Annotated in this window: 60 protein-coding genes and 2 pseudogenes (2 of these 62 cut by a window edge); 24 read left to right on the forward strand and 38 right to left on the reverse strand. The window is 69.7% G+C overall.

Annotated elements, in window-relative coordinates:
- The 3 genes from OG306_RS07840 to OG306_RS07850 form a co-directional block, all read left to right on the forward strand.
- On the forward strand, positions 1-191 hold the 3' end of the coding sequence (locus OG306_RS07840) for a sporulation protein (RefSeq protein WP_266745377.1). It extends 592 nt beyond the left edge of the window; only the last 191 of its 783 coding nucleotides appear in the window; the start codon falls outside the window, past its left edge; it ends in the stop codon at positions 189-191.
- A gap of 53 nt (positions 192-244) precedes the next feature.
- A complete protein-coding gene (locus OG306_RS07845) occupies positions 245-775 on the forward strand; it encodes a YbhB/YbcL family Raf kinase inhibitor-like protein (protein WP_266907077.1) in 531 nt (176 codons plus the stop codon).
- Positions 776-931: 156 nt separating this feature from the next.
- Positions 932-1438: an HNH endonuclease gene (locus OG306_RS07850; RefSeq protein WP_266745379.1), complete on the forward strand. Its 507-nt coding sequence runs from the start codon at positions 932-934 to the stop codon at positions 1436-1438.
- A gap of 89 nt (positions 1439-1527) precedes the next feature.
- Here the strand turns inward: OG306_RS07850 and OG306_RS07855 are convergent, their stop codons facing one another.
- The 4 genes from OG306_RS07855 to OG306_RS07870 all read right to left on the reverse strand — a co-directional run bounded on the left by OG306_RS07855 (position 1528) and on the right by OG306_RS07870 (position 4951).
- Positions 1528-2295: a sulfite exporter TauE/SafE family protein gene (locus OG306_RS07855; protein ID WP_266745380.1), complete on the reverse strand. Its 768-nt coding sequence runs from the start codon at positions 2293-2295 to the stop codon at positions 1528-1530.
- Positions 2296-2357: 62 nt separating this feature from the next.
- Entirely contained in the window at positions 2358-3287 is a 930-nt protein-coding gene (locus OG306_RS07860) for an SPFH domain-containing protein (protein WP_266745381.1), read from the reverse strand.
- Positions 3288-3439: 152 nt separating this feature from the next.
- The gene (locus OG306_RS07865; protein WP_266745382.1) at positions 3440-3868 is read right to left on the reverse strand and encodes an NfeD family protein; all 429 of its coding nucleotides are present in this window, start codon (positions 3866-3868) and stop codon (positions 3440-3442) included.
- Between the two features lie 285 nt (positions 3869-4153).
- Positions 4154-4951, reverse strand: a complete 798-nt coding sequence (locus OG306_RS07870) for an ABC transporter ATP-binding protein (protein WP_266745383.1) — start codon at positions 4949-4951, stop codon at positions 4154-4156.
- A 143-nt stretch (positions 4952-5094) separates the two neighbouring features.
- Between OG306_RS07870 and OG306_RS07875 the strand changes: the two genes are divergently transcribed.
- Positions 5095-5874: a hypothetical protein gene (locus OG306_RS07875; protein WP_266745384.1), complete on the forward strand. Its 780-nt coding sequence runs from the start codon at positions 5095-5097 to the stop codon at positions 5872-5874.
- Positions 5875-6074: 200 nt separating this feature from the next.
- Here OG306_RS07875 and OG306_RS07880 read toward each other — a convergent pair whose 3' ends face one another.
- From OG306_RS07880 to OG306_RS07890, 3 genes are all read right to left on the reverse strand, one after another.
- Positions 6075-6323: a chaplin family protein gene (locus tag OG306_RS07880; protein WP_266745385.1), complete on the reverse strand. Its 249-nt coding sequence runs from the start codon at positions 6321-6323 to the stop codon at positions 6075-6077.
- Positions 6324-6468: 145 nt separating this feature from the next.
- A complete protein-coding gene (locus OG306_RS07885) occupies positions 6469-7113 on the reverse strand; it encodes a response regulator (RefSeq protein ID WP_266745386.1) in 645 nt (214 codons plus the stop codon).
- Positions 7106-8251, reverse strand: a complete 1146-nt coding sequence (locus OG306_RS07890) for a GAF domain-containing sensor histidine kinase (RefSeq protein ID WP_266745387.1) — start codon at positions 8249-8251, stop codon at positions 7106-7108. The genes OG306_RS07885 and OG306_RS07890 overlap by 8 nt, the downstream gene beginning before the upstream one ends.
- Positions 8252-8811: 560 nt before the next feature.
- On the opposite strand from OG306_RS07890, the gene OG306_RS07895 reads away from it, so the two are divergent.
- Positions 8812-9558, forward strand: coding sequence for a transglycosylase SLT domain-containing protein (locus tag OG306_RS07895; protein ID WP_266745388.1), 747 nt, complete (start codon positions 8812-8814; stop codon positions 9556-9558).
- Positions 9559-9669: 111 nt separating this feature from the next.
- Here OG306_RS07895 and OG306_RS07900 read toward each other — a convergent pair whose 3' ends face one another.
- On the reverse strand, positions 9670-12279 hold the full coding sequence (locus OG306_RS07900; protein WP_266745389.1) for an ABC transporter ATP-binding protein/permease: 2610 nt from the start codon (positions 12277-12279) through the stop codon (positions 9670-9672).
- 461 nt (positions 12280-12740) lie between these two features.
- Between OG306_RS07900 and serB the strand changes: the two genes are divergently transcribed.
- Positions 12741-13997, forward strand: coding sequence for a phosphoserine phosphatase SerB (gene serB / locus OG306_RS07905; protein WP_266745390.1), 1257 nt, complete (start codon positions 12741-12743; stop codon positions 13995-13997).
- A 169-nt stretch (positions 13998-14166) separates the two neighbouring features.
- On the opposite strand, the gene OG306_RS07910 is transcribed toward serB, so the two are convergent.
- From OG306_RS07910 to OG306_RS07925, 4 genes are all read right to left on the reverse strand, one after another.
- Positions 14167-14685 (reverse strand): SixA phosphatase family protein, encoded by a 519-nt coding sequence (locus OG306_RS07910; protein WP_093895780.1) that lies wholly within the window; start codon positions 14683-14685, stop codon positions 14167-14169.
- A 74-nt stretch (positions 14686-14759) separates the two neighbouring features.
- On the reverse strand, positions 14760-14966 hold the full coding sequence (locus OG306_RS07915; protein WP_266745391.1) for a hypothetical protein: 207 nt from the start codon (positions 14964-14966) through the stop codon (positions 14760-14762).
- Positions 14967-15157: 191 nt separating this feature from the next.
- Positions 15158-15268, reverse strand: coding sequence for an SGM_5486 family transporter-associated protein (locus tag OG306_RS07920; RefSeq protein WP_093895778.1), 111 nt, complete (start codon positions 15266-15268; stop codon positions 15158-15160).
- A 26-nt stretch (positions 15269-15294) separates the two neighbouring features.
- On the reverse strand, positions 15295-16617 hold the full coding sequence (locus OG306_RS07925) for a CynX/NimT family MFS transporter (RefSeq protein WP_266745392.1): 1323 nt from the start codon (positions 16615-16617) through the stop codon (positions 15295-15297).
- Between the two features lie 143 nt (positions 16618-16760).
- Between OG306_RS07925 and OG306_RS07930 the strand changes: the two genes are divergently transcribed.
- Positions 16761-17435 (forward strand): FadR/GntR family transcriptional regulator, encoded by a 675-nt coding sequence (locus tag OG306_RS07930; protein WP_266745393.1) that lies wholly within the window; start codon positions 16761-16763, stop codon positions 17433-17435.
- Between the two features lie 174 nt (positions 17436-17609).
- Here the strand turns inward: OG306_RS07930 and OG306_RS07935 are convergent, their stop codons facing one another.
- From OG306_RS07935 to OG306_RS07960, 6 genes are all read right to left on the reverse strand, one after another.
- The gene (locus OG306_RS07935) at positions 17610-17996 is read right to left on the reverse strand and encodes a hypothetical protein (protein WP_266745394.1); all 387 of its coding nucleotides are present in this window, start codon (positions 17994-17996) and stop codon (positions 17610-17612) included.
- A 168-nt stretch (positions 17997-18164) separates the two neighbouring features.
- A complete protein-coding gene (gene fabI / locus OG306_RS07940) occupies positions 18165-18932 on the reverse strand; it encodes an enoyl-ACP reductase FabI (RefSeq protein WP_266745395.1) in 768 nt (255 codons plus the stop codon).
- Between the two features lie 5 nt (positions 18933-18937).
- Positions 18938-19657 carry a 3-oxoacyl-[acyl-carrier-protein] reductase gene (gene fabG, locus OG306_RS07945; protein ID WP_266745396.1) on the reverse strand — a complete coding sequence of 240 codons (720 nt, stop codon included), beginning with the start codon at positions 19655-19657 and terminating at the stop codon, positions 18938-18940.
- Positions 19658-19789: 132 nt separating this feature from the next.
- The gene (locus OG306_RS07950) at positions 19790-20176 is read right to left on the reverse strand and encodes a type II toxin-antitoxin system VapC family toxin (protein ID WP_327350209.1); all 387 of its coding nucleotides are present in this window, start codon (positions 20174-20176) and stop codon (positions 19790-19792) included.
- 5 nt (positions 20177-20181) lie between these two features.
- Positions 20182-20469: a type II toxin-antitoxin system Phd/YefM family antitoxin gene (locus OG306_RS07955; RefSeq protein WP_266745397.1), complete on the reverse strand. Its 288-nt coding sequence runs from the start codon at positions 20467-20469 to the stop codon at positions 20182-20184.
- Positions 20470-20621: 152 nt separating this feature from the next.
- Complete coding sequence (locus OG306_RS07960) at positions 20622-21146, reverse strand: ATP-binding protein (RefSeq protein WP_371665204.1); 525 nt, start codon at positions 21144-21146, stop codon at positions 20622-20624.
- Positions 21147-21294: 148 nt separating this feature from the next.
- Here OG306_RS07960 and OG306_RS07965 point away from each other — a divergent pair, with 148 nt between their 5' ends.
- The 5 genes from OG306_RS07965 (at position 21295) to tyrS (ending at position 26921) form a co-directional block, all read left to right on the forward strand.
- Complete coding sequence (locus tag OG306_RS07965; protein ID WP_371665205.1) at positions 21295-22161, forward strand: helix-turn-helix domain-containing protein; 867 nt, start codon at positions 21295-21297, stop codon at positions 22159-22161.
- Positions 22158-22379, forward strand: a complete 222-nt coding sequence (locus OG306_RS07970) for a DUF397 domain-containing protein (RefSeq protein WP_371665206.1) — start codon at positions 22158-22160, stop codon at positions 22377-22379. Before OG306_RS07965 ends, OG306_RS07970 begins: the two co-directional genes overlap by 4 nt.
- A gap of 204 nt (positions 22380-22583) precedes the next feature.
- Positions 22584-24107 carry a TldD/PmbA family protein gene (locus tag OG306_RS07975; protein ID WP_371665207.1) on the forward strand — a complete coding sequence of 508 codons (1524 nt, stop codon included), beginning with the start codon at positions 22584-22586 and terminating at the stop codon, positions 24105-24107.
- A gap of 82 nt (positions 24108-24189) precedes the next feature.
- Positions 24190-25584, forward strand: coding sequence for a metallopeptidase TldD-related protein (locus OG306_RS07980; RefSeq protein ID WP_327259407.1), 1395 nt, complete (start codon positions 24190-24192; stop codon positions 25582-25584).
- Between the two features lie 71 nt (positions 25585-25655).
- Positions 25656-26921 (forward strand): tyrosine--tRNA ligase, encoded by a 1266-nt coding sequence (gene tyrS, locus OG306_RS07985; RefSeq protein ID WP_371665208.1) that lies wholly within the window; start codon positions 25656-25658, stop codon positions 26919-26921.
- 135 nt (positions 26922-27056) lie between these two features.
- Here the strand turns inward: tyrS and OG306_RS07990 are convergent, their stop codons facing one another.
- Complete coding sequence (locus OG306_RS07990) at positions 27057-27353, reverse strand: GlsB/YeaQ/YmgE family stress response membrane protein (RefSeq protein WP_327259405.1); 297 nt, start codon at positions 27351-27353, stop codon at positions 27057-27059.
- A gap of 249 nt (positions 27354-27602) precedes the next feature.
- Here OG306_RS07990 and OG306_RS07995 point away from each other — a divergent pair, with 249 nt between their 5' ends.
- Positions 27603-27968 (forward strand): DUF3099 domain-containing protein, encoded by a 366-nt coding sequence (locus tag OG306_RS07995; protein ID WP_266907067.1) that lies wholly within the window; start codon positions 27603-27605, stop codon positions 27966-27968.
- A gap of 273 nt (positions 27969-28241) precedes the next feature.
- On the forward strand, positions 28242-28499 hold the full coding sequence (locus OG306_RS08000) for a hypothetical protein (RefSeq protein ID WP_266907066.1): 258 nt from the start codon (positions 28242-28244) through the stop codon (positions 28497-28499).
- Between the two features lie 82 nt (positions 28500-28581).
- Here the strand turns inward: OG306_RS08000 and moaA are convergent, their stop codons facing one another.
- From moaA to OG306_RS08015, 3 genes are all read right to left on the reverse strand, one after another.
- A complete protein-coding gene (moaA, locus tag OG306_RS08005) occupies positions 28582-29571 on the reverse strand; it encodes a GTP 3',8-cyclase MoaA (RefSeq protein ID WP_266907065.1) in 990 nt (329 codons plus the stop codon).
- A 173-nt stretch (positions 29572-29744) separates the two neighbouring features.
- A complete protein-coding gene (locus tag OG306_RS08010; protein WP_371665209.1) occupies positions 29745-31385 on the reverse strand; it encodes a solute symporter family protein in 1641 nt (546 codons plus the stop codon).
- Positions 31382-31747 (reverse strand): DUF485 domain-containing protein, encoded by a 366-nt coding sequence (locus OG306_RS08015; protein ID WP_266745409.1) that lies wholly within the window; start codon positions 31745-31747, stop codon positions 31382-31384. The genes OG306_RS08010 and OG306_RS08015 overlap by 4 nt, the downstream gene beginning before the upstream one ends.
- 292 nt (positions 31748-32039) lie before the next feature.
- Between OG306_RS08015 and OG306_RS08020 the strand changes: the two genes are divergently transcribed.
- Both OG306_RS08020 and OG306_RS08025 read left to right on the forward strand, forming a co-directional pair.
- Positions 32040-33575, forward strand: a complete 1536-nt coding sequence (locus OG306_RS08020; RefSeq protein WP_266745410.1) for a S8 family peptidase — start codon at positions 32040-32042, stop codon at positions 33573-33575.
- 101 nt (positions 33576-33676) lie between these two features.
- Positions 33677-35098: a CoA transferase gene (locus OG306_RS08025; protein WP_266907063.1), complete on the forward strand. Its 1422-nt coding sequence runs from the start codon at positions 33677-33679 to the stop codon at positions 35096-35098.
- Here the strand turns inward: OG306_RS08025 and OG306_RS08030 are convergent.
- Together OG306_RS08030 and OG306_RS08035 are read right to left on the reverse strand one after the other, a co-directional pair.
- The gene (locus tag OG306_RS08030; protein ID WP_266745412.1) at positions 35085-35765 is read right to left on the reverse strand and encodes a lysoplasmalogenase; all 681 of its coding nucleotides are present in this window, start codon (positions 35763-35765) and stop codon (positions 35085-35087) included. The two genes, OG306_RS08025 and OG306_RS08030, sit on opposite strands and share 14 nt — an antisense overlap.
- Positions 35762-36640 carry a sterol desaturase family protein gene (locus OG306_RS08035; RefSeq protein ID WP_266745413.1) on the reverse strand — a complete coding sequence of 293 codons (879 nt, stop codon included), beginning with the start codon at positions 36638-36640 and terminating at the stop codon, positions 35762-35764. Before OG306_RS08035 ends, OG306_RS08030 begins: the two co-directional genes overlap by 4 nt.
- 305 nt (positions 36641-36945) lie before the next feature.
- On the opposite strand from OG306_RS08035, the gene OG306_RS08040 reads away from it, so the two are divergent.
- Positions 36946-37530, forward strand: coding sequence for a TerD family protein (locus OG306_RS08040; protein ID WP_266745414.1), 585 nt, complete (start codon positions 36946-36948; stop codon positions 37528-37530).
- Between the two features lie 346 nt (positions 37531-37876).
- Here OG306_RS08040 and OG306_RS08045 read toward each other — a convergent pair whose 3' ends face one another.
- The 6 genes and pseudogenes from OG306_RS08045 to OG306_RS08070 form a co-directional block, all read right to left on the reverse strand.
- Positions 37877-39139, reverse strand: coding sequence for an IS701 family transposase (locus tag OG306_RS08045; protein WP_371665068.1), 1263 nt, complete (start codon positions 39137-39139; stop codon positions 37877-37879).
- 100 nt (positions 39140-39239) lie between these two features.
- Complete coding sequence (locus OG306_RS08050) at positions 39240-39953, reverse strand: VIT1/CCC1 transporter family protein (RefSeq protein ID WP_266745415.1); 714 nt, start codon at positions 39951-39953, stop codon at positions 39240-39242.
- 81 nt (positions 39954-40034) lie between these two features.
- Positions 40035-41492, reverse strand: a complete 1458-nt coding sequence (gene tnpB / locus OG306_RS08055; protein ID WP_371665210.1) for an IS607 family element RNA-guided endonuclease TnpB — start codon at positions 41490-41492, stop codon at positions 40035-40037.
- On the reverse strand, positions 41489-42067 hold the full coding sequence (locus tag OG306_RS08060; RefSeq protein ID WP_266745417.1) for an IS607 family transposase: 579 nt from the start codon (positions 42065-42067) through the stop codon (positions 41489-41491). The genes tnpB and OG306_RS08060 overlap by 4 nt, the downstream gene beginning before the upstream one ends.
- A 72-nt stretch (positions 42068-42139) precedes the next feature.
- Positions 42140-43113: pseudogene (locus OG306_RS08065) on the reverse strand (amidohydrolase family protein); the annotation flags it as partial.
- Positions 43070-43321, reverse strand: a pseudogene (locus OG306_RS08070) (acetoacetate decarboxylase family protein); the annotation flags it as partial. The pseudogenes OG306_RS08070 and OG306_RS08065, both read right to left, overlap by 44 nt.
- Positions 43322-43436: 115 nt before the next feature.
- On the opposite strand from OG306_RS08070, the gene OG306_RS08075 reads away from it, so the two are divergent.
- The 6 genes from OG306_RS08075 (at position 43437) to OG306_RS08100 (ending at position 49030) form a co-directional block, all read left to right on the forward strand.
- Positions 43437-44090 carry a TetR/AcrR family transcriptional regulator gene (locus OG306_RS08075; RefSeq protein WP_266745418.1) on the forward strand — a complete coding sequence of 218 codons (654 nt, stop codon included), beginning with the start codon at positions 43437-43439 and terminating at the stop codon, positions 44088-44090.
- A gap of 29 nt (positions 44091-44119) precedes the next feature.
- On the forward strand, positions 44120-45118 hold the full coding sequence (locus OG306_RS08080; protein WP_266745419.1) for a DEDDh family exonuclease: 999 nt from the start codon (positions 44120-44122) through the stop codon (positions 45116-45118).
- Between the two features lie 64 nt (positions 45119-45182).
- Positions 45183-45416, forward strand: coding sequence for a hypothetical protein (locus OG306_RS08085; RefSeq protein WP_266745420.1), 234 nt, complete (start codon positions 45183-45185; stop codon positions 45414-45416).
- A gap of 74 nt (positions 45417-45490) precedes the next feature.
- Complete coding sequence (locus tag OG306_RS08090; RefSeq protein ID WP_266752114.1) at positions 45491-46354, forward strand: SURF1 family cytochrome oxidase biogenesis protein; 864 nt, start codon at positions 45491-45493, stop codon at positions 46352-46354.
- A 115-nt stretch (positions 46355-46469) separates the two neighbouring features.
- Entirely contained in the window at positions 46470-48269 is a 1800-nt protein-coding gene (locus OG306_RS08095) for a glycoside hydrolase family 15 protein (RefSeq protein ID WP_266745421.1), read from the forward strand.
- Positions 48270-48274: 5 nt separating this feature from the next.
- On the forward strand, positions 48275-49030 hold the full coding sequence (locus tag OG306_RS08100) for an SDR family oxidoreductase (RefSeq protein ID WP_266745422.1): 756 nt from the start codon (positions 48275-48277) through the stop codon (positions 49028-49030).
- Between the two features lie 159 nt (positions 49031-49189).
- On the opposite strand, the gene amaP is transcribed toward OG306_RS08100, so the two are convergent.
- Genes amaP through OG306_RS08125 form a run of 5 tightly spaced genes read right to left on the reverse strand, consistent with a single transcriptional unit; the run spans position 49190 to position 51529 of the window.
- Positions 49190-49777: an alkaline shock response membrane anchor protein AmaP gene (amaP, locus tag OG306_RS08105; protein WP_266745423.1), complete on the reverse strand. Its 588-nt coding sequence runs from the start codon at positions 49775-49777 to the stop codon at positions 49190-49192.
- Positions 49774-50460 (reverse strand): DUF6286 domain-containing protein, encoded by a 687-nt coding sequence (locus OG306_RS08110; protein WP_266745424.1) that lies wholly within the window; start codon positions 50458-50460, stop codon positions 49774-49776. The genes amaP and OG306_RS08110 overlap by 4 nt, the downstream gene beginning before the upstream one ends.
- Positions 50457-50819: an Asp23/Gls24 family envelope stress response protein gene (locus tag OG306_RS08115; RefSeq protein WP_371665211.1), complete on the reverse strand. Its 363-nt coding sequence runs from the start codon at positions 50817-50819 to the stop codon at positions 50457-50459. Before OG306_RS08115 ends, OG306_RS08110 begins: the two co-directional genes overlap by 4 nt.
- The gene (locus tag OG306_RS08120; protein WP_266745425.1) at positions 50816-51007 is read right to left on the reverse strand and encodes a hypothetical protein; all 192 of its coding nucleotides are present in this window, start codon (positions 51005-51007) and stop codon (positions 50816-50818) included. Before OG306_RS08120 ends, OG306_RS08115 begins: the two co-directional genes overlap by 4 nt.
- A gap of 48 nt (positions 51008-51055) precedes the next feature.
- Positions 51056-51529, reverse strand: a complete 474-nt coding sequence (locus tag OG306_RS08125; protein ID WP_266745426.1) for an Asp23/Gls24 family envelope stress response protein — start codon at positions 51527-51529, stop codon at positions 51056-51058.
- Between the two features lie 91 nt (positions 51530-51620).
- Here OG306_RS08125 and OG306_RS08130 point away from each other — a divergent pair, with 91 nt between their 5' ends.
- Entirely contained in the window at positions 51621-52322 is a 702-nt protein-coding gene (locus tag OG306_RS08130; RefSeq protein WP_266745427.1) for a hypothetical protein, read from the forward strand.
- Between the two features lie 171 nt (positions 52323-52493).
- Here OG306_RS08130 and OG306_RS08135 read toward each other — a convergent pair whose 3' ends face one another.
- From OG306_RS08135 to OG306_RS08145, 3 genes are all read right to left on the reverse strand, one after another.
- Positions 52494-53285 (reverse strand): enoyl-CoA hydratase/isomerase family protein, encoded by a 792-nt coding sequence (locus OG306_RS08135; RefSeq protein WP_266745428.1) that lies wholly within the window; start codon positions 53283-53285, stop codon positions 52494-52496.
- A 152-nt stretch (positions 53286-53437) separates the two neighbouring features.
- Complete coding sequence (locus OG306_RS08140) at positions 53438-53659, reverse strand: helix-turn-helix domain-containing protein (protein ID WP_018518904.1); 222 nt, start codon at positions 53657-53659, stop codon at positions 53438-53440.
- A 340-nt stretch (positions 53660-53999) separates the two neighbouring features.
- A protein-coding gene (locus OG306_RS08145; RefSeq protein WP_266745429.1) for an ABC-F family ATP-binding cassette domain-containing protein crosses the window boundary here: on the reverse strand, positions 54000-55174 show its 3' portion. It continues 424 nt past the right edge of the window; the window shows 1175 of its 1599 coding nt (coding positions 425-1599); its start codon lies off the right edge, out of view — the gene reads right to left on this strand; its stop codon occupies positions 54000-54002.

Consider the following 55174-nt stretch of genomic DNA (forward strand, 5'->3'; position numbering starts at 1 on the left):
TGACGTTCGTCGCGGACGGCCGCGAGATGGACGTCGTCCTGGAGATGGACAAGAAGCCGGGGCTCTTCAGCGAGGGCAGCGACTCGTACCGCGCGTTCAAGGTCGGGTTGAACGACTTCCACGGCACCGACTGGGCGGCATACCTCAACCAGTGGCTCGCCCAGGTCGGCGGTCGGCGCAACTGGCTCTAGGGTCGGGCGGGAGACCTGCTGACAGCAGGAGAGCGATCAGGAGAGGTGCTGACGTGACCGAGCAGAAGAAGGCGCCGCTGCCGCACGACTTCCATCCCGAGGTGCCGTCGTTCACGGTGGTGAGCGAGGACCTCACCCCCGGGGCCGTGCTGGCGGACGCCCAGGTGTTCGCGGCCGGGAACACGTCGCCGCAACTGCGGTGGGAGGGGTTCCCGGACCCCGCCAAGAGTTTCGCCGTGACGTGTTTCGATCCCGATGCTCCGACGGGCAGCGGATTCTGGCACTGGGTGGTATTCGACATCCCGGCGTCGGTCACGGAGCTGCCGGCCGGTGCGGGCAGCGGGACGTTCGAAGGACTGCCCGCGGGTGCCGTACAGGTCCGTAACGACTACGGGTCGAAGGAATTCGGCGGTGCCGCTCCGCCGGCCGGGGAGAAGCACCGCTATGTATTCACCGTGTACGCGGTGGACACCGAGAAGCTGGGGGTCGACAGCGATGCTTCGCCCGCGGTCGTCGGATTCAATCTGCGGTTCCACACGCTGGGCCGTGCTCAGCTGATCGGTGAGTACACAAGTCCTGCCTAGCAACCGGTGAGCCGAGAGTTCGTTTGCTGTTTGCCCTGTCCTGGTCCTGGAGAGATCAGGACAGGGCATTTTTTATTGCGTTGTCCATCACGGCCTGCCCAGCCAGAGTTGATCCGGGCCTGCCAGGGGGCGGGTGGCACACAGGAGGTGGGCGAGATGCGGGACACGCTGGTACTGAACGCGAGCTTCGAGCCGCTGTCGACGGTGACGCTGAACCGTGCGGTGGTGCTGATTCTGCAGGACAAGGCCGTCGTCGAGCAGTCGCACCCCGATCTCCGTATGCGTGGTGCCGCCGTCGACATTCCGGTGCCCCGGGTGATCAGGCTCTGCCGGTACGTGCGGGTGCCGTTCCGAAGACAGGCCCCGTGGTCCAGAAGGGGTGTGCTGATACGGGACCAGCACCGGTGCGCGTACTGCGGGCGGCGGGCGAGCACCGTCGACCACGTGGTGCCGCGTGCCCAGGGCGGACAGGACTCCTGGCTCAACACCGTGGCGTCCTGTGCGGAGGACAATCACCGCAAGGCGGCCCGGACGCCGGAGCAGGCGGGGATGCCGCTGCTGCGGCAGCCGTTCGTGCCGTCTCCGGCGGAGGCGATGCTGCTGGCGCTGGGGGCGGGTGAGCGGTCGGCGCTGCCGGAGTGGCTGGACCGCACCGCTGCGTAGTCGGCGTGGTGTGCACGTGATCGACGTACTCGGCGTACGCATGTTGTCGTACCGGAAGCCCGTCTCTTGTGGGGGCGGGCTTCCGTGGGTCAGCGGAGCAGCAGCTGGACGATGGCGACCGTGCCGACGGCGACGATGAGAACGCGCAGGATGGTGGGGCTGAGGCGGCGGCCGACCTTGGCACCGATCTGGCCGCCGATCGCCGAGCCGACCGCGATCAGCACGACGGCCGTCCAGTCGAACTCCGCGGCGAAGAGGAAGAAGATCGCGGCGACGCTGTTGACGATGGCGGCCAGGACGTTCTTGACGGCGTTGAGGCGCTGCATCGTGTCGTCCAGCAGCATGCCCATGAGGGAGAGGTAGATGATCCCCTGAGCGGCGGTGAAGTAGCCGCCGTAGACGCTGGCGAGCATCAGTCCGACGAAGAGGAGCGGGCCGCCGTCGGGGCGTGCGGGGGTGCCGTCGTGCTCGCGTCGGCGCTGGACCGCTTTGCTGATGCGGGGTTGCAGGATGACCAGGACGAGGGCCAGGGCCACCAGGATCGGAACGATCGTCTCGAAGGCCGTGGAGGGCAGGGTCAGCAGGAGGGCGGCGCCGGTGAGGCCGCCGATCAGGGCGCCGACGGCGAGCTTGAGGACGCGGCGACCCTGTCCCACTAGTTCGGCGCGGTAGCCGATGGCTCCGCTGACGGAGCCCGGGATCAGGCCGAGGCCGTTGGAGACGGTGGCGGTGACCGGGGGCAGACCAGTGGCGAGCAGCACCGGGAAGGTGATCAGCGTTCCCGATCCGACGATCGTGTTGATCGTGCCGGCGCTGATGCCCGCGGCGAAGACGGCGAGCATCTCCCAGGTGGTCATGGCGAATCCCCCGTACATGATCGGTGGTTGGTGCACTGATCATGCACGAGGGCCTGTACGCGTCAGTCGACCGGGGGCTGTTCCCTTCGTTCCTTGCCGGTGTCGAATCCGGGGACACCGTTGCCGAGGTTGCCGAAGGCTCCGCTGAGGCCCTTGAGTGCGTCGCCGATTTCGCTGGGCACGATCCAGAGCTTGTTGGCGTCGCCCTCGGCGATCTTCGGGAGCATCTGGAGGTACTGGTACGAGAGGAGCTTCTGGTCCGGGTCGCCGGCGTGGATGGACTCGAAGACCGTACGGATGGCCTGTGCCTCGCCCTCGGCGCGCAGGGCCGAGGCCTTGGCCTCACCTTCGGCGCGCAGGATCGCGGACTGCTTCTCGCCCTCCGCCGTGAGGATCGCGGACTGCCGGGTTCCTTCGGCCTGGAGGATCGCAGCGCGCTTGTCGCGATCGGCGCGCATCTGCTTCTCCATCGAGTCCTGGATGGAGGTGGGCGGTTCGATCGCCTTGAGCTCGACGCGGTTGACGCGGATGCCCCACTTGCCGGTCGCCTCGTCGAGGACTCCGCGGAGGGCGGCGTTGATCTCCTCGCGGGAGGTCAGGGTGCGCTCCAGGTCCATGCCACCGATGATGTTGCGGAGGGTGGTGACGGTGAGCTGCTCGATCGCCTGGATGTAGCTGGCGACTTCGTAGGTCGCGGCCCTCGCGTCGGTCACCTGGTAATAGATGACCGTGTCGATGTTGACGACCAGGTTGTCCTGGGTGATCACCGGCTGGGGCGGGAAGGGCACGACCTGTTCACGGAGGTCGATGCGGTTCCTGATCGAGTCGATGAATGGAACGACGATGTTCAGGCCTGCGTTGAGCGTGCGGGTGTAGCGGCCGAAGCGCTCCACGATGGCGGCGCTGGCCTGCGGAATGACCTGGATCGTCTTGATCAGGGCGATGAAGACGAGCACCACCAGAATGATCAGGACGATGATGATCGGTTGCATCGTGTTCCTCGTTGCCCTTCGGTTGCCGACGGATCGCGATGATCGAGGTCGAAATCGTGTGAGGGGCCGTATGTCTGTGCCTGGACGGTCCCGATCTCATGATCATCGACATCGAGTCTGACAGAACGTGCTCTGTCGTGTGGGTGGTTCGGTCACATGACGACTGCTGTGGCACCGTCGATCTCGACGACATCGACCTGTTGGCCCGGATCGAAGCTCTGGCCCCCGTCGAGTGCGCGGGCGGACCAGATCTCTCCGGCCAGCTTGATCCGGCCGCCACTGCCGTCGACCCGTTCCAGGACGACTGCCTGACGGCCTTTCAGCGCATCGATGCCGGTGGCCAGTTGGGGCTGGTCGGCACGGTGCCTGGCGGCGATCGGCCGGACCACGGCGATGAGCGCCACGGAGACCACGACGAATACCAGTACTTGGGCCACGATGCCACCGCCGAGTGCCGCCACGACCGCCGCGGCGACCGCTCCGACGGCGAACATGCCGAACTCGGGCATCGCGGTCAGGACGAGCGGGATGCCCAGTCCCACCGCGCCGATCAGCCACCACACCCATGCGTCGATGTCCACGTGGTCATGGTAGGACCGCGGGTGCCTTCGCGGACAGGGCGCAAGCGGACGTCGCGCCGGACAGGTTCCAGCCGGAGGGGTTCCGGCCCGGGGTGGCCGGGGGGGGTTCGGTCGGAGACGTTCCGGTCGGAGGGGTTTCGTACTGTTCTGTTCTGCCGGGCCGGTTCTGTTCTGCCGGGCCGATTCCGTTCTGCCGGGCCGATTCCGTTCCGCCGGGCCGATTCCGTTCCGCCGGGCCGATTCCGTTCCGCCGGGCCGATTCCGTTCCGCCGGGCCGATTCCGTTTTAGGAGAGCGGGAGTCCGTGGGCCGTGTAGCGGTCGCCGGTGTGCTCGACGATCAGCGGCAGGCCGAAGCAGAGGGAGAGGTTGCGGGAGCTGAGCTCGGTCTCCATGGGGCCCGCGGCGAGCACCTTGCCCTGGCGGATCATCAGGACGTGGGTGAAGCCGGGGGCGATCTCCTCGACGTGGTGGGTGACCATGATCATGGAGGGGGCGTACGGGTCGCGGGCCAGTCGGCCGAGGCGGCGGACCAGGTCCTCGCGGCCCCCGAGGTCGAGTCCCGCGGCGGGCTCGTCGAGGAGCAGCAGCTCCGGGTCGGTCATCATGGCGCGGGCGATGAGGGTGCGCTTGCGCTCGCCCTCGGAAAGGGTGCCGAACTTGCGGTCGAGGTACTCGGTCATGCCGAGGCGGTCGAGGAAGGCGCGGGCGCGCTCCTCATCCACGGCCTCGTAGTTCTCGTGCCAGGTGGCGGTCATGCCGTAGGCGGCGGTGAGCACCGTCTGTAGAACGGTCTGGCGCCTGGGCAGCTTCTCGGCCATGGCAACGCCCGCGATGCCGATGCGGGGGCGGAGATCGAAGACATCGGTGCCGACGCCTCCGAGTTGCTCGCCGAGGATCTTGGCGGTGCCGGTGCTCGGGAAGAGGTAGCTGGACGCGATGTTGAGGAGGGTGGTCTTGCCGGCGCCGTTCGGGCCGAGGATGACCCAGCGCTCCCCCTCCTTGACCTGCCAGGAGACGTCGTCCACCAGAGCGCGTCCGTCGCGGACCACGGATACGTCCACCAGCTCCAGTACATCGCTCATGGCGCGTTGTCTCCCCATGCAGTGTCGAGATCGTCGCGTGCCTGTGGGCACAGCTCCCAGGGAAATCTACGCCACCGCAGGAGTGCGTCAGGCGCTGGGCCCGCGTGAGGACAGGCCCCTGCTCCGTTCCCTAGGCTGGTGCCATGCTTTCGGAACCACGCTCAGGACTGCTGGCCGCTTGGGGAAACGCGCTTCTGGCAGGGCTCGTATCGCCGGACGACGCAGCGCTCGCCATTGTCGGGGAGGACGCGGTGCACCGCGTGGAGGGAGTGCCGGGCGAGACGGGGCCGGTCGGGCTCACGCTGGCGCTCGGGCGGTTGCGGGCACTGGGGGTGACCGGCTTCCGGGTCGCGCTGCCGGCCCCTGGGCATCCGCTGGGACTGAGCGGTCCGCCGGACTTCAACGCGCGGGCGTTGGAGGCGGAGGAGGCGGTGGTCGCGTTCGGCGCACCGTACGGGCTGGTTCCCGAGGTCCACGAGGTGGGGCCGGAGGGGGATCTGCACGTCGAGGTGGTGTGGCACTGTCTGCCCGTGCGGGAGGCGCCGCCGGCCGATGTGCCGTCGCTGGGTGAGGCGGAGCGGGAGCTCGCCGAGGCGTTGCGGGATGCGACGGCGGTGCTGTCGCGGTTGGATGTGGCGGGCTCCGGGCCGGTCGCGGAGGCGGCGGTGGACGCGTACCGGGCGCGGGCGGAGCGGGGGCGCGAGGTGCTGGCGCCGGGGTATCCGCCGCGGGCGGTGCGGGTGCTGGAGCTGGCGCAGCGGGTCGGGCTGCTGATCTCGGTGGCGTACGAGAACGGGCACGGCGGGGCGGTGAGCGCGTCGGAGATCGCGGCTCGGGGGGAGGCGCTGAGGCCGGTGGAGCGGGTGGCTCGGCGGGCGCAGGTTGCCGCGTACAACGCGTATGTGGAAGAGCGGGAGCGGTAGGCCTTGGGCGGCCGGCGGGGGTGGTTGCGGTTGGCGTCCCGGGGTGCTGGCTTTGTCCTCAATCGCCGGACGGGCTTGTGAGTGCCGGGTGTGGGCTTGAGGGTGCCGGGGTGGGCTTGAGGGTGCCGGGGTGAGCGGTGGGTGTGGGGGTCGCCGGACGGGCTCGATGTGCCCGGCCGGCGACACAGGGCCGTGGTCGGTCAGCCGTTCAGGCCGACGTTGCCGAAGGCGGGGTTGAGCAGGCCGATCACGTTGACGGTGTTGCCGACCACGTTCACCGGGACGTGCACCGGGACCTGGACGACGTTGCCGCTGACCACGCCCGGGGAGTGGGTCGCGGCACCGTGGGCGCCGGCGCCGTGGCCGGTGGCGGAAGCCGCGCCGGCACCGGCGGCGATGATTCCGCCGGCGATCATGGTGACGGCAGCGGCCTTCTTCAGGTTCTTCACTTCAGGATCCTCCTAGCGTGGCTGCGGCCAGCCGCCGCAGCACCCTGGAGAACGCCTCGGGGTCGAACAGGTTGCGCCGTCCGGGTGACGTCCACCCGACAGTATGAATCTCAGTCCGGAGTGAGACGGTCCGATTCGGTGCCGGTCAGCCCGCCGCCCCGTGCCGGACGGCCCAGAGGGCCGCCTGGGTGCGGTCCGAGAGATCCAGCTTCATCAGAATATTCGAGACGTGCGTCTTGACGGTCTTCTCGGAGAGGACCAGGGCTCGCGCGATCTCGCGGTTGGAGCGGCCGTCAGCGATGAGGCCCAGCACTTCCCGCTCCCGTTCGGTAAGGGTGCTCCCCCGGCCCGTACCGCTGCCCGCGTCGTCCTGGGCTAGCAGGGCTCCCGCGACCTCCGGCTGGAGCAGGACGTGGCCCGCGTACACCGAGCGGATAGCGCCGGCCAGGGCGTCCGGGTCGACGTCCTTGTATACGTACCCGGAAGCTCCGGCCCGTAGCGCGGGGACCACGGTGCGCTGCTCGGTGAAGCTGGTGACGATGAGGACCTTGGCCGGGTTCTCCAGCTCGCGGAGCTTGCGCAGGGCCTCGATCCCGTCCGTGCCGGGCATCTTGATGTCCATCAGGACGACGTCGGGACGGAGTTCTTCGGTCCTGGCCACCCCTTCCGCGCCGTCGGACGCCTCACCGACCACTTCTATGTCGTCCTGTACCTCCAGGAATGTACGCAGACCGCGGCGGACCACCTGGTGGTCGTCGACCAGCAGCACCCTGATGATCTTGTCAGCCACCGGGTACCTCCATCTCGATCGTGGTGCCCTTGCCGGGCGCCGATTCAACGGTGAGCCTTCCGCCGACCCCGCTCGCGCGGTCGCGCATCGACACCAGGCCCAGGTGGCGGCCCGCCTGCCGGGTCGCCGCGGGTTCGAAGCCGCTGCCGTCGTCGGTGATCCGCAGCAGTGTGCCGCCGCCGTGCCGGGCCAGTGTGACGCCGACGTGCTCGGCGCCCGAGTGGCGCAGCGCGTTGTGCAGGGCCTCCTGCGAGACCCGGAGCAGCGCCTCTTCCTGGGCGGCCGGCAGGGCCCGTACGCCCAGGCTCTCGAAGGTGACCCGGGCCGAGTGGGCACGGTCCAGGACCTGGATCTGGGTGCGGAGGGTGGCGATGAGGCCGTCCTCATCGAGCGCGGCCGGGCGCAGTTCGATGACGGCGGCGCGCAGCTCCTCCACGGCTTCCGCGGCGAGCGCGGCGACCTGGTGGAGCTCGCCCTTGGCGCGGGCCGGGTCGCGGTCGATCAGAGTGGTGGCGGCCTGGGCCGTCAGCCGCAACGAGAACAGCTTCTGGCTGACCGCGTCGTGCAGCTCATGGGCGAGCCGGGAGCGCTCCTCGGCGATGGTGAGCTCCCGGCTGCGCTCGTACAGCCGGGCGTTGGTGAGGGCGATCGCCGCATGCTGGGCGAGGATCGACAGCAGCTCCTCGTCCTCGGCGGTGAAACCGCAGCTGCCCTCGGGTTTGGGGCAGCGCTTGTTGGCGAGGAAGAGCGCGCCGATGATCTCGTCGCCGTCCCGGATGGGCAGACCGAGGAAATCGGACATGTCGGGGTGGGCGGCGGGCCAGCCCTCGAAGCGGGGGTCCTTGCGGACGTCGGCGAGGCGCTCGGGCCTCGCCTCGTGGAGCATCGCGGCGAGGATGCCGTGCTGCCGGGGCAGGGGGCCGATGGCCTTCCACTGCTCGTCGCTGACGCCGTCGACGACGAACTGGGCGAAGCCGCCGTGATCGTCGGGCACGCCCAGGGCGGCGTACTCGGCGTCCAGCAGTTCGCGGGCCGAGGCGACGATCGTCTTCAGGACGTCGCGCACTTCGAGATGCCGGCTCATGGCGAGCAGCGCGGCACTCACCGCTGCGAGGCCCGACGGTGGGCGATGGCTCATGGCCTCACCGTACCGGCGGAGGTACGGGCGCCGTATCGGCCTGTGGACGGCCGTCGATTAGGGCGCAGGGACTAGGTCCGGCCGAGGTCGGGTACGGCGGGGTTCGGCCGCGGTCGGGTACGGCGGGGTTCGGCCCGGCCCGGTACGGGGTTCTGCTGAGGTCCCGTACGGGGTACATCGCGGTCCTGTACGGAGGGCCGGGGCAGGTCGGGCCAGGGGGAAGGGCGTCCATCCAGCCTCCGAGACCGGAGCCTCACACTCCGAATTGCTTGAGCAACCGTTGGTGAGCTTGTTACACGGTCGATGTGAGGCCGGGCATAGGACCCACGTCACTTACGAAGCCTGCTAGTGGATACCTAAGTGCCACATCAGTGAGCATGAGCGCGAGCTGCCACGTTCGAGCAGAGTCCTGATCCACTACCCGGGATCGTACGTCACACCTTTGCCACGCCATTTTGCTGACGCTAAGAATTGCTCTCGTCCCCGACGGAGATGCGAACACCTCGCCTCCCGTCTTCGTCCTCCGTGAGGACTTCCGCGATTCGAAGAGGTACGTCTGCATGTCCGAGTCCAGCATCCCCGGCCGTCGCCGTCGCCTGAACAAGACCCAGAAGCTCTCCGCCGCGGCTATCTCCGCCGTCGCCGTCGCCTCGCTCTCGTTCTCGCTCGTCCCCGCCAATGCCGAAGGCAAGCCCAAGGCCCAGGCCGCCGAGGCCGCCGCCCCCGTGGTTCTCACCTCGGTCGCCGGTACTCCGCAGGCCAAGGCACTGCAGGCCAGCCTCATCGGGCAGCACTCGACCGCCGAGAAGCTGGTGAAGGCCGCCGACCTCGCGCGAGCCAAGAAGGCCGCCGCGGTCGAGGCGAAGGCGAAGGCCGCCGCGAAGGCCAAGGCCGAGGCGAAGGCCCGGGTGAAGTCCGAGGCCGTCGCCGAGAAGCGCACCGGCACGCAGGCTGCCAGCCGTTCCGAGGCCCGTACCCCGGTCTACGCCAACAACCTGGACGGCTGGATCCGGGAGGCCCTGGACATCATGAAGTCGCGCGGCATCCCCGGCACGTACGACGGTCTGCACCGCAACATCATGCGGGAGTCCAGCGGCAACCCGAATGCGATCAACGGCTGGGACATCAACGCGCGGAACGGCGTTCCGTCCATCGGCCTGCTGCAGATCATCAAGCCGACGTTCGACGCGTACCACGTCCCCGGCACGGCCTTCAGCCAGTACAACCCGGTCGCCAACCTCACCGCCGCGGCCAACTACGCCGCCGACCGGTACGGCTCGATCGACAACGTCAACAGCGCGTACTGATCGCATCCGGACGTCCTCGGACGGCCTGAGGAGCCGCGTACGCATACGCCGGAGGGCGGCACCCCACGTGGGGTGCCGCCCTGCGGCGTATGCGTACGCGGGTGTCCGCGTCTACTTGCGCATGACCTCCGGCTCGTGGCGGCGCAGCAGTCGCGCGACGACGACGCCGCAGATGATGCCGAGCAGCAGGAGCACCGAGATGTTCATGCCCCACTGACCGGCCGAGTGCTCCCACAGCGGGTCCAGGTCGGTCGGGTTCTTCGGGTCCCACGGCGCCATGAGGTGCGACAGGTCGAGTGTCGTGCCCGCGCCGGCGATGGCCCAGCGGGACGGCATCAGCCAGGCGAACTGCTCCAGGCCGGGCGATCCGTAGACCTGGAAGAGGATGCCGGTGAAGACGACCTGGACGATCGCGAACATGACCAGCAGCGGCATGGTCTTCTCGGCGGTCTTCACCAGCGAGGAGATCACCAGGCCGAACATCATCGAGGTGAAGCCGAGCGCGATGATCGTCACGCAGAGCTCGACGGCCGGCGGCATGATCAGGCCCTCTGCGGGCAGCTCGCGGGTGGCGAAGCCGATACCGCAGATGATGACGCCCTGGATGGCCGTGATCACGCCGAGGACGATCACCTTCGACATCAGATAGGCGGAGCGGGAGAGACCGGTGGCCCGTTCCCGTTCGTAGATGACGCGTTCCTTGATCAGTTCTCGTACGGAGTTGGCCGCTCCGGAGAAGCACATACCGACCGCGAGGATCAGCATGATCGTTCCGGCGGCTCCGTTGAACCGGGACGGCGCCTTCGGCGGGGCCAGGCCGAAGTTGGCGGGGATGACCACGCTGACGACGCCGAGCACGGCGGGCAGGATCACCATCAGGCCCATGAAGCCCTTGTCGGACGCGATCACCGAGACGTAGCGGCGCATCAGCGTCCACAGCTGGGCCGTCCAGCTCTGCGGCTTCGGCGGGCGCAGCTGCTGCTGCGGCATGTGTACGGACTGTACGGCGACGGCGTCGATGTCCGCGGCGTACATCTGGTAGTGCTGCGAACCGCGCCAACGGCCCGCCCAGTCGTAGTCGCGGTAATTCTCGAACGCGGAGAAGACGTCGGCCCAGGTGGTGTAGCCGAAGAAGTTGAGCGCTTCCTCCGGCGGGCCGAAGTAGGCGACGGAACCGCCCGGCGCCATGACGAGCAGCTTGTCGCAGATCGCCAGCTCGGCCACGGAGTGGGTGACGACGAGGACCGTACGGCCGTCGTCGGCCAGGCCGCGCAGCAGCTGCATGACATCGCGGTCCATGCCCGGGTCGAGGCCGGAGGTCGGCTCGTCCAGGAAGATCAGCGACGGCTTCGTGAGCAGCTCCAGGGCCACGGAGACACGCTTGCGCTGGCCACCGGAGAGCGAGGTGACCTTCTTGTCCTTGTGGATGTCGAGCTTGAGCTCGGCGAGGACTTCGAGGATCCGGGCCTCGCGCTCGGCCTCTGTGGTGTCCGCGGGAAAGCGGAGCTTGGCCGCGTACTTGAGGGCCTTGGTGACGGTGAGTTCCTTGTGCAGGATGTCGTCCTGCGGGACCAGACCGATGCGCTGACGCAGCTCGGCGAACTGCTTGTACAGGTTCCGGTTGTCGTAGAGGACGTCTCCCTGGTTGGCGGGCCGGTAGCCCGTGAGCGCCTTGAGCAGGGTGGACTTGCCGGAGCCGGACGGGCCGATGACCGCGATGAGCGACTTCTCCGGGACGCCGAAGGAGACGTCCTTGAGGATCTGCTTCCCGCCGTCGACCGTCACTGTGAGGTGGCGGGCGGAGAAGGAGACGTCACCGGTGTCGACGAACTCTTCCAGCCGGTCCCCGACCAGGCGGAAGGTCGAGTGACCGACGCCGACGATGTCGTTCGGGCCGATGAGCGCGGAGCCGGACTTGGGGAGCGGCTGACCGTTGACGTAGGTGCCGTTGTGGGATCCGAGGTCACGGATCTCGGAGCGGCCGTCGGGCGTCGCGTGGAACTCGGCGTGATGGCGCGAGACCTGGAGGTCGGAGACGACCAGTTCGTTCTCGAGCGCACGACCGATGCGCATGACGCGGCCGAGGTCCAGCTGGTGGAACGTCGTGGGGTTGCGGTCGCCGTACACCGACGAGGCCCCCGCGGCACCGCCGGGCCCGCCCGAGCCGGGTGTACCGAGTGATTTCGCCGGGCCCTGCTGGTGCGGGACCTGGGGCTGCTGGGGCTGCGCGGGCTGCTGCTGCGGCTGGGCCTGGGGGGTCTGCTGCCAGCCCTGCTGCGGCGGCTGTCGTTGTTGCTGCTGTTGCTGCGGAACGGGGGCAGCCTGCTGGCCGGGCCAGCCCGCGCCACCCTGCTGGGGCTGCTGGGCGGGGGCCTGCTGCGCACCCGCGCCCTGCCCGCTGTACACATCGGCGCCCGCGGCGGTGCTGACGCTCAGCCGCGGTCCGTCCGTGGCGTTGCCGAGGTGCACGGCGGAGCCGGGCCCTATTTCAAGCTGACGGATTCGCCGGCCCTGCACATAGGTGCCATTGGTGCTGCCGTGGTCCTCGATGAACCAACTGTGGCCCCCCCAGCTGATCGTGGCGTGCCGCCACGACACCCTGGCGTCGTCGATCGTCAGGTCGCCCTGCGGATCACGCCCCAGGGTGTACGACCTGGACGGATCGAGCGTCCAGGTCCTGCCATTCAATTCCAGTACGAGTTCCGGCACTCCGCGCCCCACTAGTTGTCCCCCGAGTTACCCCCATCGCAGGGAGTCTAGGGATGCTGAACATCGTGGGGAACTATTCCAGGAGCAGTCCCCGATACGAAAGTCGGGCCAGGTGAAGACCCTGCCGAGGACTGTGGTGTTGTGCCGTCCGTCAGGATGGATCGGCACGGAAGCCGGCAACCGCGCATGACTGCGTACGACCCGTGAGTGAACGGGCCGCGCCACGGTGATTCCGTCCGCTCGGAACATCGCCCCGGTCCGGATCCGCCCGGAAGATCCGCCCCGGTCCGGATCCGCCCCGGTCCGGATCCGCTCGGGTCCGTCCGTGGTCGCCGGGCGCACCCGAGCGCGTCCGGTCCGTCGTCGCGCTATGTTGCATGCCAGTGGCGTGCGGAGACGGGGCGGCGACGCGCTGTCCGGTCCTCGGGACGGGCCGTCGAGGCCATGGAACGGACCGATACGGTGGGAGCACCATGAGCGCATCTCAGCCACCTCAGTCTTCCCCGTCTCCTGAACCCCCTGAGTCCCGTCAGGGCACGGACACCCCCACCCTTCTCGTGAAGATCTTCGGGAAGGACCGCCCCGGGATCACCGCCGGGCTCTTCGACACCCTCGCCGCCTACTCGGTCGATGTCGTCGACATCGAGCAGGTCGTCACCCGTGGCCGCATCGTCCTGTGCGCACTGGTCACCGCCCCGACCGCGGACGGCACCACCGAGGGCGACCTGCGGGCGACCGTGCACAGCTGGGCCGACTCACTGAAGCTGCAGGCCGAGATCATCTCCGGTACGGGTGACAACCGCCCGCGTGGCTCCGGACGTTCCCATGTGACGGTGCTCGGGCACCCGCTGACCGCCGAGTCGACCGCCGCCATAGCGGCCACGATCACCTCCACCGGCGGGAACATCGACCGCATCTTCCGGCTCGCGAAGTACCCGGTCACCGCAGTCGAGTTCGCGGTCTCCGGCACCGGGACCGAGGAACTGCGGACGGCGCTGGCGACGGAGTCCGCCGGGATCGGCGTCGACATCGCGGTCGTGTCGGCCGGACTGAGCCGCCGGGCGCAACGGCTGGTCGTCATGGACGTCGACTCGACGCTCATCCAGGACGAGGTCATCGAGCTCTTCGCCGCCCATGCCGGCTGCGAGGACAAGGTCGCCGAGGTGACCGAGCAGGCGATGCGCGGCGAGCTCGACTTCGAGCAGTCGCTGCACGCGCGGGTGGCGCTGCTCGCGGGGCTCGACGTATCGGTGGTGGACAAGGTGCGCGCCGAGGTGCGGCTGACCCCGGGGGCCCGCACGCTGATCCGTACGCTGAAGCGGCTCGGCTACCAAGTGGGTGTGGTTTCGGGCGGGTTCACCCAGGTCACCGATGATCTGAAGGAACGGCTCGGGCTCGACTTCGCCTCTGCCAACACCTTGGAAGTGGTCGACGGCAAGCTCACCGGACGGGTCGTCGGCGACATCGTCGACCGGGCCGGCAAGGCCCGGCTGCTGCGCAGTTTCGCCGAGCAGGCCGGGGTGCCGCTGGCGCAGACCGTCGCGATCGGCGACGGCGCGAACGACCTCGACATGCTGAACACCGCCGGGCTCGGGGTGGCGTTCAACGCCAAGCCGGTGGTCCGCGAGGCGGCCCACACCGCGGTGAACGTGCCGTTCCTGGACACCGTGCTGTACCTGCTCGGTATCACCCGCGAGGAGGTCGAGGCCGCAGACGGCCTCGTCGACTGACGCGTACCCGCTTACTCGCATACCCACGTATGAGCAGGGCCCCGGTGGTTTCCGCGCATGATGCGCGGAAACCACCGGGGCCCTGTTCGTACGACGACGTGAGCTGCGCAACGGCGGGGACCCGTACGACAGCCGGGACCGTACGACGGCGGAACGTACGACGGCGGGATCAGTCGTTGGGGGTCCAGTACTCGACCAGCTTGCCCACTCCGTGCTCCACGCCCTTCCAGGAGCCAGAGAATTCCACGACGGCGAAGGCGGCGGTCGGGAAGCCGCCTCGGTTCATCCGGGCCAGGGCGTCGCCCTCGGCCGATTCCGAGAGGGCGTCGGCGACCGCGTGCATCCCGGGGTTGTGGCCGATGACAAGAAGGTCGTGCACATCATCGGGGGTCTCGTTGATCAGGGCGATCAGTTCGCCGGGAGACGCCTCGTACAGTCGCTCCTCGTACACGGTCCTGGGACGGTGCGGCATCTCGTGGACGGCCAGCTTCCACGTCTCGCGCGTCCTGACTGCGGTCGAGCAGAGGGCCAGATCGAGGACGATCCCGGAATCGACGAGTTTGCGGCCTGCGACGGGGGCGTCCTTGCGGCCGCGCTCCGCGAGCGGCCGCTCATGGTCGGAGTCCTGCGACCATTCCGCCTTGGCATGCCTGAGAAGGACGATCCTGCGAGGTGTATCGACGCTCATACACCTCAGCTTCGCACGAAATGTGCCGCCCGGCGCAGGGTGTTGAAGGGCTTCCATGGGCTGCGCGGAAGCCGTCAGCCGGTGATCAGGGCCACGATTCGCTCAAGCAACCGGCCGAGCGCGGGGTCGGCCGTCGCCGCGTGTGCGTCGCCGGATCCCACAATCATCAGCAGGAGCGCGGCGAACGCGATCGCGGGCAGCGCGATGGCCCACCACGGCAGCCGGACCTCGACGCTGCCCGTGGCCGGGTGGTTGGTCCGGGTGTGCGTACGGGTCGGCATGTCCGCCTCCGAGAGTCATCGGTTCCGATACCCAGAACCTACGGACTCGGGGGTGCCGGTCCCATCCGGTGACCCACCCACTTCCCCCTGACCCTGTCCCCCTAGGGGACGGTGGTGCTAGCCCCACCACCGGCCGTCGTCGGCCACGCGGTTCAGGGGGTTCAGGCAGGTTCAGATGGATTCAGCCGGATTCAGGGGGATGCGATCGAGGCGATCACCGCGATGATCACGGTGACCAGCAGCATCGCCCCGAGCACGAGGAGAAGCTTCTTCTGACCGTTCTGGGGATTCGGATCGAGCACAGGAGACATGGGCTCAGTCTCGCATCTCAGCATTCGTCCTCGATCGTCCGGTCCCGCCCGGCCAGCACTCCGGCCACCATCTGCGGCACCATGAGGCCCGCCATCAGTGCGATCGGCAGCCCCCAGCCACCGCTGTGCTGGTGGAGCACGCCGATGAGCAGCGGGCCGGGAATCGAGATCAGATAGCCGGTGGACTGCGCGAACGCGGACAGCCGGACCACTCCGGCGCCACTGCGGGACCGCATGCCGATCATGGTCAGGGCGAGCGGGAAGGCGCAGTTCGAGATGCCGAGCAGCAGCGCCCAGACCCAGGCACCGCCGGTCGGTGCGAGGTAGAGGCCGGCGTATCCGATGAGGCCGCAGGAGCCGAGGACGACGACGATCGGGCCCTGGTTCTTCATGCGGCCGGCGACCCGGGGGATGACGAACGCGAGCGGCACGCCCATCGCCATGGTCACGGCGAGCAGCACGCCCGCCGTACCGGCCGAGACACCCGCGTCGCGGAAGATCTGCGGCATCCATCCCATGGTGATGTACGCGGCGGTGGCCTGCAGGCCGAAGAAGCAGGCGAGGCTCCACGCCGTACGGCTCCGAGTGATCCTGAGTGCCGGGGCGTCCTGGTGGCGGGCGGCAAGCTGCCCGGCGGTGCCGCGCCGGTCCCGTACCAGCGGGATCCAGGGCAGGATCGCGGCGGCGGCGAGGACGGCCCAGATACCGAGGCCCGCCCTCCAGCTGCCGCCCAGCGCACTGGTCATGGGCACGGTCACGGCGGCGGCGAGCGAGGTGCCGAGGGCCAGGGCCATCGAGTAGAGCCCGGTCATGGAGCCGACGCGGTCCGGGAACCAGCGCTTGACGATCACCGGCATCAGGATGTTGCTGACGGCGATGCCCATGAGAGCGAGGGCGCTCGCGGCGAGGAAGCCGACCGTGCCGCCGACGAGCGACCGCATCACCAGACCGGCCGTGATGGCCATCATGCCGACGCAGACGATCGCGCCCGCGCCGAAGCGGCGGGCGAGGCGAGGCGCCATGACGCCGAAGACCGCGAAGCAGAGCGGCGGTACGGAGGTGAGGACACCGGCGACGCTGCCGCTCATGTGCAGCCCGTCCTGCACCTCTTCGAGGAGGGCGCCGAGGCTGGTGATGGCGGGACGGAGGTTGAGCGCGGCGAGGACGAGGCCGATGACGACGAACCGGAGCAGCCACGGGGACGGCCCGGGAGCGGTCTGCGTGGCCTGTGCGGTCTGCGGGGCTTTCGGGGCCGGGGATTTGGTCGGGATGTCCGCGGTGGTGGGGCTCAGGGTCCGGGTCGGGGTCCGGGGCTGCGGCTGGGTCTCGTCGTCGGGCATGGAGTCATCATAGAATCATGGGATGATTGATTGTCCAATCCTGCGCATACTCCTCTGAGACCATTCACCAACAGCAGGGCCACCCCGTACCCCTCTCATCACCGCAGCAACCCGTCACCGAAGCAACCCGAGCAAGGAGCACCATGGCGCTGACGTCTCCGCGGCGTTCGGCACTCGCCGACCAGGTGATTGCCCAGCTGAGGGACCAGATCACCTCGGGCGAGTGGCCCGTGGGTTCACGGATTCCCACCGAGCCCGAACTGGTGGAGCAGCTGGGCGTGGCCCGTAACACCGTCCGCGAGGCCGTGCGCGCGCTCGCACACAACGGCCTGCTCGACATCCGGCAGGGCTCGGGTACGTATGTCGTCGCCACCAGCGAACTGGCCGGGGTGATGCACCGCCGCTTCGCCACCGCCGATCCGCGCCATGTCGCCGAGCTGCGTTCCACTCTGGAGTCGTCGGCGGCACGGCTGGCGGCCGTCCGGCGCACCGAGCGGGATCTGAAGCAGCTGGACGCGCTCATGGCGCGGCGGGAGGAGACCTGGGCCGCGGGTGATGCCGAGGCGTTCGTCGCGGCGGATGCGACGCTGCATCTGGCGGTGGTCGCGGCCTCGCACAATGACGTGCTGACCGGCCTCTATGCCGACCTGGGCGATCTGCTGCGCGATTATCTCAGGGTCGATGTCGGCCATGAGCTGGGGCCGGAGAGCCTCATGGACCACGGCCGGCTGGTCGAGGCGATCCGGGCGGGGGACGCGGAGACGGCGGCGGCCGAGGCGGCGAGTCATGCACTGAGCTGTCTGGTGGACCGGGTGTGAGGGGGCGCGGCCGTCCGGCGGACCAGGCGTGGGGGTCGAAGTCACCTCGGGTCGACCGGGGTCGCGTCTCGTCGAGCGGAGCCACTTCGCGTCGACCGGCGGTCGCGTCACGGTCAAACGGAGCCACTTCGCGTCGACCGGCGGTCGCGTCGCGGTCAAACGGAACGTCGCGCGTCAAACGGAACTCTGCACCCGGTGGGTGACCCAGGCCGAGCCGACTTCCTTCCAGCAGCGGTCGTCGAGCCGCACGGTCTGTCCCGGTCCCACGTCGACCGGGGTGGCGTCGGCGTCTATGTCCCACCAGCGGCGGCATTCGGTGTGCAGCTGTACGCGATCGGTGGAGGGGTACGGGTTGTGGCAGTAGGCGACGACCCGGGAGCCCAGGACCGACGTACGGCATTCGGATCCGGCGGGCTCCGGGGTGGGAGCGTCGGGAGCGGACGCCCCGGCTCCACTCGGTCCCGCCATGGATATGACGGATATGCCCAGGGGGGCTATGAGTCCGGCGATGACCACGGAGGCCGCCGGCAGGGCCCAGGTTCGGCGACGTGTGGAGCGCACAGCGACCTCCTCCCCGCAGCCTGACAAAAGTCCGGTTCCACCACATTCTGCGGTGGATCGACCATCTTTTCGACTTGGGCGGGTCGGGGCCGGGCACAGACGCACGACGGCCGCGTACCGCCTGCTCAGAGGCGGTACGCGGCCGTGTCACAGCCTGTCGGCGCGGGTTCAGGCACCCATCATGTGCACGCCACCATCGACGTGGACGATCTCGCCGGTGGTCTTCGGGAAGAAGTCGGAGAGCAGGGCCACGACACCGCGGCCGGCCGGCTCCGGGTCCGCCATGTTCCAGGCCAGCGGGGAGCGGGTGTTCCACACGTCCGCGAGCTCGGAGAAGCCCGGGATGGACTTCGCGGCCATGGAGCCGATCGGTCCGGCCGAGATCAGGTTGCAGCGGATGCCGTCCTTGCCCAGGTCACGGGCGAGGTAGCGGGAGGTGGCCTCCAGCGCGGCCTTGGCCGGGCCCATCCAGTCGTACTGCGGCCAGGCGTACTGCGCGTCGAAGGTGAGGCCGACGATCGAGCCGCCGTCGTTCATCAGCGGCTTGCAGGCCATGGCGAGCGACTTCAGCGAGAACGCCGAGACGTGCATCGCCGTGGCGACGGACTCGAACGGGGTGTTCAGGAAGTTGCCGCCGAGCGCGTCCTGCGGCGCGAATCCGATGGAGTGCACGACGCCGTCGAGCGAACCGAGCTCGTCACGGACCAGACCGGCGAGGCGGTCGAGGTGCTCGGCGTTGGTCACGTCCAGCTCGATGACCTTGGCCGGCTTCGGCAGCTTCTTGGCGATGCGCTCCGTCAGCGTGGGCCGAGGGAACGCGGTCAGGATGACCTCGGCACCCTGCTCCTGAGCCACCTTGGCGGTGTGGAAAGCGATGGACGACTCCATCAGCACACCGGTGATGAGGATGCGCTTGCCGTCGAGAATTCCGCTCATGGTGATCAGTGACCCATGCCCAATCCGCCGTCAACGGGAATGACGGCTCCAGTGATGTACGACGCGTCGTCGGAGGCGAGGAAGCGCACAGCGGCGGCGATCTCCTCGGGCTGCGCGTAGCGGCCGAGCGGCACCTGGGACACGATGCCCTTGCGCTGCTCCTCGGTGAGCGCCTGCGTCATGTCGGTGTCGACAAAACCGGGCGCGACGACGTTGAAAGTGATGTTCCGCGAACCGAGTTCACGGGCCAGCGACCGGGCGAAGCCGACCAGACCCGCCTTGGAGGCGGCGTAGTTCGCCTGCCCGGCCGAGCCGAGGAGCCCGACGACGGAGGAGATGAGGACGACGCGGCCCTTCTTGGCGCGCAGCATGCCGCGGTTGGCGCGCTTGACGACCCGGAAGGTGCCGGTGAGGTTGGTGTCGAGTACGGACGTGAAGTCGTCCTCGGACATCCGCATGAGCAACTGGTCTTTGGTGATACCGGCGTTGGCGACCAGTACCTCGACGGGGCCGTGCTTGTCCTCGATCTCCTTGTAGGCCTGCTCCACCTGTTCGGCGTCCGTGATGTCGCACCGGACGGCCAGAACGCCCGCCTCGGTAAGGATCTGGGGGGGCTCGCCCGAGCGGTAGGTGATCGCGACCTTGTCGCCGTTGTCGGCGAAAGCGCGGGCGATGGCGAGGCCGATGCCCCGGTTTCCTCCGGTGACGAGAACCGAGCGGCTCAACGGATCACCCTTTCGATAGCGGTCTGGTACCTCGAAAACCTATCGGTACCACCCGCTCCGCGAGCAATCGGCCCCTGACAGCGCCGCCCGCCGGGCACTGTGGGGTTCCTACAGTTGGCACCCGGCCCGGCCTCATTCCGCCATTCCGGGCGCATGCGCGGAGAGGCCCTCTTCCCTCGCTGAGTCGAGCATGCGCTTGTCGTACGTGATCAGGGAGTCAAGAGCTCCGCCGATGACGAGCGCGCTCGCGACGTGAATGGCATCAAGGGATCTCAGAGCCCCCGAGACCCTGGTGGCCAGATCCCGGACCTCTTCCGTCAGCAGGATCTCGGTGACCATCCCGTCCAGATCCGACAGTGCATTGGGGAATGATCCGGCCTTGTCGAGCTGCCGGACGGTCTCGACAATGCCGATGGTGCTGGTGGCCAAGGGCAGTCCGGGCCGGTCGGACAGGAATGTCCTGAGCTCGGCAGCACCCGGCCTGCCTGTGAGCAGAGTGATGAGCGCCGAGGAATCCATGTAGATCAACGGTCGTCCTCCTCGCGTTCGGCCAGGAGAAGCTCCAGCGGATCGGGGGAGCCTGAGGGGAGGTCGTAGCGCGGAAAGTGGTCGAGGTCCGAGGTGGTCGCAGCCTTGAGCCGGATCTTCCCCTGAGCCACCAGGTCCGCGTACCGGGATGTCGCCCCTGAGCCGGGCAGCAGTATGGCGATCACCTTGCCGTGCCGGGTGACCTGGACCGCCTCCCCCTTCTCCACGCGGGCGAAGACGGCGCTCGGGTTGTACGAGAACTCTCGGACGGAGATTGCGCTCATCGGGGACGGGGCTCCCTTCAGCATGCGGCCAAGAAAGTACCTACACTCCAATATTGTACCTACAGCGAGGGTGCATCGGCGCAGGCTCCGGCAGCTCCCACGAGGCGATACCCCCCGACTTGGCCCGTTCATCACCCCCACCCCCGCGAGGCTCATCCCGCCGGGCATGGCACGCGACAGCGGATCTGTTTGCCGATCGACGACCGGACCACATGCCAGCCCGGAGCGAGCAGATCCAGCAGCGCGAGGCCGCGGCCGGCCTCGGCCTCCGCGTCGTCCAGCGCGATACCGCGACGGCGCGGAACGGTGCGGGGGTCCGGGTCATGGACATTGACCGCGATCCCGAAGGCCGCGGCGTACACCTCCACCACCACGGGCACGTGATCCCCGCACGCCCGAACGGCGTTCCCGACGAGCTCCGACACGACGAGCTGCGCGGTGTCGGCCACGTCGCCCTGCACGCCCAGCTCGGCCAGGGCCTTGGCGGTGAGCTCACGTACGGAGCGGAGGTTCGGGCCGGAGGCGTTGATGTGCGCCGCGAAGCCGCGGCTCCGGTAGCGCACGTAGCGCCCGACGGCGGGTGGCGGGGATGACGGGTCCTGGTCTTCCTCGTCGGCCATACCGAACATGACGCCTCCAGCCTGCGGCGCGGGGCCGCGCGAAGTGGGGATATCCACCACGCCATGCAATTGCGCATGCACGGTGAGTGGCGGCAGATAGCGATGATGCACCCCTCCACCCTGGGTAGCAAGTTTTCTACCTCTTTCGGTGATGAGTTCCCGGAAAGGTATTCAGCACCACCAACTACTGAGGTATGACTGCGACATGCCCAACTCTCCCCTGGTACCGACCGTCCGGCGCCGACGCCTGGGATCCACGCTCAGACGTCTGCGGAACGGCGCAGGTCTGACGCTCGACGAGGCCGCCGTCGCCATGGGCTGGAAAGGCCCGAAGCTGTCGAAGATCGAGAGCGCCAATCAGACCATCAGGCCCGGCGATGTCGTGACGCTGCTCAAGGTCTACGGGATCAACGATCTGGAAACGCTCAACGCCCTGGACAATCTGGCCAAGGACGCCAGCAAGAAGGGGTGGTGGCAGACCTACAGCGGAATCGTGTCCCCTGCCTACGCCGACTACATCTCGCTGGAGTCCGACGCCTCGCAGATCTGCGAATGGTCGCCACTGGTGATCCCGGGCTTGTTGCAGACCGCTGCGTACGCGCGCGAGAACATCGCGGGAATCACAACTTTCCGCACCACCGACGAAGTTGCGGCCCTTGCCGAAGTACGGTTGGCCCGGCAGTCCGTACTCACTCGGCCGGGAAAGCCGTTGGAACTGTGGGCCATCATCCACGAGGCCGCGCTCCACCAGCGATTCGCCGTCCGTCCCGCCACCATGCGCGAGCAGTTGCGACGCCTGCTCGATTCGGCGGAGATGCCCAACGTGACCATCCAACTGATGCCGTTGGGCTCAACCGCGCATCCTGGAGTCGTGGGCGGCTTCAGCATGGTCGGTTTCCCCGGCCCCGCCCCGGACGTGGTTCTGCTGGAAAACCTCAGCGGAGAGACTTACCTTGAGGGCGAAGGAGCGTCGCCCTTCGCGAAGGCGTTCGAGCGGATTCGGGCCACAGCGCTGTCCACGGAGGACTCGGCCGCACGCATAGCTGAGATGGAAGAAGGCCACAGAAAGTGAACGCGCCCGAGGCGGAGCTGTTCGGACATGACCTCTCGATCGTGTCCTGGCGCAGGTCCTCCGCCAGTGGAGCCGAGAACAACTGCGTAGAAGTCGCCAACCTCCCCGGAGGAGCAACGGCGGTACGCGACTCGAAAGACCCCGCACGCACCCCCCTGCGGTTCACAGTCTCGGGGTGGGCCGCGTTCAGGGCGGGTGTGATCGACGGCGAACTGTGACCGGTCGGGGCGGCTGGCCCGAGGGGCCATCTCGTAGGAGATGAAGCTCTGTTCGAGGCACCGCGACCGGATCCAGGACTCGGGTGGCCCACGCCGAACCGGTTGGACGAGTTCGGCGTGCTCATCCGGGGAAACCTATGGCCGGTCGCCCTCGACGCACGGCATGGTTCACTGCGGACACATGCCGAAAAGACGGAGTACTACATGCCTCATGAGGTAGATCAGTCGTTCCTGGCCCTGCCCCTGCGGGCCCTCGCCGACGCGGCGCTCGCCCGCGCGCGTGCGCTGGGGGCCGTGCATGCCGACTTCCGGTTCGAGCGGGTGCGCAGCGCGTCCTGGCGGCTGCGGGACGCCCGGCCCGCCGGGACCTCGGACACCACCGACCTCGGGTACGCGGTACGCGTGGTGCACGGTGGTGCGTGGGGGTTCGCGTCGGGCGTGGATCTGACGATGGACGCCGCGGCGAAGGTCGCCTCGCAGGCCGTCGCCATGGCGAAGCTGTCGGCGAAGGTGATCGCGGCGGCCGGGTCCGACGAGCGGGTGGAACTGGCGGACGAGCCGGTGCACGGTGAGCGGACCTGGGTCTCGGCGTACGACATCGACCCGTTCTCCGTACCGGACGAGGAGAAGGCGGGGCTGCTCGCCGAGTGGAGCAGCCGGCTACTGGGCGCGGAGGGGGTCGCGCATGTGGACGCCTCGCTGATGACCGTCCACGAGAACAAGTTCTACGCGGACACGGCGGGCACCGTCACCACCCAGCAGCGGGTGCGGCTGCATCCGCAGCTCACCGCCGTCGCCGTGGACGGGACCACGGGTGAGTTCGACTCGATGCGGACGATCGCCCCGCCGGTGGGCCGCGGCTGGGAGTACCTGACCGGAACCGGCTGGGACTGGGACGGCGAGCTGGAGCGGATTCCCGGGCTGCTGGCCGAGAAGATGCGGGCGCCGAGCGTCGAGGCGGGGACGTACGACCTGGTCGTCGACCCGTCGAATCTCTGGCTGACCATCCATGAGTCGATCGGCCACGCGACCGAGCTGGACCGGGCGCTGGGGTACGAGGCGGCGTACGCCGGGACCTCGTTCGCCACGTTCGACCGGCTGGGGAAGCTGGCGTACGGCTCCCCCGTGATGAATGTGACGGGCGACCGCACCACCGAGCACGGGCTCGCGACCATCGGGTACGACGATGAAGGGGTCGAGGCGCAGTCCTGGGACCTGATCAAGGACGGGACGCTGGTCGGGTACCAGTTGGACCGGCGGATCGCGAAGCTGACGGGTCTGGGCCGGTCCAACGGGTGTGCGTACGCCGACTCGCCGGGCCATGTCCCCGTGCAGCGGATGGCGAACGTGTCGCTGCGGCCGGATCCGGGCGGGCTGTCCACGGAGGATCTGATCGGCGGGGTGGAGCGCGGGATCTATGTGGTCGGCGACCGGTCCTGGTCGATCGACATGCAGAGGTACAACTTCCAGTTCACCGGGCAGCGGTTCTTCCGGATCGAGAACGGCAGGCTGGCCGGTCAGCTGCGTGATGTCGCGTACCAGGCGACGACGACGGACTTCTGGGGCTCGATGGAGAAGGTCGGTGGCCCGCAGACGTACGTCCTGGGCGGCGCCTTCAACTGCGGCAAGGCCCAGCCGGGCCAGGTCGCGGCGGTCTCGCACGGCTGCCCCTCCGCCCTCTTCCGGGGCGTCAACATCCTCAACACGACGCAGGAGGCCGGACGATGAGCGTTCATCACGGAACCGGCCGGGGGTCCGGGGGTCGACACCCGGGACAGCACAGTCTCAACACGACGAAGGAGGCCGGACGATGAGTCGCGTCAGCAAGCCGCACGAGATCGTCGAGCGGGCGCTCGAACTGTCCACCGCCGACGGCTGTGTGGTCATCGCCGACGAGGAGTCGTCCGCGAATCTGCGCTGGGCCGGCAACGCGCTCACGACGAACGGCGTGACGCGGGGGCGGACCCTGACCGTCATCGCGACCGTCGACGGTGCGCAGGGCACCGCGTCCGGGGTGGTGTCGCGGTCCGCGGTCACCGCCGACGATCTGGAGCCGCTGGTGCGGGCCGCCGAGGCCGCCGCGCGCGGGGCCGGGCCTGCGGAGGACGCACAGCCGCTGGTCGCCGGGGTGCCCGCCTCGCCCGACTTCGCGGACGCACCGGCCGAGACGGGATCGGACGTCTTCGCGGAGTTCGCCCCGGCGCTCGGCGACGCCTTCGCCCGGGCCCGGTCCGGTGGCCGTGAGCTGTACGGCTTCGCCCACCACCAGCTGACCTCCACGTACCTCGGTACGTCGACGGGGCTGCGGCTGCGCCACGACCAGCCGAACGGGACGCTGGAGCTCAACGCCAAGTCCCCCGACCGGACCCGGTCGACCTGGGCGGGCCGTTCCACGCGCGACTTCAAGGACGTCGACCCGGCCGAGCTCGACGCGGACCTGGCGCAGCGGCTGCGCTGGGCGGAGCGCCGTATCGAGCTGCCCGCCGGGCGGTACGAGACGCTGCTGCCGCCGACCGCGGTGGCCGATCTGCTGATCTACCAGCTGTGGTCGTCGACGGCACGGGACGCGGCGGAGGGCCGGACGGTGTTCTCCAAGCCGGGCGGCGGGACGAGGCTCGGAGAGAGGCTGTCCGAGTTGCCGTTGTCGCTGCGCAGCGACCCGCATGCACCGGGCCTGGAGTCGGCGCCGTTCGTGATCGCCCATGCCTCCGGGGACGGCGCTTCCGTATTCGACAACGGTCTGCCGCTGTCGTCGACCGACTGGATCCGGGACGGCAGGCTGGAGCATCTGACGACCACCCGGCACACGGCGGGGCTGACCGGGCTGCCGGTCGCGCCGGCGATCGACAATCTGCTGCTCGAAGGCGGTGGTGAGCGGTCGCTGGAGGAGATGGTGGCCGCGACGACCGGCCGCGGGCTGCTGCTGACGTGCATGTGGTACATCCGGGAGGTCGATCCGGCGACGCTGCTGCTGACCGGGCTGACCCGTGACGGGGTGTATCTCGTCGAGGACGGCGAGGTCGTCGGTGAGGTGAACAACTTCCGGTTCAACGAGTCGCCGGTGGATCTGCTGTCGCGCGCCACGGAAGCGGGCCGTACGGAGAAGACGCTGCCGCGCGAGTGGGGCGACTGGTTCACCCGGGCCGCCATGCCCGCGCTGCGGATCCCGGACTTCAACATGAGCTCGGTGAGCGCGGGCGTGTGACCCGCCTAGACTGGCTGTTGCCTTTCGATGCACAGAGCTTTCGATACACGTAGCTGAGGAGACACGGAACCGTGACGGACATCGTCGACGAGCTGAAGTGGCGTGGGCTGTTCGCCCAGTCCACTGATGAGGACGCACTGCGTAAGGCTCTCGCGGACGGTCCCGTCACGTTCTATTGCGGCTACGACCCCACCGCGGCGAGTCTGCACGTCGGTCATCTGGTGCAGGTGCTCACCATGCGCCGGCTCCAGCTGGCCGGTCTGCGGCCGCTCGCCCTGGTGGGCGGGGCCACCGGCCAGATCGGTGACCCCCGGCCGACCGCCGAGCGGACGCTGAACGACCCGGAGACGGTCGCCAACTGGGTGTCGCGGCTGCGGTCCCAGATCGAGCCGTTCCTGTCCTTCGAGGGCGAGAACGCGGCAATCATGGTGAACAACCTGGACTGGACCGCGGGCATGTCCGCGATCGAGTTCCTCCGGGACATCGGCAAGCACTTCCGCGTCAACAAGATGCTGACCAAGGAGTCCATCGCCCGGCGGCTGGAGTCCGACGAGGGCATCAGTTACACCGAGTTCAGCTACCAGCTGCTCCAGAGCATGGACTTCCTGGAGCTGTACCGGCGCCACGGCTGCACCCTCCAGCAGGGCGGCAGCGACCAGTGGGGCAACCTCACCGCGGGTCTCGACCTGATCCACCGCCTGGAGCCGGGCGCCGAGGTGCACGCGCTGGCGACCCCGCTGATGACGAAGGCGGACGGGACCAAGTTCGGCAAGTCCGAGAGCGGGGCCGTCTGGCTCGACCCGGCGATGACGACGCCGTACGCGTTCTACCAGTTCTGGCTGAACGTGGACGACCGGGACATCTCCCGGTACATGCGCATTCTCAGCTTCCGCACCCCCGCGGAGCTGGAGGAGCTGGAGCAGGTCACCGAGGAGCGTCCGCAGGCCCGGACGGCGCAGCGCGCGCTGGCCGAGGAGCTGACGACGCTGGTGCACGGCGCCGATCAGTGCGCCGCGGTCATCGCGGCGTCGAAGGCGCTCTTCGGCCAGGGCGAACTCGGCGAGCTGGACGAGGCGACGCTGAGCGCCGCACTGTCCGAGGTGCCGCACGCGCGGGTCACCGAGCTCGGTCCGCTGGTGGACCTCCTGGTGGAGGTCGGCCTGGCGCCGAGCAAGTCGGGTGCCCGCCGCACGGTGAAGGAGGGCGGTGCGTACGTGAACAACGTCAAGGTCACGGACGGCGAGAGCGCACCGGCCCGCGAGGAGCTGCTGCACGGGCGCTGGCTGGTGCTGCGCCGGGGCAAGAAGAACCTCGCCGCCGTCGAGGTCACCGGCTGATCCCGGAGAACGGACGTCGCACCGCGGCCGGGCACGCGTGACGCGTGCCCGGCCGCGGTTGCGTTGCGGCCCCGGGCGCGGGGGTCCTGAAGCCCGGGGGGTCCGGCGTTGCCCGGGCCCGAGCTGCCCGCCGGCTCAGGGGCGCGGCTCGTCGGCTCGGGCCTTCTGTCTGGTACCGCGGAACGATGCCCACAGCATGTCGCCGACCCCGACGACGACCACGGCGCCGATCAGCTGGAACAGGTGGCGCGTCCAGTCGATGCCCCTGGTGTCGTTGACCCCGATCCAGGTGGCGGCGGTATTGCCGAGGACGCTGCCGAGGATGCCGAAGATCGTCGTCAGCCAGAGTGGGATGCTCTGTTTGCCGGGCAGGATCGCCTTCGCGATCAGGCCGAGTACCAGGCCCACGATGATTGCCCACAGCCAGCCCATGTCGCCTCCTCGTGCGACGCGATGTCGCGTATGTGGGCCCAGTCTCGGCCCGTGGACCGTGCGCCGCATGCCGGACGCGTCCGTATGCGCGGCCCGGCTTCCGATCCCACGGAATGCGGCGCGCCCCGGTCTCGAAGCCGTCGGACACCGGGCGTACCGTGGGTGCGGTCCGGTCCGGAGAGCGTCCGGCGCGGGAATGTGGTCTTCCCCGACCCGTGAGAGGTGCTGGGGATGGGTGGTGGAGGCGTGATGCGGAAGCAGAGCGGTGTCGAGGTCTTCCGGATCACGGGAGCGCGGCAGGGTCTCGCGGACGATGTGCGCGGCAGGCAGCGGCGCTATGTGATCTCGATGTCCGTGCGGACGGTCGCGGTGATCCTGGCCGCTGTGCTGTGGAACGTCGAGCGGTATGTCGCGATCGTCGCGCTGGCGCTCGGGGTGCTGCTCCCGTACGTGGCGGTGGTCATCGCCAACGCGGGCCGGGAGAACACCCCTTCGCTTCCCTCGACCTTCGTCCCGGCGCCGGTGCGGCCGGCGCTCGACGCCGCGCCCGTGGCGGGTTCCGCGGAATCCGGTCCGGAGGCCGACGGGGTGCGGCACACCGGGGAATCGTCATGAGCGAGGGCACATCGGCATAAGCACAGTTGAGGCCGCGCCACACCCGGGGCGCGGGAAAACGACAGACCAATCATGAAGTTACGGTGCACCGCACCCCGGTCTGCGTGACATACTTCGTAAGCGCTCCGCATCCCCCGTCGGAGCGACAGACCGACGCCGGGCAGCTCCCCCCGTGGCTGCTCGGCGTCGCTTTTTCCCCGGTTTTCTCCGGTGGGGGTTGTGCGGGACAGCCGGTTCGCTCGGCCGTATGGGCGCTGACCTAGGGTTGAGTCCGTGAACTCCCCAGATTCCGCGGCCGAGAGCGCTGCCGCCGCACCCATCTGTTCCGCCAAGGGCTGCCGGGCCGACGCCGTGTGGGTGCTGGCCTGGAACAACCCGAAGCTGCACACCCCGGAACGCCGTAAGACGTGGCTGGCCTGCGAGGAACACCGGGAGCATCTCTCCTCGTTCCTGGACGTCCGGGGCTTCCTCAAGGATGTCGTGACGCTGGCGGAATGGGAGTCCGAAGGATCAGGGCCGGGCCGGTCCTAGCCACCGGATCGGGCCGGTCCCCGGGCCTGGTCGGCGGATCGGCTCCTAGTGCCCCTCCCGGCAAGCTTTGCCGGTCGCGGCACTAGCCGCCGATCGCCGACATCGGCCGGTCGGGCTGCAGGAAGGACGGGTCGTCCAGACCGGACCCGGCCTTCTTTCCCCACATCGCGAGCTTCCAGATCCGGGCGATCTCCTCGTCCGGCGCGTCGGAGCGCAGGGCACCGCGCAGATCGGTCTCCTCGCGGGCGAACAGGCAGGTGCGCACCTGGCCGTCGGCGGTGAGCCTGGTCCGGTCGCAGGCCCGGCAGAAGGGGCGGGTGACGGAGGCGATGACACCCACCCGGTGGGGTCCCCCGTCGACGAGCCAGCGCTCGGCGGGGGCGGAGCCGCGCTCTGCGTCGCCCTCCTCGGTGAGGGTGAAGCGGGTGCGCAGCGACTGGAGTATGTCGCCTGCCGTGACCATGCCGTCACGCTTCCAGCCGTGCTGGGCGTCGAGCGGCATCTGCTCGATGAAGCGGAGCTCGTAGCCGTGCTCGACGGCCCAGGCGAGCAGGTCGGGGGCTTCGTCGTCGTTGAGTCCCGGCATCAGGACGGTGTTGACCTTGACCGGGGTGAGACCGGCGTCGCGCGCGGCTTCGAGGCCGGCCAGCACATCGTGGTGACGGTCGCGGCGGGTGAGTGTCTTGAAGACGTCGGGGCGCAGGGTGTCCAGCGAGACGTTGACCCGGTCCAGGCCGGCGGCCCGGAGTGCGGCCGCGGTGCGCTTGAGCCCTATGCCGTTGGTGGTGAGGGACATCCTGGGGCGCGGGGTCAGGGCCGCGCAGCGCTCGACGATGGAGACGAGCCCGGGGCGCAGCAGCGGCTCACCGCCCGTGAAGCGGACCTCGGTGATGCCCAGCCGGGTGACGGCGATGCGGACCAGGCGGACGATCTCGTCGTCGCTGAGCAGGTCGGGCTTGGCCAGCCATTGCAGGCCCTCTTCCGGCATGCAGTACGTGCACCGCAGATTGCAGCGGTCGGTCAGCGACACGCGCAGGTCGGTGGCGACCCGGTCGTAGGTGTCGATGAGCATGTGGGCCCCCTCCCGCGCTTGCTGCCCGGTCGTCGTATCCGGCTTTCCGGGCTGACTCCTCCGAGACTACGCGAGATCTGTGACATCGCAGGGGCCCGTATGACACGAGGTGCGGCACGGCCGTGTCGTAGGACTCTACGACACGGCCGTTGCCGTACCCGGTTCGTTCTCGCTCAGTGCGCTCCGACACCGGTGAGGGACTTGACCTCCAGCTCGGCGTACTTGCCCTTGTCCGGCTCCTCCTTCGAAAGGAGGGAGCCGATCCAGCCGAGCAGGAAGCCCAGCGGGATGGAGATGAGGCCCGGGTTCTCCAGCGGGAACCAGGAGAAGTCGACGCCCTTGAACATCGATGTCTTCGGGTTGCCGGAGACGACCGGGGAGAACAGCACGAGGATCACCGAGCTCGCGAGACCGCCGTAGATCGACCACAGGGCGCCCTGGGTGGTGAAGCGCTTCCAGAAGAGGCTGTAGAGGATCGTCGGCAGGTTGGCGGAGGCGGCGACGGCGAAGGCGAGCGCCACCAGTCCGGCGACGTTCATGTCGCGGGCGAAGGCTCCCAGGACGATCGCGACCGCGCCGATGAGGACGGTGGCCCAGCGCGCGGCCCGCATCTCCTCCTTCTCGGTGGCCTTCCCCTTGCGGATGACGTTGGCGTAGATGTCGTGCGCGAAGGAGGACGAGGAGGCGAGGGTCAGCCCCGCGACGACGGCGAGGATGGTGGCGAAGGCGACGGCCGAGATGACGGCCAGCAGCACGGCGCCACCGGTGGAGCCGACCCCGCCGAGGTATTCGGCGAGCTGCGGGGCGGCCGCGTTGCCGGCCGGGTTCTTCGCCTTGATCTCGTCGGGGCCGATGAGCGCCGCGGCGCCGAAGCCGAGCGCGATCGTCATCAGGTAGAAGGCGCCGATGATGCCGATGGCCCAGTTGACCGACTTACGGGCGGCCTTGGCGGTCGGCACCGTGTAGAAGCGGATCAGGATGTGCGGGAGACCGGCGGTGCCGAGGACCAGGGCGATGCCGAGGGAGAGGAAGTCCAGCTTGGAGGTGCCGGTGGCGCCGTACTTGAGTCCGGGCTCCAGGAACGCCGCTCCGTGGCCGCTCTTCGCGGCGGCCGTGCCCAGCAGGTCGGAGATGTTGAAGTCGAACTTCAGCAGCACCAGGAAGGTCATCAGGAGGGCACCGGCGATGAGCAGCACGGCCTTGACCATCTGGACCCAGGTGGTGCCCTTCATGCCGCCGATCGTGACGTACACGATCATCAGCACGCCGACCAGCGCGACGATGAGGATCTTGCCCGCGTCGCTGGTGATGCCGAGCAGCAGGGAGACCAGGACGCCCGCGCCGGCCATCTGCGCCAGCAGGTAGAAGATCGACACGATGATGGTGGAGACGCCGGAGGCGGTGCGGACCGGGCGCTGCCGCATCCGGTAGGCGAGGACGTCGCCCATCGTGTAGCGGCCCGAGTTGCGCAGCGGTTCGGCGACCAGCAGCAGGGCCACGAGCCAGGCGACGAGGAAGCCGATGGAGTACAGGAAGCCGTCGTAGCCGAAGAGGGCGATGGCTCCGGCGATGCCGAGGAACGAGGCCGCCGACATGTAGTCGCCGGAGACGGCGAGCCCGTTCTGGAACGCGGTGAACTGCCGTCCGCCCGCGTAGAAGTCGGCGGCGCTCTTGGTCTGCCGGCCGGCCCAGACGGTGATGCCCAGGGTCGCGGCGACGAACACCGCGAAGAGCGTGATGATCAGCGGCCGGTGCTCGGTGGTCGAGGAGGCGGCCAGTTGCAAAGCGGGGTGGGAGTGGTACGCGGCGCTCATGCGTCGGCCTCCATACGGGACTTGATGGCCTCGGCCTTCGGGTCCAGCTTCGCGGCCGCGTGGCGCGAGTAGAACCAGGCGATGAGGAATGTGGTGACGAACTGGGCGAGGCCGAACACGAAGGCCACGTTGATGTTGCCGTACACCTTGGTGCCCATGAGGCCGCCCGCGTAGTTGGACAGCAGCACGTACAGCAGGTACCAGAGGACGAAGGCGACGGTCAGCGGGAAGGCGAACGAACGGTACGAGCGGCGCAGTTCGCCGAACTCCGCGCTCTCCTGCGTCGCGATGAACGCCTCGGTCGTGGGTTCGGCAGGGCGGGTGGCCGTACTGACCTCGGGTGGCGGTGCATCGGTAGCCACGGAATCTCCTCGCGACGCGGGTGCGGTGGTGGTGGGGACGGTGGATTTCACTGGGGAACCTCGGTGTCGGGGGATGGTGGTGCGTCTCCCCTGACAACGGCACGGAGAGCGCGGCGAAGCGGTTCACCGCGGGTTCACACTTCTCCAACTCGCCCCTTCGTACCCATCCGGTCGAACAAGGTGCCCCCAACTCATTGAATAGTGGGGCTGATCAGCGATAACTTCACTCGTCATGTACGCGACTGGGCACATCCTGTGTCCGGTCCACAGATACGGATGATGTGGAGACCCCATGGCTCATCTGGGATCCAGACGGACCCGCGCACTGACGCTGCCCGTCGGATTGGCACTCACGGCCTCGCTCGGCTTCCTGCCGACGGGTGCCGCTTCTGCCGCACCGGTGGACGCGCAGCCCACAGCGGCGGTCTCGACGGACGGCCCGAAGCTCTCGTACGTCGTCAACACGCGGAGCAATCACGGGACCGTCAAGCAGGTGACGAAGGCGATAGCCGAGGCCGGCGGCACGGTGGTGATCGCCTATGAGCAGATCGGCGTCATCATCGTCGAATCGCAGAACCCGGACTTCGCGAAGACGATCCGCCGGGCCAAGGCCGTCGATTCGGCCGGGGCCACCCGCACCAGCCCCATCGTTCCGCAGGCCACCACGGACATCGGGGTGGCGCAGCCGCTCACCGCCGAGCAGGCCCGGAGCGCGGCGGCGGAGGCGACGTCGGACCAGGATCCGATGGAGCCCCTGCAGTGGGATCTCCCCGCCATCAAGGCGGACCAGGCGCACCAGAAGACGCTGGGCAGCAGCAAGGTCACCGTCGCGGTCATCGACACGGGTGTCGACGACACCCACCCGGATCTGGCGCCGAACTTCAACCGCGGGGCCTCCGCGAGCTGTGTGTCCGGGGCGCCGGACACGACGGACGGCTCCTGGCGTCCGAAGACCGGTGAGAGCGACCACGGCACGCACGTCGCGGGCACCATCGCCGCCGCGAAGAACGGCATCGGGGTCACGGGTGTCGCGCCGGGCGTGAAGGTCGCCGGCATCAAGGTCGCGAACCCGGACGGCTTCTTCTACACCGAGTCGATCGTCTGCGGCTTCGTCTGGGCCGCCGAGCACGGCGTCGACGTGACCAACAACAGCTATTACACCGACCCGTGGATGTTCAACTGCAAGAACGACCTTGACCAGGGCGCCCTGGTCGAGGCCGTCGCCCGCGCCACCGGGTACGCGGAGCGCAAGGGCACGGTGAACATCGCCTCGGCCGGCAACAGCAAGTTCGACCTGGCCTCCGGCGCGATCGACGACACGACCAGCCCGAACGACACCACGGCCGTGACCCGGACGATCAACCCGCGCGAGTGCCTCGACATCCCGGCGATGCTGCCGGGCGTCGTGACCGTCTCGGCGACCGGCGCCAAGGGGCTGAAGTCCTCGTACTCGAACTACGGGAACGGCGTCATCGACGTCGCGGCTCCCGGCGGCGACTCGACGGTCTATCAGGCGCCCGCACCGCCCGCCACGAACGGTGCGATCCTGTCCACGCTGCCGGGCGGCAACTACGGTTACAAGAACGGTACGTCGATGGCCTCCCCGCATGTCGCGGGTGTCGCGGCCCTGATCAAGTCGACGCACCCGCACGCCTCCGCGGCCACGGTGAAGGCGCTGCTGATGTCCGGGGCCGACGCCACCGCGTGCGGCGCCCCGTACGACTACAACAACGACGGCAAGATCGACGCCGTCTGTGAGGGCGACAAGAACCACAACGGCTTCTACGGGGCCGGTGTGGTGAACGCGCTGAACGCGGTCCTCCGGTAGGAGCCCGCCGGGACGTGCGATGCGGCGGGAGGGGCCGGGCCTTCGGGCGGTCCTCCCGCCGCCTCTTCCCAGTTGGTGGCACTCAGTGCCATTGTGCGGGGATGAGTCATGCACGCATGTCCGGTACGGAGCAGGCCTGGGCGGCGCTCGGCGGTGCTCCCGCGCTTCTCGCGCACCTCGAAACGGGTGGCCCCGAAGGGCTGCTGCCCGCGCGGCTGCCCGTGATGGAACTGGCCCGTTCCGCCGTCGCGGTCTGCTCACTGGCCGCCGCCGAACTGGCCGCCCGCCGCACCGCGCGCCCCGTGCCGCAGATCCACGTCGACGACGGCGCGGTGGCCACGGCGTTCACCAGCGAGCGCCATCTGCGGATCGACGGCCGCGCGCCGACCAACTTCGCCCCGCTGTCCCGGTTCTGGCGCACGGCGGACGGCTGGGTCCGTACGCACGCCAACTACCCGCACCACCGGGCCCGGTTGCTCGCCACGCTGGGGCTGCCCGCGGACACCTCGGACGACATCGCGGTGGACGCCGTCGCCGCCTCGTTCACGGAGCGCACGGGAAACGAGATCGAGCAGACGGTGTACGCGGCGGGCGGCCTGGCCGTCGCCGCCCGTACACCGGCCGAGTGGGCGGCCGACCCCCGGGGCGCCGCCGTCGCGGGTACGCCGCTGGTGGGCAGGGAACGCACCGACAGCGCGCCCGTCCGCCGGACGACGCCGCTCACCGGCGAGCCGCTGCTGCCCGCCGCCGGGGTGCGCGTGCTGGACCTCACCCGGGTCATCGCGGGACCCGTCGCCACCCGTACGCTCGCACTGCTCGGCGCGGACGTCCTGCGGATCGACGCCCCGCAGCTCCCGGAGAGCCAGGACGCGCACTGCGACACCGGATTCGGGAAACGGTCGGTGAACCTGGACCTCGGCAGCCGCTGCGGCGCGGCCGCCTTCGATGAACTGCTGGCCGGCGCGGACGTGGTCGTCATCGGCTACCGGCCCGGGGCCGTCGAGCGGTTCGGCCTGACTTCGCAGGCCCTGGCCGCACGCAGGCCGGGGCTGGTGATCGGGCGGCTCTCGGCCTGGGGGCACGGCCCGTGGGCGCGGCAGCGCGGCTTCGACAGTCTGGTGCAGGTGGCCACCGGCATCGCCTCGGTCGAGGCCACGGCCGGGGCGGAGCACCCGCCCGGTGCGCTGCCCGCCCAGGCGCTCGACCACGGCACGGGCTATCTGCTGGCCGCCGCCGTGCTGCGCGCCCTGACCGAGCAGCACGACGAGGGCGGCTCCCGGCTGGCCACGCTCTCGCTCGCCCGTACCGCCGCCTGGCTCCTCGACGAGCTGCGCGCCGGCCGGGAGAACGAAGCCGCGGATTCGTCGTACGGCCCGGAGAAGTGGCTCACGGAGACGGACAGCCCGCTGGGACGGCTGCGTCACGCCGTGGCGCCGGTCGCCTTCGACGGCTCCCCCGCCGACTGGTCGCGCCCGCCCGGCCCGCTGGGGGCGGACGCGGCCGCCTGGCTCACGGCTCGATGAGCGCCTTCGTGCGCCCGCCGGGTGCGAGCGCTCCGACGGTCAGCAGGAACTGTGCGGCGATGTAGGTGAGCATGACCCAGAAGTCGGGGGCGGGCAGCTGCGGCCAGTCGGCGATGCCGGTGGCGATGAGCGCGTCGGAGAGGAGGAAGAGCGCCCCTCCGACGGCCGCGTACCGGCCGAGGGTGCCGGCGCGGTACGCCATCGTCGTGAGCAGCAGGCTGTAGCCGGTCATCGGGATCCGCAGGTCCGGCGGCAGGCCGTCCCAGAGCAGCGCGACGAAGGTGGCCAGGACGGCGGCGTACACGATCCCGGCGAGCAGCGGGCTCCGGGCGCGTCCGAAGAGCCACAGGTAGCAGACATGGCCCGCGGCGAAGGAGCCCATCCCGATGAGGAAGGCGGTGTCGGAGTCGGGCAGCAGCAGCGTGTCGCCGCCCCAGCCGAACAGGAGCGCCGCGATGAGCAGCCGGGGGCCGCGCCGGGCGGCGGCGTACCCGGCCAGCAGCGGCATCAGCAGGGGCTTGGCGAGGAGATGGGCGACCGGGACATCGGCGAGGACGCCGACGAGATCGACGGCCGAGGCCACGAGGAAGGCGATGAGCAGCGGGCGTACGAGACGTTCCCGCCGGTCGTTGACGGAGTCGGCGCTCCTGACTGCGTCGGCGCTCATCCGGTGCGCTCCTGGGCGGGGACGGCCGTACGGGCGACCACTCCGGTGGGCTGCCAGCCGGGCCCGCGGAAGATCCGTCCGGCTCGCTCGCTCCAACTGCCCGCCGCACGCACGTCGCGGGCGATCGCGGCGTACTCGTGGGTGGCGACGCGGAGCGGGTTGAACGTGTCGATGTTCTTGGTGAGGCCGAACACGGGCCGCTCCGTCTCGGCGGTGAAGGACCCGAAGAGGCGGTCCCAGAGGATCAGGATGCCGCCGAAGTTCCGGTCCAGGTAGCCGCCCTGCGACGCGTGGTGCACCCGATGGTGGGAGGGCGTGTTCAATACGTACTCGAAGGGTGCGGGAAGCCTGTCGATGCGCTCCGTGTGCACCCAGAACTGGTAGACGAGGTTCGCCGACGAGCAGAACGCGAGCGCGGCCGGATGGACACCACAGGCGATGAGCGGTACGTAGAAGGGCCAGACGGTCAGCGACGTCCAGGGCTGGCGCAGCGCGGTGGACAGGTTGAACTTCCGGCTGGAGTGGTGGACCACGTGGCACGCCCAGAGGATCCGGATGACGTGGTGGCCGCGGTGGGACCAGTAGTAGAAGAAGTCCTGCGCGAGCAGCATCAGCAGGACCGTCCACCACAGCACGGGAACCCGGAGCGGCGTCAGCTCGTAGACGGCGGTGTAGATCGCGACGATGGGCACTTTCCACAGCAGGTCGAAGACCAGGCTGCCGAGCCCCATGGTGATGCTGGTGACGGCGTCCTTCGTCTCGTACCCGGCGGCTTCCTCATCGGGGTGGAGGTGGTGGAGGGCCATTTCGAGGACAGTGAGCAGGACGAAGGCCGGTATGGACCAGAGCACGACATCGGGCAGGTTCGGCGGCATGGGAGCACCGTAGAGCCGCGGATCGACCGCGCACCAGACGTTGTTACCAACAAGTATGCGAGACGCGCTGTCAGCGGTCTTTGGAGACTTCCGCCAACGCGGACGTCACGCCATCCTTGTACCGGAACTCCCGGGGGCGAGTAACTGCCCTGCGATGATTCGGAAGTTGCCGCCCCCGGACAGCCCGAGAGGGTTCACGCGCACCTCGCCCATGGGGACCCGTCACATGAACCACCGAGGCGCCCAGGCACACTCTGCATGGTGTAGTCCCTCCGACAATCCCCTGACAAAAGGATGATCCACGCATGATCACGCTCACCAAGGAAGACGGCCCGGCGGACCTGGACGGGGTGACCCATCTGTCCATCGGCGTGTCCTGGGACCCCACGGCCGGCAGCAGCGGCGGCGTCATGGGTCTGGTCCGCCGCAAGACCGGAACGGACCTCGACCTGATCGCCATCGCCACGCAGGACGGGGACCCGGTGCGCCTGGCCGGCCTCGACTCGCTGGATCCCATGGGCAACGGCTCCCTCATACACAGCGGCGACAACCAGACCGGGCGCGGGGAGGGCGACGACGAGACCGTCACGGTCGAGTTCGCGCGCATCCCGGGCAACATCACGTCGATCGTGTTCGTCGCCGCCGCCTTCAAGAAGGGCAGTTCCTTCCAGAAGGCCCGCAACATCAGTTTCAAGGTCTACGACGCGACCGGGGGAAGCTCGCAGCAGGTCGCCGACATATGGCCCAGCCTGCTCACCCAGGACAACGGCTGCGCGGTGGCCAAGGCCGTGCGGGTCGGCGGCGCGTGGAAGCTCGAAGTGATCAATGTGACGGGGAAGATCAAGCAGGGTGACGAGCATGCCCTGATGCGCTTCGCCGTCAGCAAGTAGTACGCGGTCGCCGACGTGGCCGCGGGGACGTTCCCCGCGCCGGAGCGCACCTTCTGAGCGGAGGTCCGGTCGGAACGGACGGGCGAGAGGGCCGGAAGGCCGTTCGCCCGTCCACGTTCCCTCGCTGGTCGGCGCGGCGTCGAGGGCGGCCATGCGCGCGTGGCTCAGCCGACGCTCGACGCCGGACTCACCGGTCGACGTCATGGACGCAGCAGCACCCTCCTAGTAGGGCTTTGTTAGGTGCGGTGGTGTGGTTCGGGTGCCGGGGCGGGTTGGCCGCATATGGAGCAGGCGCCGGTCCAGGTGGCCAGGAGGGCTTGGAGTTCGCGGAGGACCGCGTAGAGGGTCAGGCCGGCGCAGGGGCTTTTGGGTCGAGTCTGAGCAGGGTGCAGAAGGCTTGGGCGAGGGAGGCGAGGGTGGTGTGGCGGTGCCAGCCGGGGAAGTTGCGGCCCTCGAAGTGGTCCAGGCCCAGGCCGTCCTTGAGTTCGCGGTAGTCGTGCTCGATGCGCCAGCGGATCTTGCAGATGCGGACCAGCTCGCGCAGTGGGGTGTCGGCGGGCAGGGTGGACAGCCAGTAGTCGGTGGGCTCGGCGGCGCCGGGCGGCCACTCGGCCAGCAGCCAGCACTCGGGCAGGGAACCGTCCACGGCGCGGCGGATCGTGCGGTTGGCCGGGCGGACGCGCAGTGCGAGGAATCGTGAGCGCATCTCGGCGCGGGGGTTGTTCCTGGTGGTCTTGCTGCCCTGGCGCCAGGTCACCGTCCGTAGCGTGGATCGTCCTTCGTCCAGGGCGAGTTGGCGCAAGGTGGTGTGGGGGTCGGGGTACGCCGGGCCGGGCGGGCGGCCCTGGCCGCTGTAGGGCGGGCGCCGGGGGACGGCGTCACCCGGGTAGGCGGTGGTGCTGCCCTTGACCGCGACCGCGTAGGCCAGCCCACGTTCGCTCAGGCCCTCGCGAAAGCCTGTCGCGTCCCCGTAGCCGGCGTCGGCGACCACCGGCAGGTCGGGCAGCTCCCAGTCCCCGCGAACCTCGTCCAGCATGTCCAGGGCCAGGCGCCACTTCTCCCGGTGCCGCTCGCTGTCGGGGATGCCGGCCTTCGTCCGGCGGCGGCGGATCGCCTCGGCCAGCAGCGCATCGTCCGCGTTCTTGGCGTCGTCCCAGCTCTCGGGCAGGAACAGACGCCAGTCGACCGCCGAGGAGGCACGGTCGGACACCAGGTTGACACTGACCCCGACCTGGCAGTTTCCGCGCTTGCCCAGCGCGCCGCAGTACATCCGCGCCACCCCCGGCGAGTCGTAGCCGTCCTTGGGGAAGCCCACGTCATCGATCGCGTACGCCTCGGGCGAGATGTGAGCCGCAGCCCAACGGGCCAGCCGCTCACGGACCTTGCCCCAGTTCCAGGTGGAAGAGGAGACGAACTGCTGGAGCTGCTGATGGTCCACACCCAGACGCTCGGCCATCGGCTGCATCGACTTGCGCTTACCGTCCAGCATCAGCCCGCGCAGGTACAACTCACCCTTGGCCCGCTGGTCCCGCCGCGCCAGTGAACCGAGCATCTCCGCCGCGAACGCCTCCAAGCGCGGGCGGACCGTCTCCATCTCCTCAGGTGTCACACCTGAAAGAAGATCACAACCCTACCCCTGGCCGAACATTCGGGGTACCTAACAAAGCCCTACTAGTGCCCCTCCCGGCAAGCTTTGCCCCGTCGCGGCACTAGACCCCCGCCGCCCCCAGCAACTCTCCCGCCGCATACGTGACCGCCATCGCCAGCGCTCCCCCGCCCATGTTCCGCAGCACCGCGGGTCCCGCCATCGCCTCGCCCAGGCGGGCGCTCCACCAGCCCGTCAACGCCAGCGCCGCCAGTACCGACAGCACGGTCACGAGCAGCCGCAGCGACGCCGGGGGCAGCACGATCGCCAGCAGCGGCAGCAGCGCGCCGACCGTGAACGCCAGGAAGCTCGCTCCCGCCGCGTGCCAGGGGTTCGTCAGCTCGTCCGGGTTGATGCCCAGCTCGACCACCGCGTGGGCGCGCAGCGCATCGCGTTCGGTGAGCTGGACGGCGGCCTCGCGGGCGACCTCGTGGCTCAGGCCCCTGCCCTCCAACAGGGCGGTCAGCTCGATGAGTTCCGCCTCGGGGGCCTCCTTCAGTTCCCGTTTCTCCGTCGCCAGTGCGGCCCTCTCCGAATCGCGCTGGGTGGAGACCGATACGTACTCGCCCACCGCCATCGACATGGATCCGGCCAGCAGTCCGGCCAGGCCCGCGGTGAGCAGAATGCCGCGGTCGGCGGTGGCTCCGGCCACACCGACGACCAGGCCGGCGGTGGAGACCACACCGTCGTTGGCGCCGAGGACCGCGGCGCGCAGCCAGTTCAGCCGCGTGCCGAGTCCGTTGCCGTGCGGTTCGTCATGCGCCTGGGTATCCGTCACCCGAGGATGGTCTCACCGTTGTTTTGATCATCAAGTGATCTCAGCAATCCCGGCGTTTCCGCTGGAATGGTCCGTAACGGGTCACCAGAGCGTGAGTTGTGCTCTGGTGACTTGTTGACGGTCTCCCGTTTCCTTCCCGGCCCGGGGGCTGGGGATTGTGCCACCTGCCCGCCCCGTCCCGGCCTTGCGGCGCGGGCGGGTGCTGCGGGTCTTGCGGTCGGCTCCACGGGGCTTCGACTCCACCTTGGCGGGGTCCAGGTCTCCGGCCACTCCGGTACCTGTTGTGCGGGCCGCGTGGGCGACCAGGTTGTGTCCGGCGTTTGCGTCCCGGTCGATGACGAGTCCGCAGTTGTCGCACTCGAAGACGCGCATGCTGAGGGGCAGCTTGGCTTTCACCGCACCGCAGCGCGAGCAGGTCTTCGAGGAGGGGAACCATCGGTCGGCAACGACGAGTCGCGTGCCGTGGCGACGGGTCTTGTAGGTGAGCTGGCGTCGGATCTCGCCGAACGCGGCATCCGCGACCCGGCGGGACAGGCGCCGGTTGCGGCCCATTCCTGCCACGTTGAGGTCTTCGATGACGATCGTGCCGTACGCGCGGGCAAGACGGGTCGTCATCTTGTGGAGGGTGTCCTCGCGGAGGTTCGCGACCCGGTGGTGCACCTTGTTCCGCGCCCGGTTCGCCTTCTCCCAGCGCTTCGATGCCTGCCGACCGGTGCGCCGGTCGGGGCCCTGGCGGCGCGAGACGACACGACTGGCGCGGCGCAGCTGCTTCTGCGCGCGGTCGAGGTGGCGTGGGTTGGGTTCCGTAGCGAGGACACCGTCGCTGTCCGCGAGGACGGCGAGGTTCTTGATGCCGAGGTCGATACCGACCGACGCATCCGGACGGGCGACCTTCGCCGGCTGATGCTTCTCCTCGACTTGCAACGACACGAACCAGCGGCCCTGGTCCAGGCGCACCGTCGCGGACAGGATCCGCATGTTTCCCGTGTCGGCGAGGGCGCGCAGGTCGGCCCGGTGTTCGTGGAGGCGGATGGTGCCGATCCTGGGCAGGGTGATGTGCCTGCCGTCAGGTTCGATACGGATCGTTCCGGTGGTGAACCGGCAGGTCAGGGATGCTTTCCGCTTCGACTTGAAGCGGGGGATGCCCATCCTCGGGCCTTTGCGCTTACCGCTCTTCGACTTCGCGTAGTTGTCGAACGCCGCCGACGCGCCTGCCAGGCCGGTGTTGTATGCCTCTTTGGAGTTCTCCTCCCACCAGTGGGCGAAACGTGGGTTGGTGCGTTTGTCCTCGTTGAACGACTTGCGTAGCGAGGGCAGCGACCACGACCGCCATGGTGTCAGCTCGTCCTCGGGGATGTTGTAGGACTGCTCGGCCTTGCGCTGCCACCACGCGGCGGTGATGTACGTGACCGCCCAGTTGTACGCTGCCCTCGCGGCACCTGCGTGCGAGTGCAGGTGGTGGCCGGCCGTGGCGTTCGGGTCCAGCGCGAGCTTGTACGCGAGGACGGTGAAACCGGGCCGGGGCTTGAACTTCTTCATCCGGCCACCTCGGGGCCGGTGGCAACGGCGACTGCCTGGGCGGCGCGGTTCTTCGCGGAGTGCCGGCCGTACAGGCGTGTGCACATCGAGGTCAGGGCCTCGGTGATGTCCCGTACGAGATCGTCGGCCCTCTCCGCGGGGTCAAGGACAAGCAGGCGCCGCCCCGAGGCCGAGAGGGCGGCCTCCAGGTGCTCGACGCCGAACCGGGCGAGGCGGTCACGGTGCTCGACCACGACCGTCCCCACACCCGGGCCGGCGAGCAGCCGGTGCAGCTTGCGACGGCGCCCGTTCAAGCCGGAGCCGACCTCCGTCACCACGTCAGCGACCGTGAGACCCCGGGACGTTGCGCCTTGAACGGTCCGGGCGACCTGGCGCTCCAGGTCCGCTTTCTGGTCACCGGACGAGACGCGGCAGTGCGCCACAACCCGTCCCGCAGCCTGCGGGACGGACTCGGTCACGAGCCATGTACCCGACGGCGTCTGGACAACCGGGACCGGCATACGGCCCTCCTTCGCCCAGATCCACGCGGTCTGGTAATGCACGCCGTTGCGCGCCGCCCACTCGGAAAGCTTCACCACATCAGGATATTCACACAGAATGACCGATATCCACTGAAAGAAATGGGAACTGTTGTTCATCTCGCCCCGTCACCAGACGCGTACCGACCCGCCCGGCGCGAAGGCGGGGCTGGTCGCGTCGGCCGGGGTCTCCTTGAGGGGTTCGGCGATCTCGTTCACCGTCGGGCCGACGGTCGCGGCGATACGGTCCAGGGCGGCCAGGTCGAATCCGTGGACGCGTGCGGCGTTGCCACCGGTCATCGCCGCGATCTCCTCGGGCGGCAGGCCCGCGTACGCGATCCGCAGGCCCTGCCGCGAGTACGGGGCGGTGCCCTCGTCGTGCAAGTAGTCGCTGCCCCACATGATCTTGTCGAGTCCGATCCGGTCGCACAGCGGCACCTCGTGGGGCCGCATGAAGCTGGCGCCGACGTAGCAGTGGTCGCGCCACACCTCGCCGGGGCTCGCGCCCATCGAACCGGCGAGCCCGGCACCGAACTTGGACTCGGCGGTGGCTGCCCGGGCCGAGGCCGCCACCAGCCGTCCGTGGTAGTAGTCCAGCATCTCGACGACGCCGGGGATCCAGCCGGAGCCCTGTTCGGTGAGGACGAGTCTGAGTCCGGGATGGCGGCAAATCGCGCCGCCGAAGATCAGGTACCACAGCGCCCGGTGCGAGAACCAGGTCGTCTCCACCATGAAGACGGCCCGGGCCGCCGGTTCGTCGCCGAGCGCGGAGCGGCCGATCCGCCGTGGTGGTTCACCGGTACGTCCAGCTCTTCGCAGACCGCCCACAGCGGGTCGTACACCCGGGAGTAGAGCTCCGGGACGCCGGAGCCGGGCGGGGCGCCGGGCAGCAGGATGCCGCCGGGCAGGCCCGCTTCCTTGGTGCGGCGGACCTCGCGGGCGGCCTCCGCCGGATCGTTGAGGAGGATCTGCGCGACGCCCGCGCGTCGGCCCGGCAGTTGCGCGCAGAAGTAGGCGAGCCAGCGGTTGTGGGCGCGCAGGCCGGCCCAGCGCTGCTTAATGGACGGCGGCGACCGCGACGGAGCCGGCGCCGAGCGGGTAGCCGGGGAGTTCAACCGTGCTGATGCCGGCCCGGACGAGCGGGCGCTGTGCGGGTTCGAGGGGCGGCGGCAGGACGGCCGCCACCGCGTCGGGGTCGCTCTCCCAGAGGGCCACCACGCCGGTGGACCAGATGTCGGGGAGCGTGGAGCGGGCCGCGCGGGCCGCCGCGATCTCCGCCCCGGTGCGCGCGCCGTACCGTACACGTGCCATGGACGTACCACCCTTCTCGGTTGTCCGATACCCGGGTTCTGTAACACAGTTACACCGATGCGAATGAAGGGTAAATAGGCGTGCAACCAACGGAGTTCGAAAAACTGGGAGCACTGTGGCCCGACCGTCGCTGACCCGCGAAGAGGTACTGGACACCGCCACCGCCCTGGTGAAGCGGCACGGCCCGCAGGCCCTCACCATGCGCGGGCTGGCCGCCGAACTGGGCACCGCGGTCACGTCGATCTACTGGCACGTCGGCAATCGCGAATCACTGCTGGACGCCCTCGTCGAGCGCACCGTGCGGGAGATGGGCACCCTCCGCCCGGCCGGCCGGACCCCGGCGGCCCGGATCGTCTCCGTCGCCGTCGGCCTGCGCCGCGAACTGCGGGCCCGGCCGCATCTGATCGCGATGGTCCACGAACGGGGGCTCACCGAGCGGATGTTCCTCCCCGCACAGCGGGCCCTCGTCCACGAGGTGCACGCCGCGGGGCTGCGCGGGGCCCGGGCCGCGGCAGCCGTGCGGGCGGTGCAGTTCCAGACCGTCGGCTTCCTGCTCGTCGAACGCAATCGGGAGCGGTCCCCCGTCCAGTCCCCCGGCGAGGGCGATCTGTGGGCCGCGTCCACCGCGGACGACGACCCGGCGCTGGCCCGCGCGCTGGCCCGGCCCGCCGATCCGGAGCGGCTGTTCGCGGACTCCGTGCGGGCCCTGGTGGAGGGTCTGCTGGCCGGCCCCGTACGGCGGGCACCCGGGCGGGAGACGGCCGAATAGGAGACTGTCGGAGGCGGCCCGTATTCTCTGTGACCATGCTCGACGACCGTCAGACCGCAGCACCGTGGCCGACCGCCTACCCGCAGGGGTACGCGGTCGTCGACGTGGAGACCACCGGACTCGCACGGGACGACCGGATAGTGTCCGCGGCCGTCTACCGCCTGGACGCGCAGGGCAACGTCGAGGACCACTGGTACACCCTCGTCAATCCGCAGCGTGATCCCGGCCCGGTCTGGATCCACGGGCTGACCAGCGAGGTCCTGGACGGCGCTCCGCTCTTCCCGGAGGTCGCCGCCCAACTGTCCGAGCGGCTCGCGGACCGCGTGCTCGTCGCGCACAACGCGGCCTTCGACTGGTCGATGCTGGCCCGGGAGTACGCACGGGCCTCGGTCACCGCCCCCGTCGAACAGCGGCTGTGCACCATCGCGCTCTCCAAGGAGCTGCGGCTGCCCCTGCCCAACCACAAGCTGGAGTCGCTGGCCGCGCACTTCGGAGTCGTGCAGCAGCGCGCCCACCACGCGCTGGACGACGCCCGGGTGCTGGCCGAGGCGTTCCGGCCGAGTCTGCACGCGGCGGCGCGGGGCGGGGTGCGGCTGCCGTTGCTGGAGTGCCGGCCGCTGACCGAGTGGTCGGACTCCCCGGTCGCCCCGCGGATCGGCTACCAGCCCTCGTACGGTCAGGGCAGCTGGCGTCCCTCGCGAAAGCGTCCGGCGTGCCCGTATCCGAACCCCGGGCGGTACGAGAAGGACAAACCCCTCATGCAGGGCATGCGGGTGGCGTTCTCCGGGGACACCTCCGTCGACCGCGAGCTGCTGGAGGACCGGGCCGTGGAGGCCGGGCTGCACGTGGCGACCAGCGTGTCCCGGCTGACCAGTCTGCTCGTCACCAATGATCCGGACGCGGCGACGTCGAAGACGGTGAAGGCGAAGTCGTTCGGGACACCGATCCTGGACGAGAGCGCGTTCACCCATCTGTTGCGCGATGTGGCGCCGGCGGCGGCGCAGCCGGCCGCGCGGTCATCGGAGTGAACCGGGGGCGACTCGCCCGCCCGCCGCTCGCCCGCCGCCGCTCCGGCGTCCCACCCTGTGGCGCATGGCACGTTGCGAGGTTTGCGGAAACGACTACGGCATGTCCTTCGAGGTGCACGCGCAGGGCGCCGTGCACGTCTTCGACTGCTTCTCCTGCGCCATTCATCGCATGGCGCCCATTTGCGAGCACTGCCGGGTCCAGATCATCGGCCAGGGCGTCGAGGTCAACGGCCACTGGTTCTGCGGCGGTCACTGTGCCCGCGCCGAGGGGAAGGTGGGCATCATCGACAAAGTCTGAGCACCGGCCGCCGCCGCGCCCCCTTCCCCCACCCCTCCGCGATGCACCCCATGACTCAGTTGTACCGTCATGGGGTGTACCGCTTCCTGTTGACCCGGCAGTGGCTGATCCTCGCCCTCCTCGCCCTCGTACTGATTCCCACGATGGTCGAGCTGGGCTTCTGGCAGCTGCACCGGCATGAGCACAAGGTCGCGCAGAACTCCCTGATCTCCCGCAACCTCAAGGCGAGACCGGTTCCGGTCGCCTCGCTCACCTCGCCGGGTCACACGGTCCCGCGCTCCGACTACTGGCGCGCGGTGACGGCCACGGGTACGTACGACACCGCGCACGAGGTGGTCGTACGCCGCAGGACCTCCACCGACGGCCGGATCGGCGTCCACGTACTGATCCCGCTCGACCTCAAGGGCGGCGGCACGGTCCTGGTCAACCGCGGCTGGGTACCCTCCGCCGACAGCCAGCGCGCGTTCCCCGACGTACCGGCCGTGCCCAAGGGCGAAGTGACCGTGACCGGGCGGCTCAAGGCCGACGAGACGACCAGCGCCAGCGGCATCAAGGACATTTCGGACCTGCCGGACCGCCAGGTGATGCTGATCAACAGCGCCCAGGAGGCCAAGCGGCTCTCCCGGCCGGTGTTCGGCGGCTACATCGAGCAGACCGGACCCGAGCCGTCCGGCGACTCCCCGGAACTGATCGCCGCCCCCGACGACGGCTCGATCGGCCCGCACATGGCGTATGCCGTGCAGTGGTGGCTGTTCGCCGCGGGGGTCCCGGTGGGCTTCGTCGTCCTTGCCCGCCGGGAGAAGCGCGACCGGGTGGAGGCCGCGGCCAAGGCCGCCGCCGCCGGGGAACAGGACGCCTCCGAGCCGAAGACGCCAAAGACGCCAAAGACGCCTGAGCAGCCGGAAATGCCGGAGAAGCCGGAGCCCGCGACGGCCTGACGCCGTCTCCGGCGGGGTGCGGGGCCGCCCCTGATCGCCGGCGTACCGACGTGCCCCATGCCTCTCGTGGGACTGGGCTGCTTAACGAGGCCCAGGTTCGGGAACACGCCAGAACGTGACCCCACGCATCGAGGACTACGCCCTCATCGGTGATCTGCAGACAGCCGCCCTGGTCGGCAGGAACGGTTCTGTCGACTGGCTCTGTCTGCCGCGCTTCGACTCGGGCGCCTGTTTCGCCGCCCTGCTCGGCACCGAGGACAACGGCCACTGGCGGATCGCCCCGCAGGGCGCCGACGCCTGTACCCGGCGCGGCTATGCGGGTGACTCCCTCGTCCTGGAGACGTACTGGGAGACCCGTACCGGCACGGTCAAGGTCATCGACTTCATGCCGCAGCGCGACCGGGAACCCGATGTCATGCGGATCGTCGAGGGCGTCAGCGGCACGGTCGAGATGAGCTCCGTGATCCGGCTGCGCTTCGACTTCGGCTCGGTCGTGCCGTGGATGCGCCGCTCGCAGGGACACCGGGTGGCGGTCGCGGGCCCGGACTCTGCCTGGCTGCGCAGCGAGCCGCCGGTCAAGACCTGGGGCCAGCAGTTCTCCACCTGCTCGTCGTTCACCGTCTCCGCGGGCGAACAGGTGGCGTTCGTCCTGACCTGGCACCCCTCCCACTCGCCCCGCCCCGAACTCGTCGACCCGTTCGAGGCGCTGGAGAACACCCTGGCCGACTGGGCCGACTGGTCCGCCCGGTGCAGGTACCGGGGCCCGTACCGGGAGGCGGTGATCCGCTCGCTGATCACGCTGAAGGCGCTCACCTTCGGTCCGACCGGCGGCATCGTGGCGGCGCCCACCACCTCTCTGCCCGAGGAGATCGGCGGCGTACGGAACTGGGACTACCGCTTCTGCTGGCTGCGGGACTCCACGCTGACCCTCGGCGCGCTCATCTCGGCCGGCTATCTGGAGGAGGCGGCCGCCTGGCGGGACTGGCTGCTGCGGGCCGTCGCCGGGAATCCGGCGGATCTGCAGATCATGTACGGCCTGGCGGGCGAGCGCAGGCTGCCCGAGTCGGAGCTGCCGTGGCTGCGCGGATACGACAGCTCCGGCCCGGTCCGGATCGGCAACGCCGCGGTCCGCCAGCGTCAGCTCGATGTGTACGGGGAGGTCATCGACTCGTTGCGGCTCGCGCGGGAGGCGGGCCTGAACGACAAACCGCACGCCTGGAACGTGCAGCTCAGCCTGCTCGGCTTCCTGGAATCCGCCTGGCGCGAGCCGGACGAGGGATTGTGGGAGATCCGCGGCCAGCGCCGCCACTTCGTGCATTCCAAGGTGATGGCCTGGGTCGCCGCCGACCGTGCCGTCAGCACCCTGGAGAAGAACCCCTCGCTGCCCGGCGAAGCGGACCGGTGGCGGGCGATGCGGGACGCCGTGCACCGGGAGGTGTGCGAGAAGGGGTACGACCCGGAACGGAACACCTTCACGCAGTCCTACGGCTCCCGGAACCTGGACGCCGCGACACTGCTGATCCCCCGGACCGGATTCCTGCCGCCGGACGATCCCCGGGTGATCGGGACGGTCGACGCGGTCCGGGAGGAGCTGGGCAGCGGCTGCCTCGTCCGCCGCTACAGCACGGACGGCACCTCGATCGACGGGCTGCCCGGCAGCGAAGGGGCCTTTCTGGCGTGCTCGTTCTGGCTGGCCGACGCCCTGCACCTGACGGGGCGCACCGAGGAGGCCCGAAAGCTCTTCGAGCAGCTGCTGGCGCTCCGTAACGATGTGGGGCTGCTGGCCGAGGAGTACGACACCGTCGGGCGTCGGCAGCTCGGCAACTTCCCGCAGGCGTTCAGCCACATCGGACTGGTGGGCACGGCCATGGCCCTGGCCGGGGAGGACACGCTGGAGGCCGAGGCGGCAGGATAGGGCCCATGGATCTTGGACTGAAGGACCGCGTGTACATCGTCACCGGAGCGACCCGGGGGCTGGGCAACGCCACGGCCCGGGCGCTGGCCGAGGACGGGGCGCGGGTGATCATCACCGGGCGGGACGAGAAGCGCGTCGAGGCGGCCGCCGCCGAACTGGGGCCGGACGCCGTCGGCCTCGCCGCCGACAATGCCGACCCCGCCGCCGCTCAGCGTCTGGTCGACAGCGCGCACGAGCGGTTCGGGCGGCTCGACGGCATTCTCATCAGCGTCGGCGGGCCGGCGCCCGGCTTCCTCGCCGACAACACCGACGAGCAGTGGCAGTCGGCCTTCGATTCGGTGTTCCTGGGTGCGGTACGTCTCGCCAGGGCTGCGGCGGCCACACTCGGCGAGGGCGGGGTCATCGGTTTCGTGCTCTCCGGCTCCGTGTACGAGCCGATCGCCGGGCTGACGATCTCCAACGGGCTGCGCCCGGGTCTGGCCGGCTTCGCCAAGTCCCTGGCCGACGAGCTCGGTCCCCGCGGGATCCGGGTGGTGGGCGTGCTGCCCGGCCGGATCGACACGGACCGGGTGCGGGAGCTGGATACGCTCTCGGGCGACGCGGAAGCCTCCCGCACGGCCAATGCGGCACGTGTTCCACTGCGGCGGTACGGCACACCGGAGGAGTTCGGCCGGACCGCCGCGTTCCTGCTCTCGCCCGCGGCGTCGTATCTGACGGGCGTCATGCTGCCGATCGACGGCGGCTACCGGCACGGTTTTTGAACCCGCGCGTTCCCGCACCGGACCGGCCTTCGAAGCGGTGCCTTCTCGAACCGGACCGATTTCCGGGCCGGCGCCTTCCTGGACCGGACCGTTCCGCAGGAGCGGCCCGGCTTCGTTGCGTACCGTCGGGCGGTCCGTTCGAGTCCGTCCGGCGATACGTCAACTCACGCGTTCCGCACGGTGCTTGACCGCCCGCAGTCGCACCTCGGCCGGCAGCTCGGCCAGCCCCGCCGAATCCCGCGCATGCGCCAGCGCCTCGTCGGTGAGGCGGCCGAGCGCCTCGTCCGGCGCGGCGTGCGGCTCCATCAGCAGGCGGATCCTGGCATGTGGCGAGCTGCGCCGGCCGGTCAGCGTGACCTGGGCGCGGGCCACCCCGTCCAGGGTCCCCGCCTCCTGGGCGAGCACCCCTTCCAGGGCCCGGCCCCGCAGCAACGCGCCCTCGCCGTCGCCGCTGTCCACCAGCACCTCGGCGAGGCGGGCCCGGCGCAGTTGGGCCAGCAGCCACCACAGGGCGAGGACGACCACGACGGCAAGGACCGCGATCACCGTCGGCCACCACCAGCCCTCGCCGCGCCAGCGGTCCCGGTCGGCCTGGCTGAGGAGCACATCGCCCTTGTCGTACCAGGGCCACCAGGACGGTACGGAGAGGCTGAGTCCCGCGGCGAGCACCGCGCCGCCGACGCAGATCAGCACCAGCCCGGCCAGGCCGAGCAGCACCCGGTTGACGGTCCTGAGCAACCGACTCACCCCTTCTTCGCCGGACGGCGGACCTGTACGGACAGGCTGGGCGGCCTGGCCAGCCCCAGTTCCCTGATGGCGGTGGCGAGCACGGTGTCCAGATCGGCCCGTACGTCGTCGAGTTCGCGGAAGTGCGACACCGCGCGCACCCCGGCCCTGCTCCGGCCCATGCGGACCCGTACCGACTGCACGCCGGACACCTCGCCGGCCCGGTCGCGCAGGACCAGCGCTGCCGCTGTGCGGTCGAGTCCGGCGCGTATGCCGGGACGGTCACGGCGCATCGGCAGCAGGTCGCGGAGTCCGGGGGTGACGGCGAGCACGAGCAGCCACAGGCCGATCACCAGGGCGGCCATCGCGCCGGTCAGCACCCAGACGTTGTCCAGCGGCCGCTCGGCGAGTTCACCGGCCAGCACGCGGCGCCACCGCATCGCCGGCCGGCCGGCCCGTACCGCCGCCACGTCGTAGAGGAGGAGGCCGGCGCCGCCGAGGGTCACCAGCGCGAGGACCGCCGCGGGGATGCGGCGCGGGGACCAGAATCGGCCCGCCCTGTCGCCGCCCCCCTGCTGTGCGGGCACCGGGTCGTACGCGGCGGACGAGGCGGACTGGTCGAGTTCGAGCAGGTCCCCCTTTTCGACGGGCCGGGCGGCGGGCAGCCGCTGTTCACGGTGTTCCGGGTCGTGGGGCTCGGTCATCGGATCCTCCCCTGTGCCGCGATGCCCGCTCCCGTCGGGTGCAGGCGCTCGACCTGTACGGCAACCTCGGGCACTTCCATGCCCGCCAACGCCCTTACCCGTTCGGCGACACGCCGACGCACCCCGCCGCACTGGCGGCCGATGTCGGTGGGGTATCCGAGCTCCAGGCTCACCCGTACCCGGGCGGTGCCACGTTGCACGGTGACCGTGGCGCGCGGCGAGGCGCCTTGCTCCGGCAGCTCGTCGATCGCCTCCTTCGCCGCCTGTGCGGCGATCTTCGCGATCACCCGGTCGGCGATCCGGGTCTCCCCGCGCCCACCGGCGGCGATCGGGCCGCCCGCCCCCGACAACGCCGTCACCGCCGTCGGTCGCCGCGCTCGCGACCCCGGAAGAAGTCGCCGGGTTCCAGGTCACCTTCCAGGAACCGGCCGACGACGAAACCGACCGCCCCCAACGCGGCCACCAGGAGAAAGGCGCCGAATCCTCCGAAGTACCCGGCGAATCCGAGCGCCATGCCGGCCACCATGCCGACCACCGCCATGTTCATCGTGCGCTCCTCAACTGACTCGGTTCCGAGGCATGCAGGTTCGGAGGCCTAGTGAAGACGTGGTTCGGACTGGTCCTCGTCGTCGGGCTCGTCGGGCAGCTTCACATCACTCACCGCGATATTGACCTCGACGACTTCCAGGCCGGTCATCCGCTCGACCGCCGCGATCACGTTCTCCCGTACGTCACGGGCGACATCGATGATCGACACGCCGTAGTCGACGACGATCTCCAGGTCGAGTGCGGTCTGTGACTCGCCGACCTCCGCCTTCACCCCGCGGGTGACGGACTTGCCACCGCCGGGGACCCGGTCGCGCACCGCCCCGAACGTGCGCGAGAAGCCGCTGCCCATCGCATGGACACCGACCACGTCGCGGGTCGCCATTCCCGCGATCTTCTCGACCACGCCGTCGGCGATGGTCGTGCGGCCGCGGGTGGCGGGGTCTCCCCCACCGCGCTTGATGAGCGGGGTCGCTTCCTTGTCGGGGCTCTCGGGCCGGTTCCGCTGCGGAGTCTCCGTCATCGCCACTCTTCCCTTCGGACACGTTGGACCTCCTTGCCCACACTAAGTGCGCTTGCCCCGTCTCGCGCCGTGGATGCGGCAGGCTGGGGACATGACGACGGCTGACGGTCCGCGCGGGACCGACGGATGGACAGCGGCGGTACGGCAACGGCTCGGCCTCGGCCGGCTGCTTCCGCTGGGCGGTCCGGCGGACGGGGCCTGGATCTCGGAGCGGGCCGCGGTCGCGGTGCTGCGCGGCGCGGTGAGCGGGCCGGGACCGGGGCCGGTGCTCGGGAAGCTCAGGATCTCGGTGGCGGATCCGGACGGGGCCCCGGCTGCGGAGGTGGAGCCACCGCCGAGCGCCCTGCCGCCGGGGCCGTTGCGGATGGAGGCGACCATGTCGGCGATGTCCGGTCTGCCGCTGCCCGCCGCTGCCGCGCAACTGCGCTCGGCGCTGCTGGCGGCGGCCGCGCAGCGGCTGGGCCTGGTGGTCGCCGAGGTGGATCTCCGGGTGACGGAACTGCTGGACACGTCACCCGTACCGCCGACCCCCGAACCGGCCGAGGTGCGCGGGGCGAGGCCGGAGGGGGCGGTGGGGGTCGCTGCCGCGGGTGTTCCGGGTGTGGTGGCGCTGACTCGGGTGCTGGGCAACGCGGTGCACACGGGTCCGGGCCGGGTACGGGTCGAGCTGGCGACGGAATCGGGGCACCGGGCGCTCGACGTGGCCCGCGCGGTGCGGGGCGCGGTGGCGGCCGCGGTGGAGGGGCATCCCTCGGTCACGGTGCTGGTCACGGCGGTGGCGGAGCGGGACTGATCACCGGACCCAGGACCGACCCACCGGGTCCGGGACCGATCACCGGGCCCAGGGCGCTGACCCAGCGGGTCCGGGGCTGATCACCGGGCCCAGGGCGCTGACCCACCGGGTCCGGACTGCCTTGCCGGGGCTGTCGCATGGGGCCCGGGAGGGTCCTGCTCGGGCCCCGGATCAGTCGGTGATGCCCGCCAGGTCGCGCAGCCGGCGGCCCTGCGCGGCGCGTTCGGCGATGCGCTGCTCCTCGTAACCACGGGAGACGGCACCGCTCAGCAGCGCCTTGGTCTCCACGACCGCGTCGCGCGGGGCGGCTAGCAGTGCGGCGGCCAGGTCCCGGGCCGCCGCGTCCAGTTCACCGGCGGGGACCAAGAGGTTGGCCAGGCCGGTGCGCTCCGCCTCCTCGGCGTGCACGAAGCGGCCGGTGGCGCAGATTTCGAGCGCGCGGGCGTACCCCACCAGGCTCACCAAGGGGTGGGTGCCGGTGAGGTCGGGGACCAGGCCGAGGCTGGTCTCACGCATGGCGAACTGCACGTCCTCGGCCACGATCCGCAGATCGCAGGCGAGGGCGAGCTGGAAGCCGGCCCCGATCGCATGCCCCTGGACGGCCGCGACCGACACGATGTCGTTGCGGCGCCACCAGGTGAACGCCTCCTGGTACTCGGCGATGGTCGCGTCGAGCTCGGACTCCGGGCCGCGCGCCATGTCGAGGAAGGACGGCTCACCGTCGAACCCCTCGGGGGTGAACGCCTGCCGGTCGAGGCCCGCGGAGAAGGACTTGCCCTCGCCACGGAGCACGACGACCCGCACGCTGCCGGGCAGCGCCCGTCCGGCCTCGGTCAACGCCCGCCACAGAGCGGGAGACTGAGCGTTGCGCTTGGCCGGATTGGTGAGGGTCACCGTGGCAACCGCGTCGTCGACGGTGAGTCGTACGCCGTCCTTGTCGAGCACAGAGTCGAGCGAAGTCACGGGGCGCCTCCGGATCGGTTCAGTCAGCCGGTCGAACTAAGTGACTGAACAGTAACCACCCGGCCGACAGTCTGGTCGACCGGGTGGCCACCACCGAAACCGGTGAGCCCCGGGACGGGTCCGGAGGACCTGTCCCGATCCGCCGAAGGCCGTCAGGCCGTGGCGGCCTTCTTGCCCCGCGTCGCTCCGCCGCGTCCACGCAGCGTGACTCCGGACTCACTGAGCATCCGGTGGACGAATCCGTAGGAGCGGCCGGTCTCTTCGGCCAACGCCCGGATGCTCGCACCGGAGTCGTACTTCTTCTTCAGGTCTGCCGCGAGCTTGTCGCGCGCGGCGCCGGTAACCCGGCTGCCCTTCTTCAGAGTCTCGGCCACCCGTGCCTCCTCATGGGAAGTGCGCTCTGGACTCTCATGATCACCCCTCGGGGGCGTCCTGGCCACCCATTCGGCAAGGTCCGTGCAACCGGATTCCGGCCCGGGGAGCGGACCGACACAACCGGAATCCCCCATTCCGCGGGGCTTCAGGGGCGGGTGACGACAACCTCGGGACGAACCGCCAGGTCAGGGCCACACGGGGAATGCGGCCCCGCATGGGTGCGCCCGGCAGGTATCTGCCGGGCGCCGCGCCGAGGTACGAGACGTACTCACGCAGATGATGGATCACGCATGGGCCGAATGATCCATACGGAGTGGATCAGAGGTGACCGGTCCGGGATCAGGCCAGCGCGACCAGGTCCCGGTAGTCCGCGCCCCACAGGTCCTCGACACCGTCGGGCAGCAGGATGATGCGCTCCGGCTGGAGGGCCTCGACCGCTCCCTCGTCGTGCGTGACGAGGACGACGGCACCCTTGTACGTGCGCAGCGCGCCGAGGATCTCCTCGCGGCTCGCCGGGTCGAGGTTGTTCGTCGGCTCGTCCAGGAGCAGCACATTGGCGGAGGAGACCACGAGGGTCGCGAGCGCGAGACGGGTCTTCTCGCCGCCGGAGAGCACTCCGGCGGGCTTGTCGACGTCGTCGCCGGAGAAGAGGAACGAACCCAGCGTCTTGCGGACCTCGACGAGATCGAGGTCGGGCGCCGCGGAGCGCATGTTCTCCAGGACGGTGCGGTCCGGGTCGAGGGTCTCGTGCTCCTGGGCGTAGTAGCCGAGCTTGAGTCCGTGGCCCTCGATGACCTCGCCGGTGTTGGGCTTCTCGGCGCCGCCGAGGAGCCGCAGCAGGGTGGTCTTGCCCGCGCCGTTGAGGCCGAGGATGACGACCCGGGAGCCCTTGTCGATGGCGAGGTCCACATCGGTGAAGATTTCGAGGGAGCCGTACGACTTGGACAGTCCCTCCGCCATCAGGGGAGTCTTGCCGCACGGCGCCGGCTCGGGGAAGCGGAGCTTGGCGACCTTGTCGGAGACCCGGACGGCCTCCAGACCGGAGAGCAGCCGCTCGGCGCGCTTGGCCATGTTCTGCGCGGCGACGGTCTTGGTGGCCTTGGCGCGCATCTTGTCGGCCTGCGAGTTGAGGGCCGCGGCCTTCTTCTCGGCGTTCTGCCGCTCGCGCTTGCGGCGCTTCTCGTCGGCCTCGCGCTGCTGCTGGTAGAGCTTCCAGCCCATGTTGTAGACGTCGATCTGCGAGCGGTTGGCGTCGAGGTAGAAGACCTTGTTGACGACCGTCTCGACGAGCTCTTCATCGTGGGAGATAACGATGAAGCCGCCGCGGTAGGTCTTGAGGTAGTCGCGCAGCCAGACGATCGAGTCGGCGTCGAGGTGGTTCGTCGGCTCGTCGAGCAGCAGGATGTCGGCGTCCGAGAACAGGATGCGGGCCAGCTCGACGCGGCGGCGCTGACCGCCGGAGAGCGTATGGAGCGGCTGTCCGAGCACCCGGTCGGGCAGGCTGAGCGCGGCGG

Origin of the sequence: Streptomyces sp. NBC_01241 (assembly GCF_041435435.1) — a bacterium.
Taxonomy (GTDB): Bacteria; Actinomycetota; Actinomycetes; order Streptomycetales; family Streptomycetaceae; genus Streptomyces.

Excerpts from the sequence above, each read along its gene's own strand:
- OG306_RS07895 (WP_266745388.1), top strand. The coding sequence starts at position 8,812 with ATGTCCGAGTCCAGCATCCCCGGCCGTCGCCGTCGCCTGAACAAGACC.
- OG306_RS08110 (WP_266745424.1), bottom strand. The coding sequence starts at position 50,460 with ATGACCGAGCCCCACGACCCGGAACACCGTGAACAGCGGCTGCCCGCC.
- OG306_RS07915 (WP_266745391.1), bottom strand. The coding sequence starts at position 14,966 with ATGCCGACCCGTACGCACACCCGGACCAACCACCCGGCCACGGGCAGC.
- OG306_RS08130 (WP_266745427.1), top strand. The coding sequence starts at position 51,621 with ATGACGACGGCTGACGGTCCGCGCGGGACCGACGGATGGACAGCGGCG.
- OG306_RS08125 (WP_266745426.1), bottom strand. The coding sequence starts at position 51,529 with ATGACGGAGACTCCGCAGCGGAACCGGCCCGAGAGCCCCGACAAGGAA.
- OG306_RS08025 (WP_266907063.1), top strand. The coding sequence starts at position 33,677 with ATGAGTCATGCACGCATGTCCGGTACGGAGCAGGCCTGGGCGGCGCTC.
- serB (WP_266745390.1), top strand. The coding sequence starts at position 12,741 with ATGAGCGCATCTCAGCCACCTCAGTCTTCCCCGTCTCCTGAACCCCCT.
- OG306_RS07910 (WP_093895780.1), bottom strand. The coding sequence starts at position 14,685 with ATGAGCGTCGATACACCTCGCAGGATCGTCCTTCTCAGGCATGCCAAG.
- OG306_RS07975 (WP_371665207.1), top strand. The coding sequence starts at position 22,584 with ATGCCTCATGAGGTAGATCAGTCGTTCCTGGCCCTGCCCCTGCGGGCC.
- OG306_RS07965 (WP_371665205.1), top strand. The coding sequence starts at position 21,295 with ATGCCCAACTCTCCCCTGGTACCGACCGTCCGGCGCCGACGCCTGGGA.
- OG306_RS08100 (WP_266745422.1), top strand. The coding sequence starts at position 48,275 with ATGGATCTTGGACTGAAGGACCGCGTGTACATCGTCACCGGAGCGACC.
- fabI (WP_266745395.1), bottom strand. The coding sequence starts at position 18,932 with ATGAGCGGAATTCTCGACGGCAAGCGCATCCTCATCACCGGTGTGCTG.
- OG306_RS07860 (WP_266745381.1), bottom strand. The coding sequence starts at position 3,287 with ATGCAACCGATCATCATCGTCCTGATCATTCTGGTGGTGCTCGTCTTC.
- OG306_RS08040 (WP_266745414.1), top strand. The coding sequence starts at position 36,946 with ATGATCACGCTCACCAAGGAAGACGGCCCGGCGGACCTGGACGGGGTG.
- OG306_RS08020 (WP_266745410.1), top strand. The coding sequence starts at position 32,040 with ATGGCTCATCTGGGATCCAGACGGACCCGCGCACTGACGCTGCCCGTC.
- OG306_RS07890 (WP_266745387.1), bottom strand. The coding sequence starts at position 8,251 with ATGAGCCATCGCCCACCGTCGGGCCTCGCAGCGGTGAGTGCCGCGCTG.
- OG306_RS07870 (WP_266745383.1), bottom strand. The coding sequence starts at position 4,951 with ATGAGCGATGTACTGGAGCTGGTGGACGTATCCGTGGTCCGCGACGGA.
- OG306_RS07950 (WP_327350209.1), bottom strand. The coding sequence starts at position 20,176 with ATGGATTCCTCGGCGCTCATCACTCTGCTCACAGGCAGGCCGGGTGCT.
- OG306_RS07855 (WP_266745380.1), bottom strand. The coding sequence starts at position 2,295 with ATGACCACCTGGGAGATGCTCGCCGTCTTCGCCGCGGGCATCAGCGCC.
- OG306_RS08085 (WP_266745420.1), top strand. The coding sequence starts at position 45,183 with ATGGCACGTTGCGAGGTTTGCGGAAACGACTACGGCATGTCCTTCGAG.
- OG306_RS07980 (WP_327259407.1), top strand. The coding sequence starts at position 24,190 with ATGAGTCGCGTCAGCAAGCCGCACGAGATCGTCGAGCGGGCGCTCGAA.
- OG306_RS08035 (WP_266745413.1), bottom strand. The coding sequence starts at position 36,640 with ATGCCGCCGAACCTGCCCGATGTCGTGCTCTGGTCCATACCGGCCTTC.
- OG306_RS07955 (WP_266745397.1), bottom strand. The coding sequence starts at position 20,469 with ATGAGCGCAATCTCCGTCCGAGAGTTCTCGTACAACCCGAGCGCCGTC.
- OG306_RS07925 (WP_266745392.1), bottom strand. The coding sequence starts at position 16,617 with ATGCCCGACGACGAGACCCAGCCGCAGCCCCGGACCCCGACCCGGACC.
- moaA (WP_266907065.1), bottom strand. The coding sequence starts at position 29,571 with ATGCTCATCGACACCTACGACCGGGTCGCCACCGACCTGCGCGTGTCG.
- OG306_RS07995 (WP_266907067.1), top strand. The coding sequence starts at position 27,603 with ATGCGGAAGCAGAGCGGTGTCGAGGTCTTCCGGATCACGGGAGCGCGG.
- tnpB (WP_371665210.1), bottom strand. The coding sequence starts at position 41,492 with ATGAAGAAGTTCAAGCCCCGGCCCGGTTTCACCGTCCTCGCGTACAAG.
- OG306_RS08030 (WP_266745412.1), bottom strand. The coding sequence starts at position 35,765 with ATGAGCGCCGACGCAGTCAGGAGCGCCGACTCCGTCAACGACCGGCGG.
- OG306_RS07930 (WP_266745393.1), top strand. The coding sequence starts at position 16,761 with ATGGCGCTGACGTCTCCGCGGCGTTCGGCACTCGCCGACCAGGTGATT.
- OG306_RS08120 (WP_266745425.1), bottom strand. The coding sequence starts at position 51,007 with ATGAACATGGCGGTGGTCGGCATGGTGGCCGGCATGGCGCTCGGATTC.
- OG306_RS07850 (WP_266745379.1), top strand. The coding sequence starts at position 932 with ATGCGGGACACGCTGGTACTGAACGCGAGCTTCGAGCCGCTGTCGACG.
- OG306_RS07875 (WP_266745384.1), top strand. The coding sequence starts at position 5,095 with ATGCTTTCGGAACCACGCTCAGGACTGCTGGCCGCTTGGGGAAACGCG.
- OG306_RS08010 (WP_371665209.1), bottom strand. The coding sequence starts at position 31,385 with ATGAGCGCCGCGTACCACTCCCACCCCGCTTTGCAACTGGCCGCCTCC.
- OG306_RS07990 (WP_327259405.1), bottom strand. The coding sequence starts at position 27,353 with ATGGGCTGGCTGTGGGCAATCATCGTGGGCCTGGTACTCGGCCTGATC.